General features: G+C 54.6%; 57 protein-coding genes (1 of these 57 running past the window's edge). 29 read left to right on the top strand and 28 right to left on the bottom strand.

What is annotated here, in order from left to right; all coding sequences use genetic code 11:
- The 3 genes from HUO14_RS00285 to HUO14_RS00275 form a co-directional block, all read left to right on the top strand.
- Positions 1–718, top strand: partial view of a S9 family peptidase gene (locus tag HUO14_RS00285; protein WP_246255101.1) — the end only. It extends 1,292 nt beyond the left edge of the window; 718 of the gene's 2,010 nt are visible here — the last part of the coding sequence; its start codon lies beyond the left edge, outside the window; its stop codon occupies positions 716–718.
- Complete coding sequence (locus tag HUO14_RS00280; protein ID WP_176277912.1) at positions 718–1,389, top strand: enoyl-CoA hydratase-related protein; 672 nt, start codon at positions 718–720, stop codon at positions 1,387–1,389. The genes HUO14_RS00285 and HUO14_RS00280 overlap by 1 nt, the downstream gene beginning before the upstream one ends.
- A 133-nt stretch (positions 1,390–1,522) precedes the next feature.
- A complete protein-coding gene (locus HUO14_RS00275) occupies positions 1,523–4,243 on the top strand; it encodes a valine--tRNA ligase (RefSeq protein ID WP_176277911.1) in 2,721 nt (906 codons plus the stop codon).
- Positions 4,244–4,346: 103 nt separating this feature from the next.
- On the opposite strand, the gene HUO14_RS00270 is transcribed toward HUO14_RS00275, so the two are convergent.
- The 9 genes from HUO14_RS00270 to HUO14_RS00230 form a co-directional block, all read right to left on the bottom strand.
- Positions 4,347–4,784, bottom strand: a complete 438-nt coding sequence (locus tag HUO14_RS00270) for a hypothetical protein (RefSeq protein ID WP_176277910.1) — start codon at positions 4,782–4,784, stop codon at positions 4,347–4,349.
- 128 nt (positions 4,785–4,912) lie between these two features.
- On the bottom strand, positions 4,913–6,622 hold the full coding sequence (locus HUO14_RS00265; RefSeq protein WP_176277909.1) for an ATP-binding protein: 1,710 nt from the start codon (positions 6,620–6,622) through the stop codon (positions 4,913–4,915).
- A gap of 112 nt (positions 6,623–6,734) precedes the next feature.
- Positions 6,735–7,508, bottom strand: coding sequence for a TIGR02186 family protein (locus HUO14_RS00260; protein ID WP_335646099.1), 774 nt, complete (start codon positions 7,506–7,508; stop codon positions 6,735–6,737).
- Positions 7,505–8,419: a sulfite exporter TauE/SafE family protein gene (locus HUO14_RS00255; protein ID WP_176277908.1), complete on the bottom strand. Its 915-nt coding sequence runs from the start codon at positions 8,417–8,419 to the stop codon at positions 7,505–7,507. Before HUO14_RS00255 ends, HUO14_RS00260 begins: the two co-directional genes overlap by 4 nt.
- A 103-nt stretch (positions 8,420–8,522) precedes the next feature.
- Entirely contained in the window at positions 8,523–9,212 is a 690-nt protein-coding gene (locus HUO14_RS00250; RefSeq protein ID WP_176277907.1) for a hypothetical protein, read from the bottom strand.
- Between the two features lie 445 nt (positions 9,213–9,657).
- Positions 9,658–11,085: a glycosyl transferase family protein gene (locus tag HUO14_RS00245; protein WP_176277906.1), complete on the bottom strand. Its 1,428-nt coding sequence runs from the start codon at positions 11,083–11,085 to the stop codon at positions 9,658–9,660.
- A 90-nt stretch (positions 11,086–11,175) separates the two neighbouring features.
- The gene (locus HUO14_RS00240; protein ID WP_176277905.1) at positions 11,176–11,619 is read right to left on the bottom strand and encodes a hypothetical protein; all 444 of its coding nucleotides are present in this window, start codon (positions 11,617–11,619) and stop codon (positions 11,176–11,178) included.
- A 62-nt stretch (positions 11,620–11,681) separates the two neighbouring features.
- Complete coding sequence (locus HUO14_RS00235) at positions 11,682–12,041, bottom strand: hypothetical protein (protein ID WP_176277904.1); 360 nt, start codon at positions 12,039–12,041, stop codon at positions 11,682–11,684.
- A gap of 87 nt (positions 12,042–12,128) precedes the next feature.
- Positions 12,129–12,665 (bottom strand): helix-turn-helix domain-containing protein, encoded by a 537-nt coding sequence (locus HUO14_RS00230; RefSeq protein WP_176277903.1) that lies wholly within the window; start codon positions 12,663–12,665, stop codon positions 12,129–12,131.
- 305 nt (positions 12,666–12,970) lie between these two features.
- Here HUO14_RS00230 and HUO14_RS00225 point away from each other — a divergent pair, with 305 nt between their 5' ends.
- Positions 12,971–14,389: a spinster family MFS transporter gene (locus HUO14_RS00225; RefSeq protein ID WP_176277902.1), complete on the top strand. Its 1,419-nt coding sequence runs from the start codon at positions 12,971–12,973 to the stop codon at positions 14,387–14,389.
- Positions 14,390–14,395: 6 nt separating this feature from the next.
- Positions 14,396–14,830 carry an acyl-CoA thioesterase gene (locus tag HUO14_RS00220; RefSeq protein ID WP_176277901.1) on the top strand — a complete coding sequence of 145 codons (435 nt, stop codon included), beginning with the start codon at positions 14,396–14,398 and terminating at the stop codon, positions 14,828–14,830.
- 74 nt (positions 14,831–14,904) lie between these two features.
- Here HUO14_RS00220 and HUO14_RS00215 read toward each other — a convergent pair whose 3' ends face one another.
- The 5 genes from HUO14_RS00215 to gntA form a co-directional block, all read right to left on the bottom strand.
- The gene (locus tag HUO14_RS00215; protein WP_176277900.1) at positions 14,905–15,729 is read right to left on the bottom strand and encodes a crotonase/enoyl-CoA hydratase family protein; all 825 of its coding nucleotides are present in this window, start codon (positions 15,727–15,729) and stop codon (positions 14,905–14,907) included.
- Between the two features lie 111 nt (positions 15,730–15,840).
- On the bottom strand, positions 15,841–16,458 hold the full coding sequence (locus HUO14_RS00210; RefSeq protein WP_176277899.1) for a 2-hydroxychromene-2-carboxylate isomerase: 618 nt from the start codon (positions 16,456–16,458) through the stop codon (positions 15,841–15,843).
- 107 nt (positions 16,459–16,565) lie between these two features.
- Complete coding sequence (locus HUO14_RS00205; protein WP_176277898.1) at positions 16,566–17,255, bottom strand: glutathione binding-like protein; 690 nt, start codon at positions 17,253–17,255, stop codon at positions 16,566–16,568.
- 235 nt (positions 17,256–17,490) lie between these two features.
- Complete coding sequence (locus tag HUO14_RS00200) at positions 17,491–18,087, bottom strand: DUF1989 domain-containing protein (protein ID WP_176277897.1); 597 nt, start codon at positions 18,085–18,087, stop codon at positions 17,491–17,493.
- Positions 18,084–18,788, bottom strand: coding sequence for a guanitoxin biosynthesis heme-dependent pre-guanitoxin N-hydroxylase GntA (gene gntA, locus HUO14_RS00195; RefSeq protein WP_176277896.1), 705 nt, complete (start codon positions 18,786–18,788; stop codon positions 18,084–18,086). Before gntA ends, HUO14_RS00200 begins: the two co-directional genes overlap by 4 nt.
- Positions 18,789–18,963: 175 nt before the next feature.
- Here gntA and HUO14_RS00190 point away from each other — a divergent pair, with 175 nt between their 5' ends.
- Positions 18,964–20,505 carry a carbon-nitrogen hydrolase family protein gene (locus HUO14_RS00190; protein WP_176277895.1) on the top strand — a complete coding sequence of 514 codons (1,542 nt, stop codon included), beginning with the start codon at positions 18,964–18,966 and terminating at the stop codon, positions 20,503–20,505.
- Positions 20,506–20,553: 48 nt separating this feature from the next.
- On the opposite strand, the gene HUO14_RS00185 is transcribed toward HUO14_RS00190, so the two are convergent.
- The 3 genes from HUO14_RS00185 to HUO14_RS00175 form a co-directional block, all read right to left on the bottom strand.
- Positions 20,554–21,765, bottom strand: a complete 1,212-nt coding sequence (locus HUO14_RS00185) for an LL-diaminopimelate aminotransferase (RefSeq protein ID WP_176277894.1) — start codon at positions 21,763–21,765, stop codon at positions 20,554–20,556.
- Positions 21,766–21,933: 168 nt separating this feature from the next.
- Positions 21,934–23,568: an alkaline phosphatase D family protein gene (locus HUO14_RS00180; RefSeq protein WP_176277893.1), complete on the bottom strand. Its 1,635-nt coding sequence runs from the start codon at positions 23,566–23,568 to the stop codon at positions 21,934–21,936.
- Positions 23,569–23,572: 4 nt separating this feature from the next.
- Complete coding sequence (locus HUO14_RS00175) at positions 23,573–24,727, bottom strand: DUF3667 domain-containing protein (RefSeq protein ID WP_176277892.1); 1,155 nt, start codon at positions 24,725–24,727, stop codon at positions 23,573–23,575.
- Between the two features lie 151 nt (positions 24,728–24,878).
- Between HUO14_RS00175 and HUO14_RS00170 the strand changes: the two genes are divergently transcribed.
- The 6 genes from HUO14_RS00170 (at position 24,879) to HUO14_RS00145 (ending at position 31,450) form a co-directional block, all read left to right on the top strand.
- Complete coding sequence (locus HUO14_RS00170; protein ID WP_176277891.1) at positions 24,879–26,522, top strand: putative bifunctional diguanylate cyclase/phosphodiesterase; 1,644 nt, start codon at positions 24,879–24,881, stop codon at positions 26,520–26,522.
- A gap of 23 nt (positions 26,523–26,545) precedes the next feature.
- Positions 26,546–27,241 (top strand): LysM peptidoglycan-binding domain-containing protein, encoded by a 696-nt coding sequence (locus HUO14_RS00165; protein WP_176277890.1) that lies wholly within the window; start codon positions 26,546–26,548, stop codon positions 27,239–27,241.
- Between the two features lie 126 nt (positions 27,242–27,367).
- Positions 27,368–29,044 carry a protein kinase domain-containing protein gene (locus tag HUO14_RS00160; RefSeq protein WP_281365368.1) on the top strand — a complete coding sequence of 559 codons (1,677 nt, stop codon included), beginning with the start codon at positions 27,368–27,370 and terminating at the stop codon, positions 29,042–29,044.
- Complete coding sequence (gene tagH, locus HUO14_RS00155) at positions 29,044–30,048, top strand: type VI secretion system-associated FHA domain protein TagH (protein ID WP_176277888.1); 1,005 nt, start codon at positions 29,044–29,046, stop codon at positions 30,046–30,048. The genes HUO14_RS00160 and tagH overlap by 1 nt, the downstream gene beginning before the upstream one ends.
- Complete coding sequence (locus HUO14_RS00150; RefSeq protein WP_176277887.1) at positions 30,045–30,809, top strand: PP2C family protein-serine/threonine phosphatase; 765 nt, start codon at positions 30,045–30,047, stop codon at positions 30,807–30,809. Before tagH ends, HUO14_RS00150 begins: the two co-directional genes overlap by 4 nt.
- A gap of 170 nt (positions 30,810–30,979) precedes the next feature.
- Positions 30,980–31,450 carry a MarR family winged helix-turn-helix transcriptional regulator gene (locus tag HUO14_RS00145; RefSeq protein WP_176277886.1) on the top strand — a complete coding sequence of 157 codons (471 nt, stop codon included), beginning with the start codon at positions 30,980–30,982 and terminating at the stop codon, positions 31,448–31,450.
- Here the strand turns inward: HUO14_RS00145 and proB are convergent.
- The gene (gene proB, locus HUO14_RS00140) at positions 31,447–32,619 is read right to left on the bottom strand and encodes a glutamate 5-kinase (RefSeq protein ID WP_176277885.1); all 1,173 of its coding nucleotides are present in this window, start codon (positions 32,617–32,619) and stop codon (positions 31,447–31,449) included. The genes HUO14_RS00145 and proB overlap by 4 nt on opposite strands.
- A gap of 183 nt (positions 32,620–32,802) precedes the next feature.
- Between proB and HUO14_RS00135 the strand changes: the two genes are divergently transcribed.
- The 3 genes from HUO14_RS00135 to HUO14_RS00125 all read left to right on the top strand — a co-directional run bounded on the left by HUO14_RS00135 (position 32,803) and on the right by HUO14_RS00125 (position 34,421).
- Positions 32,803–33,585, top strand: a complete 783-nt coding sequence (locus HUO14_RS00135) for a pyrroline-5-carboxylate reductase family protein (RefSeq protein WP_246255097.1) — start codon at positions 32,803–32,805, stop codon at positions 33,583–33,585.
- A 150-nt stretch (positions 33,586–33,735) separates the two neighbouring features.
- Positions 33,736–33,882: a hypothetical protein gene (locus HUO14_RS00130; protein ID WP_176277884.1), complete on the top strand. Its 147-nt coding sequence runs from the start codon at positions 33,736–33,738 to the stop codon at positions 33,880–33,882.
- Between the two features lie 29 nt (positions 33,883–33,911).
- Entirely contained in the window at positions 33,912–34,421 is a 510-nt protein-coding gene (locus HUO14_RS00125; protein WP_176277883.1) for a DUF421 domain-containing protein, read from the top strand.
- Between the two features lie 8 nt (positions 34,422–34,429).
- Here HUO14_RS00125 and HUO14_RS00120 read toward each other — a convergent pair whose 3' ends face one another.
- Positions 34,430–34,867 carry a YidH family protein gene (locus HUO14_RS00120; RefSeq protein ID WP_176277882.1) on the bottom strand — a complete coding sequence of 146 codons (438 nt, stop codon included), beginning with the start codon at positions 34,865–34,867 and terminating at the stop codon, positions 34,430–34,432.
- A gap of 189 nt (positions 34,868–35,056) precedes the next feature.
- Between HUO14_RS00120 and HUO14_RS00115 the strand changes: the two genes are divergently transcribed.
- Positions 35,057–35,503: a hemerythrin domain-containing protein gene (locus HUO14_RS00115; protein WP_176277881.1), complete on the top strand. Its 447-nt coding sequence runs from the start codon at positions 35,057–35,059 to the stop codon at positions 35,501–35,503.
- Between the two features lie 86 nt (positions 35,504–35,589).
- Positions 35,590–37,053: a phospholipase D-like domain-containing protein gene (locus HUO14_RS00110; RefSeq protein WP_176277880.1), complete on the top strand. Its 1,464-nt coding sequence runs from the start codon at positions 35,590–35,592 to the stop codon at positions 37,051–37,053.
- A 63-nt stretch (positions 37,054–37,116) separates the two neighbouring features.
- Here HUO14_RS00110 and HUO14_RS00105 read toward each other — a convergent pair whose 3' ends face one another.
- The 3 genes from HUO14_RS00105 to HUO14_RS00095 all read right to left on the bottom strand — a co-directional run bounded on the left by HUO14_RS00105 (position 37,117) and on the right by HUO14_RS00095 (position 39,015).
- A complete protein-coding gene (locus tag HUO14_RS00105; protein ID WP_176277879.1) occupies positions 37,117–38,202 on the bottom strand; it encodes an AI-2E family transporter in 1,086 nt (361 codons plus the stop codon).
- A 144-nt stretch (positions 38,203–38,346) separates the two neighbouring features.
- Positions 38,347–38,532, bottom strand: coding sequence for a PLD nuclease N-terminal domain-containing protein (locus tag HUO14_RS00100; protein WP_176277878.1), 186 nt, complete (start codon positions 38,530–38,532; stop codon positions 38,347–38,349).
- A 42-nt stretch (positions 38,533–38,574) separates the two neighbouring features.
- Positions 38,575–39,015, bottom strand: coding sequence for a ferritin-like domain-containing protein (locus tag HUO14_RS00095; RefSeq protein WP_176277877.1), 441 nt, complete (start codon positions 39,013–39,015; stop codon positions 38,575–38,577).
- Between the two features lie 43 nt (positions 39,016–39,058).
- On the opposite strand from HUO14_RS00095, the gene HUO14_RS00090 reads away from it, so the two are divergent.
- Positions 39,059–39,355 carry a hypothetical protein gene (locus HUO14_RS00090; protein ID WP_176277876.1) on the top strand — a complete coding sequence of 99 codons (297 nt, stop codon included), beginning with the start codon at positions 39,059–39,061 and terminating at the stop codon, positions 39,353–39,355.
- Positions 39,327–39,749 (top strand): BLUF domain-containing protein, encoded by a 423-nt coding sequence (locus HUO14_RS00085; RefSeq protein ID WP_176277875.1) that lies wholly within the window; start codon positions 39,327–39,329, stop codon positions 39,747–39,749. Before HUO14_RS00090 ends, HUO14_RS00085 begins: the two co-directional genes overlap by 29 nt.
- 26 nt (positions 39,750–39,775) lie before the next feature.
- On the opposite strand, the gene HUO14_RS00080 is transcribed toward HUO14_RS00085, so the two are convergent.
- Entirely contained in the window at positions 39,776–39,997 is a 222-nt protein-coding gene (locus HUO14_RS00080; RefSeq protein WP_176277874.1) for a hypothetical protein, read from the bottom strand.
- Positions 39,998–40,153: 156 nt separating this feature from the next.
- Here HUO14_RS00080 and HUO14_RS00075 point away from each other — a divergent pair, with 156 nt between their 5' ends.
- Together HUO14_RS00075 and HUO14_RS00070 are read left to right on the top strand one after the other, a co-directional pair.
- Positions 40,154–40,414 (top strand): NepR family anti-sigma factor, encoded by a 261-nt coding sequence (locus HUO14_RS00075; RefSeq protein WP_176277873.1) that lies wholly within the window; start codon positions 40,154–40,156, stop codon positions 40,412–40,414.
- Positions 40,407–40,997 carry a sigma-70 family RNA polymerase sigma factor gene (locus HUO14_RS00070; protein ID WP_246255094.1) on the top strand — a complete coding sequence of 197 codons (591 nt, stop codon included), beginning with the start codon at positions 40,407–40,409 and terminating at the stop codon, positions 40,995–40,997. Before HUO14_RS00075 ends, HUO14_RS00070 begins: the two co-directional genes overlap by 8 nt.
- 186 nt (positions 40,998–41,183) lie before the next feature.
- On the opposite strand, the gene HUO14_RS00065 is transcribed toward HUO14_RS00070, so the two are convergent.
- Positions 41,184–41,960, bottom strand: a complete 777-nt coding sequence (locus HUO14_RS00065; protein ID WP_176277872.1) for a response regulator — start codon at positions 41,958–41,960, stop codon at positions 41,184–41,186.
- Between the two features lie 159 nt (positions 41,961–42,119).
- Between HUO14_RS00065 and HUO14_RS00060 the strand changes: the two genes are divergently transcribed.
- The 6 genes from HUO14_RS00060 to HUO14_RS00035 all read left to right on the top strand — a co-directional run bounded on the left by HUO14_RS00060 (position 42,120) and on the right by HUO14_RS00035 (position 49,752).
- Positions 42,120–43,628 (top strand): sensor histidine kinase, encoded by a 1,509-nt coding sequence (locus HUO14_RS00060; protein ID WP_176277871.1) that lies wholly within the window; start codon positions 42,120–42,122, stop codon positions 43,626–43,628.
- A 92-nt stretch (positions 43,629–43,720) separates the two neighbouring features.
- Positions 43,721–43,948 (top strand): hypothetical protein, encoded by a 228-nt coding sequence (locus HUO14_RS00055; protein ID WP_176277870.1) that lies wholly within the window; start codon positions 43,721–43,723, stop codon positions 43,946–43,948.
- Positions 43,949–44,925: 977 nt separating this feature from the next.
- Positions 44,926–45,480 (top strand): spore coat protein U domain-containing protein, encoded by a 555-nt coding sequence (locus HUO14_RS00050; protein ID WP_176277869.1) that lies wholly within the window; start codon positions 44,926–44,928, stop codon positions 45,478–45,480.
- Between the two features lie 150 nt (positions 45,481–45,630).
- Entirely contained in the window at positions 45,631–46,365 is a 735-nt protein-coding gene (locus HUO14_RS00045; RefSeq protein ID WP_176277868.1) for a fimbrial biogenesis chaperone, read from the top strand.
- Between the two features lie 90 nt (positions 46,366–46,455).
- Positions 46,456–48,861 carry a fimbria/pilus outer membrane usher protein gene (locus tag HUO14_RS00040; RefSeq protein ID WP_176277867.1) on the top strand — a complete coding sequence of 802 codons (2,406 nt, stop codon included), beginning with the start codon at positions 46,456–46,458 and terminating at the stop codon, positions 48,859–48,861.
- Positions 48,862–48,870: 9 nt separating this feature from the next.
- Entirely contained in the window at positions 48,871–49,752 is an 882-nt protein-coding gene (locus HUO14_RS00035) for a hypothetical protein (RefSeq protein ID WP_176277866.1), read from the top strand.
- 3 nt (positions 49,753–49,755) lie between these two features.
- Here HUO14_RS00035 and HUO14_RS00030 read toward each other — a convergent pair whose 3' ends face one another.
- The 4 genes from HUO14_RS00030 to HUO14_RS00015 all read right to left on the bottom strand — a co-directional run bounded on the left by HUO14_RS00030 (position 49,756) and on the right by HUO14_RS00015 (position 55,250).
- Positions 49,756–50,187: a hypothetical protein gene (locus HUO14_RS00030; RefSeq protein ID WP_176277865.1), complete on the bottom strand. Its 432-nt coding sequence runs from the start codon at positions 50,185–50,187 to the stop codon at positions 49,756–49,758.
- A 936-nt stretch (positions 50,188–51,123) separates the two neighbouring features.
- On the bottom strand, positions 51,124–51,516 hold the full coding sequence (locus HUO14_RS00025) for a nuclear transport factor 2 family protein (protein WP_176277864.1): 393 nt from the start codon (positions 51,514–51,516) through the stop codon (positions 51,124–51,126).
- Positions 51,517–51,551: 35 nt separating this feature from the next.
- Entirely contained in the window at positions 51,552–53,963 is a 2,412-nt protein-coding gene (locus tag HUO14_RS00020; protein WP_176277863.1) for a TonB-dependent receptor, read from the bottom strand.
- A 57-nt stretch (positions 53,964–54,020) separates the two neighbouring features.
- Positions 54,021–55,250 (bottom strand): cytochrome P450, encoded by a 1,230-nt coding sequence (locus HUO14_RS00015; RefSeq protein ID WP_176277862.1) that lies wholly within the window; start codon positions 55,248–55,250, stop codon positions 54,021–54,023.
- Positions 55,251–55,560: 310 nt separating this feature from the next.
- On the opposite strand from HUO14_RS00015, the gene HUO14_RS00010 reads away from it, so the two are divergent.
- A complete protein-coding gene (locus HUO14_RS00010) occupies positions 55,561–56,076 on the top strand; it encodes a winged helix DNA-binding protein (protein WP_176277861.1) in 516 nt (171 codons plus the stop codon).
- 540 nt (positions 56,077–56,616) lie between these two features.
- Positions 56,617–57,621, top strand: a complete 1,005-nt coding sequence (locus HUO14_RS00005) for a COG3904 family protein (protein ID WP_176277860.1) — start codon at positions 56,617–56,619, stop codon at positions 57,619–57,621.
- Positions 57,622–57,671 lie beyond the last annotated feature (50 nt).

Genomic DNA, 57,671 nt, shown 5'->3' with positions numbered 1-57,671 from the left:
GACCGGCAAGCTGCCGATGGCGTTTCTCGTCCACGGCGGACCGCAAGGCAGTTTTGGCAACAGCTGGTCCACTCGCTGGAACCCGAAAGTAATGGCGGCCCAGGGCTATGCGGCGGTTACCATCGATTTCCATGGTTCTGTTGGTTACGGGCAAGATTTCACCGACAGCATCAACCAGGATTGGGGCGGCAAGCCGCTGGAAGACCTGAAGCTGGGCTATGCAGCGGCGCTGGAAATCGATCCGCAAATCGACGGCGAGCGATCCTGTGCTCTCGGCGGATCCTATGGCGGCTATATGATGAACTGGATCGCCGGCAACTGGCCCGACCGCTTTGACTGCCTGATCAACCATGCTGGTGTATTCGATCTGCGCGCAATGGCGCTAAGCACGGAAGAATTGTGGTTCGATCAATGGGATCATGGCGGCAACTGGTGGTCGCGACCCAACCCGGAAAAATGGAACCCCGTCAACAAGATCGCCAACTGGAAAACACCGACGCTGTTCATCCACGGCGAAAAGGATTTCCGCATCCCCTATACCCAGAGCATCATGCCGTTCACGGTGTCCCAGGAAATGGAAATTCCCTCCAAATTGCTGATTTTCCCGGACGAAAACCACTGGGTGCTCAAGGGCAAGAATAGCGTCCAATGGTACCGCACGGTATTTGACTGGATGGGCAGGTGGACAGCTGCTGATAGTCAGGGGGGCGCAGACTAGTGCCCTATTTTTCGACCGAAGAACGCGATGGCACGATCATCGTCACCCTCACTAACGGCGAACGCAACACACTCCATCCCGAGTTGCTTGAGGAAGGGATCGCGGCCTTGCAGGTGCTGGCGAAAGACCCTCCCGAAAACGGCATTGTTCTGACCGGGGCCGGCGAACATTTTACTTGCGGCATGGACACAAAAATCGCCGCGGCTCTGGACAAGGCAGGCCAGATTCAGGCCGCGGCGGCGATTGACCGCTTTGCGGCTGCGCTGCATCGCCTGCCCTGTGCAGTGGTGGTGGCCCTCAACGGCAACACGATTGGCGCAGGCGGCATCATGGCGCTCGCGGCGGACTGGATTATTGCCGCGCAGGGCGATTACAAGATCGGACTGCCGGAAGCCAAAGCCGGTCTTCCCTTCCCGCCCGTACCGCAAGCAATCCTCGATCATTGGCTCGACCCTGTCTGGCGGCGCCGGTTATCGCTATCCTCGCATTTGCTGACATCCGTAGAAGCTTTGAGCGCAGGATTGGCAGACGAATTGGCGGACCCGGCTCAATTGCTGGATCACGCGCTAGTGCGTGTGAAGGAACTGGCGGCTCAGCCTGGATTCAAGGCCTGCAAACGCCAGTTGCGGGCCAAAGCCAATGCAGAAATTGACGCCATTCTGGCAATCTAATTCTCCGTGTCATTGCGAGGAGCAAAGCGACGAAGCCATCCAGAGCCGCGCGTACCGCTCTGGATGACTTCGCTACGCGCGCAATGACGATTAGACTGTTGTCTCGCACCAAAACCAATGCCAAAGGCTCAGCATGACCTTAGATAAAAATTTCGACCCCGCCGCCATTGAAGCACGCTGGTATGAGCATTGGGAAAGCAAGGGCCTTTTCCGCCCGGAGCGCGACGATCGCGAGCCGTTCACGATCGTCAACCCGCCGCCCAATGTTACCGGCAGCCTGCATATCGGCCACGCGCTGGACAATACATTGCAGGACATCATCATCCGGCACGAGCGGCTGAAGGGCAAGGACGCATTGTGGGTCGTCGGGATGGATCATGCCGGCATCGCCACCCAGATGGTGGTCGAGCGCCAGATGAACGAGCGTCAGCAGAAGCGCACCGATTTCACCCGCGAGGAATTCGTCGAGAAAGTCTGGGAGTGGAAAGAGGAAAGCGGCGGCACGATTACCGGGCAGCTGCGCCGTCTCGGCTGTTCGATGGACTGGTCGAACGAGCGCTTCACGATGGACGAGGGCATGAACGAGGCCGTGCTCAAGGTCTTTGTCGATCTCTATAATGATGGCCTGATCTATCGCGACAAGCGGCTGGTCAACTGGGACCCGGCCTTGAAAACCGCGATATCCGATCTGGAAGTAGAGACAGCCGACACCAAGGGCAGTTTCTGGCATTTCAAATATCCGCTCGCTGATGGTGTGACGCTAGATAACGGACAGGACTATATCGAGGTCGCAACGACCCGGCCGGAAACGATGCTGGCCGACATGGCGGTGGCGGTTCATCCAGACGACGAGCGCTACAAAAGCGTTATCGGCAAGGAAATTCAGCAGCCGATTACGGGACGTCGGTTCAAGATCGTCGCCGACGATCATGCCGATCCTGAACTGGGTTCCGGCGCGGTTAAAATCACCCCCGGCCATGATTTCAACGATTTCGAAGTTGGCAAGCGAGCCGGTTTTGCAGCTGGAGAGATGCTCAACATGCTCGATGGCGAGGCCAATGTCTGCCAGACCGCGGACGGTCTGGTGCCCGAGGAATATATCGGTCTGCACAGGTTCAAAAAAGACGGCATCAACGGCGCGCGCGAACTGGTTGTCCAGCAGATGAAGGAACATGGCTACCTGATCCCGCATGTCTCAAAGAACAGGGACGGTGAACAGGTCGAACATGACGCCGAACCACGTACAATCGCCACGCCCTTCGGCGATCGCGGCGGCGTGGTTATCGAGCCATGGCTGACCGATCAATGGTATGTCGATGCCGAAACCCTCGCCCAACCGGCGATCAAGGCGGTTCGCGACGGCGATATCGAGATCGTTCCGAAGAGCTGGGAAAAGACCTATTTCAACTGGATGGAGAATATCCAGCCCTGGTGCGTCTCGCGGCAGCTCTGGTGGGGACACCGGATTCCGGCATGGTTTGACGAGAATGGCAAAATTTACGTCGCGATGGATGAAGCATCAGCACAGGCGCAAGCTGGTCCCGGCGTTGCGCTTACCCGCGATCCCGACGTTCTCGATACATGGTTCTCCTCCGCACTCTGGCCCTTCGGCACATTGGGCTGGCCGGAGAAGACCAAGGATCTCGAACGCCATTATCCCAATGACCTGCTGATCTCCGGCTTTGACATCCTTTTCTTCTGGGATGCGCGGATGGCGATGCAGGGCATCCAGTTCATGAAGGAAGTGCCGTGGAAGCGGCTCTATCTGCACGGGCTGGTGCGCGCCGAGGATGGATCCAAAATGTCCAAGTCGAAGGGCAATGTCGTCGATCCGCTCGGACTGATCGACCAATATGGCGCTGATGCGCTACGTTTCTTCATGGCGGCGATGGAAAGCCAGGGCCGCGACATCAAGATGGATGACAAGCGGGTCGAAGGCTATCGCAATTTCGCCACCAAGCTGTGGAATGCCTCCCGCTTCTGCGAAGTAAACGGTATCGGCGCAAGCAAGACGCTCGCTGCGTCAGAAGCCAGTCTGCCGGTCAACCGCTGGATCATCAGCGAGGTCGTCGAGACCCAGCGCGCGCTCGACAAGGCACTGACCGACCTGCGCTTCGATGCAGCCGCGAACACGATCTATCACTTCACATGGGACCGCTTCTGCGACTGGTATCTCGAGCTGATCAAGCCCGTTTTGCAGGGCGAGGATGCCAGTGCGGCAGACGAAACCCGCACCGTCGCCGGCTGGGTGCTCGACCAGATCATCGTCATGCTCCACCCGTTCATGCCGTTCATTACGGAAGAGCTCTGGCACAGCATGGGCGACAGAAAATATGACCTGATCGTCGCCAAATGGCCCGAGCCGAAAGCGGAAATCGACAAGGAAGCAAAAGCCGAAGTCGACTGGCTCATTCGTCTTATCTCGGCCACTCGCACGGCAAAAGTCGAACTCAACATTCCGCCCGGAACAAAAATGACTGCCCATGTGCGCGATGGCGATGATGCTCTGGCAGAACGCATTCAGCGGCAAGGCTCTGCGCTGGACCGTGTCGGCAGGCTGGAAAATATCTCCTTTGATCCGGCTCCGGAAGGCGCGACCGCCCAGATCGTCGTGGATGGCGCAACCTATGTGCTACCGTTGGCAGGCGCTGTCGATTTCGAGGCAGAAAAAGGACGGCTAATCAAGGCGCTCGAAGCATCGCAAAAAGAAGCCAAATCGCTGTCCGGCCGCCTTTTCAACCCAAATTTTGTTGAAAAGGCAAAGCCGGAGGCCGTGGAAAAAGCACGGGCGGATCTGGCGGCCAAAGAGGCGGAATCGGAGCGGCTGCAAGCGGCAATTGACCGGCTGGGATAATCCAGCTTTTGCGAAGGCAGAGCTTATCTGCTGCCTGATCCATATTGGAAATGGCTGGAGATGAGTTCGGCCTTCACGGGAGTAGAGACCAGCGACAGCGCTCTTAATGCGCCTCGCCGCGCCGCATCTTTACCGCGCCGGCGCGCATTTTCTCGGCACCCTCGCGCATTTTGCCCGCGCCAGCCCGCATTTCGGGCGCACTTTCCAGCAGTTGTTGCGCCGTGACCTTGCCGTCTCGCCAGCCATTCTGCCGTGCAGCCTCGCGCTCGCGAAATGCGGAGTCTCGCTCCAGCCGGTCCGCATAGGCCTCCATCCTGTTGGCTCCGCGCAGCATCTCCTCCGCGCCTTTCTCCATGCCCACGGCTGCTTCGGCCATCCCGGCCTTCACCTGGATCTTGATATCGCGAGCAAGTGTTTCGCTCCATTCTCTATCACGATGAATCCTGGTGTCATGCGCGTGGCTTGCCATTGCGGGCAATATCAACGCGGCGGCGAAGCCCGATGCTGCCATCAGTCTAAAATTGCGTTTATCAATCATCATATACTCCGTAGCATCTCGCCACGCCCGATACGCGGCCCAATGACTACGAGTGTAATCGTTGAACGGTAATTTGGTACGGTTGATCGATAAACGGTCGATGAAAATGGATAAACGGTCCGGTCGAAAAATTACCGACCCTGTGCTCTCCAGCGTTTGATTACACGCTGGATAATCTCTTCTTCACCACCATGTTCGCACCATAGTTCGGAGAAGATCGGGTCTTCCGACGCGGGACGACGTTCTTCCGCCAGCGTATCCAGCGAGACGCGAATCGGAATTGCTACGCCTTCGCCGCAGCAAATCACTTCACGATTGCGCAGCGCCGGGATCGAGTCGAGGAACCCGCGCGCGCCTTCCGGCATGGCGGCTTTCACGAACGCCTGATCTCGGTCATTGTTGAGCCTCATGGACAGGATCGTACCGCATTGCGAGAGCACGCCTTCGGCGAGATCGGATGGCCGCTGCGTGATCAGACCAAGCGAAACGCCATATTTCCGGCCTTCCTTGGCAATTCGGCTGAGAATATCACGGACACTGCTTTCCTCGGCCACATCATCATTGGGAATATAACGGTGGGCTTCTTCACAGACCAGCAGCATCGGTCGAGCAGGTTCGTTGCGCGACCAGATGGCATAATCGAATACGAGGCGGCTGAGCACGGACACCACTGTCGGCGTGATTTCTGATGGCATGGCCGAAACATCGATAATCGAGATCGGCTTGCCTTCGGACGGCAGTCTGAAAATCTTGGAGAGAAACGCAGCCATCGTGTCGCCGACGAGCATGCCGGAAAACATGAAACTGTAGCGCGGATCGGCCTTTATCTCGTCGATCTTGGTTTTTAATCGCTGATAAGGTGCGCTGTTGGTCGATTTGTCGAGCTTGCCCATTTCATTCTGCAGGATCGAGGTCAGGTCCGACAGCAGATAAGGCACTGGCGAGTCGACGGTCAGTTTCGCAACATTCGCGGAAGCCTGACTTTTGGCCTTTGCAGCCAGAAGACATTTGGCGAGAATGTCGCAATCCATCTGCTTTGCATCGCCTCTGGACTGAACAAATACTTCGCAATGCTCGCGAAAATTCATCAGCCAATAGGGGAGATTGAGATTGTTCACATCGAACAGCTTGCCGTTGTCCTTGAACGCGGCTGAATATTCACCGTGCGGATCGATCATGATGATATGACCTTCGGGTGCCAGATCACATATCTTGTGGAGGATGAGAGCAGCCGAAGTCGACTTACCGGTACCGGTTGATCCCAACAGCGCGAAATGCTTGCCGAGCATGGCGTCGACATAAAGCGCGCCACGAATATCATCGGTCGGATAGACCGTTCCGATTTCGACATTGGCACGACCGTCCGAAGCATAGACCTGCTTCAGATCCGCAGTGGTTACGGCATAGACAGGCGAGCTTGGAGTTGGGTAGCGCGTCACACCGCGGCGAAAATTGAAGATATGGCCAGTGAGCTTCTCTTCATCACCTTCACCAAGGAAATCGATCTCGGCGACCACCAGTCCTGCTTGTCCTTCGTAGATTCTCTGAGTCCGGATATTGGCGAGCAGCCATGTTTGACCAACACGAATCTTGACCTGGCTACCGACCTGGCCGGCCATTTTGACGGTCGGATCAGGATGCTCCAGCAAATTCGTCAGAGTAGCGCAATCCATGACTACTTTGGACCCGGATCCCGCAATTTCGATAACCTCGCCAATCTGATGACCTTCGGTGCGCTTTGCAGCGGCCGCGGGGGCTGGGCTTGCGTGCCCTTGCGTTTCATTTTCAGAAACCGGGAGAGGCCTTGCGGCGGGGAAATGATGGGAACCCATGTCGGACATAGCCGTTTTTCCTGTTTTTACTGGTCTAAAAACCGGACTAGAGGATCATGGTTAAGGAAGATTTACCGGCGCGGCAGAAATATAAACAGCTGAATCCGAAGAGCCGCCAGCATCACATCTTGCGGAAAAGATAACCGGCAGACCAGCCGAGAACTACCGAAATGAACACAGCGATCAGGCCATAGAGAAAGCCATATTGCTGTGACAGATTGGTAATGAAACGGCCCATTCCGATCTTTTCGATTGTCACTTCTTTGACTTCTGCCGCCGCGACCCGTCCATCAAGGATCAGAAATGTTTCAGCCGTATAATCCCCCACCGGTACGCTCGCCGGCAGATTGATACGCGCCTGATACAAAACATTATTGGTGATTTTGACGCTGTTTGGCAGATTTTTAAAAAGCTCTCCGCGGGAATTCAGGTCGACCAATCCGCCAACGAAACGATCCAGTTCCCGGCTATCAATCGCGCCTGCCGGGGAAAGCTGTAGATGGTCCAGTCCGAGTTCGTAAATGTCTGCAGTCTTGTCATCGACAATCTCGTTTATCGGCTTGGAGGACGCTACCGCGTAATAGCCGGGAGCTGAACGAAACTCGCTGCTGGCCGCATTGATCCAGATACCTGCTATCTGCTGCTTTTCGCGTACGACAATCGATTCAACCGGCCCTTTCAGGACCACGACAATATCCGCCTGGTCAGCATTGCGGGTTCCGGGTGGATAGGTAATGGCGCCGAAAAGCAACAATTGTGCGCCATTGAAATCGCCCCTGATGCTTATGCGATCTTGCGACACCTCGGGTACCAGAACCGGTGTATTCGCGGTGACCAGAACGAAAATCCCGCACAACGATGCCACCCGGAGCAAAAGTTGGTAAATCTGCTTCACAGCGGTTGCACCGTGTAGATTTCATCCGGTTGGAACCCCAACCCCAGCGCCATACGTATCGCAACGAGCAGTACCATCGATGCCAGAGCCAGCCGGAGATATTCTGGTCGCATTCTTTGGGCAAATTTTGCGCCCAGCTGAGCGCCTGTGACGCTGCCCAGCAACAGTAGCGAAGCCAGGACAATATCAACCGCTCGGGTCGTCATGCTGTGCATCATCGTCGACGCTATGGTCACGAACAGAATTTGGAACAGCGAGGTTCCGACGACAACCTGAGCGCCCATGCCGAGCAGATAGAGCATGGCCGGAACCATGATAAAGCCCCCGCCGACACCGAGCAACATGGTCAGGATACCCGTAAGAAGGCCGAGCAGGAACGGAGCGATCGGCGAGATATAGAGACCGGACCGGTAGAAACGCCACCGGAACGGCAGGTTGGCAACCAACGGATGGTGACGCCGCTTTTGCGCAGGCAGAGGCTTGCCTGCCCGCAACGCCCTGACGCTCTGCAGGGACTCCTTGAACATCAACCCGCCGATACTCGACAGCATCAATACGTATAGAACGTTGATAACAGTATCGATCTGGCCCCAGCGTTGCAAAATCTGGAACAGCCCCGTGCCTATGAGCGTCCCGAACATCCCGCCGGCCACCAATATTCCGCCCATTCGAAAATCGACGCCTTTGCGGCGCATATGGGCGGCGACGCCTGAAATGCTCGCGCCTGTAACCTGGGTCGACGCAGAAGCGGCCGCGACGGTCGGCGGAATGCCGTAAAAGATTAGCAATGGAGTGGTCAGGAAGCCACCGCCGACGCCAAACATGCCTGACAAAATCCCCACCAGTCCGCCAAGCAGGACGATGACAAAAGCATTGACCGAAAGATTGGCAATTGGGAGATAAATGTCCATATCGCTATGGGACTAATCTCTTTTTGTTGCGGGATAAAGGGCGTTGCGACGCCGAGCGCGAGAAATCAATCTGTTCTCGGCAAGAGAATGAAATTCCGTCCGCTCAAAAGCTGGTTGAAAGCGTTATCGCCGCTCCGCTTCTGGGCTGCGCATCGCCGGCAACCCGAACACGCCAGTCCACCGCTATACGTGCAGCCGCAGCCCCGAGCGGGATCCGGATATCAGCTCTCGGACCAATATCCAGACGGGCGACATTCCGTTGACCGCCGACCCAGGCTCCTGTTCCGATAGACAGTTTCTTGCGATCGGATTTTATGATCGGACGCTGCAAAGTTGCAAAGCCGTCAAAAAAATACGTTTTCTCGCCGCCCAGAACATATCCTGCCTGTGCGTAAGTCTCGATCATTATCTTTTCGATAATCGGATTCGGCCCGGTTCCGCTAGTCGCGAAAAAGGCCGTGCCGCCGCCCCGCCCCGATTCTGCGCTGAACCTCTGTTCGGCATGAATAGAAAGCGGAAGACTTTCAAAAAGGCGGAGCCTGCCGCCGAGAGCCAGTTCCTTTTGGGCCAAGGGCGCTAAAGCGGCACTGAGCCGCCCGTAAACCGCCACTTCGGGACCAGGGCTTGTGAATATCGGATAAGACAAGATGGCACCGGTCTGGCTCCCGCCATATTGCCCGTTCGAGATGGCGGCCCTCGTGCCGATCGCCTCCGGACCATTGATTTGGGGCGCCTGTCGGGCAAAGATCCAGAAATAGCCCGTCAATCCCCGCCGGTTTTCTTTCGCGGGCATGCTTTGCTCTCTCATTGCGCGCGATCGGGTTCTATCGGCAAGACTCCCGTTTGGTGGCAGTGAGGTCATCGATGGAAGCCGGTACGCGATGATTTGCGGTTGCCACTTGAGCAGCGAATGGCGGCGCCGTGTGAAGGGCAACCGGACGGGATCCTGCTCAATCGATCGCCGTGCAGGATAAGGTATATTTTTCGCATCAAGCTGTTTGGCTACTATGTTCCGGCTTACCATTGGCTCCGACGAACGGATTCCAGCCGGGCCTGCCGTTCCTGTACCGTGCATCTTCCGGATGTCCCGGATTGCGGCATGGCCGCGCAGGGAGTCCAGCGGACCCGGAGCAATATTTTCTGGCACATTCCACGCGATGAACCGCGCCAATATCCAAATGACCGCCAGGGTTCCGAAAGCCCGAAGCGGCGCACCGGAAGCCTCGCCACTCAAGACATCAGTTCCGTTCACCAACAGAAAATTTTGGCCTGAGCTCCTGCACATCGTTGGCGTCGGGAAAGAAATGGGCTGTTTTTTCCCAATTCACCGGGTCGCCTACAAGTTGTCTTGTATAGTGACCAATGGCCCGCCACGCTGCCATGATATTGATTATATTGGCGACGACCGTCCGCGGCATCGACAGGAGCGCCTCGCGAAGGCCGTAGAGCGCAAAGACGAAGCAGCTTTTCAATAGCTGCCGCCATATCAACGCTCCGGCGTTGATGACTAACAATATCCCGAGAAATTCGGAAACCGGCTGCAATTGGTAAAAACCCAGCATTTCTGCTACCAGCATTATCGCTGTTAAAATGACGGCCATATAGGCGATTGCCAAGACCATGGCGGCGATCGTGGCCTTGCGATCTCGCAATCGCATCCAGTTTTCTCGCCAGCCCTTGTTCCAGCCCAGTCGATCCCATCCGGACAAGGAAATCCCCGCTATCCATCGGCTTTTCTGACGAACGGCATCTGCCAATTTGTCAGGAAAAAACTCTTGTGTAGCAACCAATTGTCCGCGCTGATCGCGAAGCCGCACAAAAATACCCCGGGAATCTCCTTCTGTCAGCTTGAGACCCAATTCATAATCTTCGGTCATGCTTTGCGCGTCAAATGGCTTGCCCTGCGTTCGGGCCGAAAGTTTCATCAGAGCATCCCGCGCGAATGCGCAGCCAACGCCAGCCGATGGCATCGAAGCACCAAGCGCCTCGCGCATCACCATCTGCTTGCCATGCAATTCGGCAAATTCATCGCCATAATGGCCTGCGATCCACCGCGACCTCGTCGCACGACGCGGGATGACCGGCAGTTGAACCAGCGCGGCCCGACTGACCAGATGACGGAGCAGTCTCAGCTCTTCGGGATGAACGAGATCCTCTGCATCGTGGAGCACCACTCCGGCATAATTGCGCTTTTCCTCGATTTCATCCTGGCACAGCGCATCCCAGAGATGGTTGAGGCAATCCGCCTTGGTCGTTGGCCCGTTCTGCCGGCAGATGACCAACCGGAGCTCTCGCGAACCGGCCGCTGCAGCAGCAACCGCTGCAATGGTCGCCTGATCATTGGGGTAACAGCCGACATATATCCGATATGCACCCGCTCTCCATTGCCGCAGACATCGCTCCAGCATTGCACCAATAACCGGTGCCTCGTTCCAGGCGGGTACGAATATCGCGAGTCGGCCATCGGGCGTTGCATCGCCAAGGGTTTCAACTGTTGCGCGTCGATAGCGCGAATAGACAAACAACCTGCGTTTCAACCGGTAAAAAATCCAAAGCCCGTCAAAAACCATGTCGTCGATTGCACCAATCAGAAAACACAGGCTCGCGAAGAGCAGCATTTCTTTTTGAAGAACATCCAGAACCGGCAGAATATGGTCGCTCGCCATGGCAATACTCCATTGCTTCGCAGAAGCGGCGCTGCTGCGGAAATTTGAAGGTGATAGTCAGCAAGTGAAGGTGTAAATCGGCGCGTCGCGCTATCGGGGATCGGTCTCTCTATTCGCCATTATTGGCGCATGTTCGTGAGATCCAATCGCCAGTGCCAGCAACATCGGATAGGCCCAAAATGCCGCTACGGTCGCAAATGCCCAAGGCGTTATCTGTGGCGCCACCGCCATTGCCGTATGAATGGTCACCGCAAGCAGGTGAAATGCAGTTGCCCACATCGGCCAGAAACGATCGGATTTTAGAGCCAGGGCGATTAATGCCGCGAGAGCAATCATGTCTACCGCCAACATGCCCGCTTCCACACCCGTCCAGGAATTTTCCACCATTTTCGCAATCGCCAGAGTCGACAATGATCCCGCGACCATGATTGCTGCCCCGAAATATTCAGTTCGAGCACCGCGAAAAATCGCATGCGCGCAGCAGACCAGAAGAAACATATAATAGAGATAAGCCCAAATCGTGTTGAAAATCATATCTCTGCGATCTTCACTCCAACGTCCGCAACGGCGGCGCCAACAGATTTATTCATCGGCAGCTATGCAGCATCGTCAACCAACCTGACGATGTCTTCATTTTGCGCTTTCGCCTGCACGGGTGGCTTCATGTCATCGCTTCCCATAGCCATGGCTTGCAGTCCAATCTGATCGCGGGTTTCTGCCAGCCGATTGTGCGTCGCAACCAGCTGTCCTCTTGCTCGGACCAGTGCCGACAATGTTGCAGCCGCTTGAGATATCGCCTCCTGGCCAAAAACAGCCGATAATTTTGCATCCGTCCTCGCGGTGGGCATATATCCGGTCAAGTCCGCCATTCTACAGATTGCCTCGTCGACCGCCTTTTCCGTGGCGAACAATCTCGTCGCCAGCCTCTCGGCTGCATCGCGTCTTTGCTTTAGCATCGTGACTCCTTTCGCGGGAATTGACGTCCCGGCACTTTCCAAATGACCAAATCGAGGAGAGAATGCGCAGGCCCTGCCGAGTGTTTATCACCCTTTAAGCCGGGAAAGCGCCTCCAATCCCGCCAAAAGTCCGCCGAAGGACAAAGCCGAACCGATCACGATGGCCAAAATCCATCCCATCCGCTCGACCATGTTGAGATAATTTTTCTCGCCACGATATTGCGGGAAAGGAAGACGTTGGCGCCTGGTTGAGGATGATTCAAAATTTGCCCCGGCGTCTTTGCCGTCGACTTTTGAACCATCCTCGATCAAGGCGATCTGCTCGTCTGCGCCCCCTCCGATTGACGTGCCCAGTCTCCCGCTTTCCTCTACTGGCTCAACCTCCGATACTTGATATATCAAGGGTTGATATCCGTCATCGGCATCGATCGCGGCAAATTCACGAGCGGCCTCAAAGCGGGACTGCACGTTCAAAATACGCATGGCGGTGCGCAATCGTTGATCGACAGTGTGCGGAGATACTCCCAATTGCCGTGCAATTTCTTTGGAATTATGATGCGCCAGCACCAGCCGCAAACAATCGCGCTGGCCGTCATTCAATCTGTCAGCTGCGGCAATGGTCATGTCGGAGAAGCCTGCTCGAATCGGTGGAGCGATGGCTGACATGTTTGAAAACAACCGGTCCATTGGGAGCAAAAAATTGCGATTCTCTGCATGAATTGCGGTCGTTGCGCCATAATTCCCCCTTTATTGCAATGGCCTGACTCAATGATACAATCCGTTACAATAGCAGATATCAGCGGTTTCGTGAATTTTTTTCATCTTGCGGGCTTGTCGCGCGACCGACTCGCAGCCCAAGTTCAAGCTCATCAAAGTCCGCTGGACTTGTCCGCCTGTTCAGGCCATCAACCAAAGAAAAGGGAGAGAGCATGAACGCAACTCAAACAGCGCCTGTGACCAACACCGGACTGGCATATCGATCCGGCGGCTATCGGAACTATGTAATAATCTCGTTGATGCTTCTCTACACGTTGAACTTCATCGATCGTATATTGATCGGTGTAGTCGCCCAGCCGATCATCGAAGAGTTCAAGTTGCAGGATTGGCAATTCGGCCTGTTATCCGGCTTCGGCTTTGCGCTCATGTACACGGTCATGGGCATCCCGATTGCCCGGCTTGCCGAGCGTATGAACCGCGTAAAAATCATCGCCGCCAGCGTCATCATGTGGTCGCTCATGACGGCATTGTGCGGGATAGCAGGCAGTTTTATCGCGTTGCTCGTATTCCGCATAGGTGTCGGCATCGGCGAAGCGGGCCTGACGCCTGCAGCCAATTCTATCATTTCGGACTATTTCCCGCCACGCAGTCGCGCCCGGGCGATCGCGATCTACACCATGGGCATTACACTGGGCGGCGTTTTGGCCAATGCCTTTGGCGGTCCGATCACCGAATTATTTTCATGGCGCGAAGCCTTTCTGGCGCTTGGCATACCTGGCGTGCTTTTCGGCCTGATATTCCTCTTCACGGTCGAGGAACCTCCACGCGGCTATGCTGACCCTCCGACCGCGATCAAGCCCAAGAAAATGGGAATTGCAGATACGGTCCGGGAATTGTCGGCCAAACGGAGCTTCTGGATCAACATGATTGCGGCCGCTCTGGTCGCCTTTGTCGGCTATGGTGTAACCAATTTTCAGGTCGCCTTTTTCCAGCGCGTCCACGAATTGTCGATTTCTGAAGTGACGCTGCAGATTGCCGTGCCGCTTGGCCTTGCCGCGTCGCTCGGTGCGTTCCTGACCGGCTATCTGACCGAGAAAATGAGCGGCCGCTTTCCCAATGTGGTAGCGTGGCTGCCCGGCGTCATGCTGATCATGTGCGTGCCTCTCTACTGGATAGGCTTCACCACAAACAGCGTACCCCTCGCCTTGGCGGTTCTGCTCTTCGCTGCAGCCCTGCACTACGGTTATCTCGGTGCCCAATATACCATCTGCCAGGGCGTCGCGAGCCCGCAGTCGCGGGCCACCGCCGTTGCGCTGTTCCTCTTCATCGTCAATCTCATCGGCTATGGCTGTGGCCCGCTCGTCATGGGGATTGCCAGCGACATGCTGATGAGCGCAGACCTTGCCAGCTCCCAGTTTGCTGCCGAGCTGACTGGCCAGATCTGTAAGGGCAGGCCGGAAGACCTGATAGCGGCTCTCGGCGCGGCCAAGGCGGAGGCTTGCCTGACGGCGAGCGCGGAAGGCCTGCGCTGGGCGATCATATATATCGTCAGCATATTCTTCGTCGCTGGCGGCATGTATATTTATGCCTGCAAGACCCTCCAGGATGACCTCGTAGCGAAAATGAACTGAGGCCGCATGACCCGTCCCGAACCATGGCAGCTGGTTGCTGAAAACTATCCCGTATCTGTCGTCATGCAGACGCGCTTTCAGGATATCGATCCGAACCGGCATCTCAACAATGTTGCCTTTGCGGCATTGTTCGAGAATGCCCGGGTAAGGCTGAACCGCGAACTCCGACCGTGGGGCGACCGGCCGAAGAACGAGCGCAGCATGGTCGCGGCGGTGACCATCAACTATCTCCGCGAAGGCCATTATCCCGACGATGTTGAGGTCAGCTCGGGCGTCAGCAAGATCGGCAGATCCAGCTATGTCATAGCGCAGGCCATGTTCCAGAATGACCGATGCATTGCCACCTGCGATTCCGTCATCGTGTGCCGGACCGATGGCGAGGGCAAGCCGCTCCGCGCAGCCGTCGTGGCCGAGCTCGAGAAGATGCTGACCAAGGGCTAGGCGTTCCGGTCAACAATTCCGCAAGCTCCTTCGACAAGCTCAGGACGAACGGCGCTGATCAACGCACCTTTTACTCAGTCGGTGAAGTTCGGGGTCCGTTTCTGCATGAACGCCATCACCGCTTCGACCTGATTGGGCGTCCGACTGACCTTGTCCTGGCCGGCCGATTCCATCATCAATATCTCGTCTTCGTTCATGTCGGGCAGCTTGTTGATCAGATCCTTGGCGATCTGTACCGCCTGCGGATGTTTGCTGGCGATCTCGGCCGCGATCTCCATTGCCTTGGCATGCGGATCGTCCGACAGATGGGTTACGAAACCGAGTTCCCTGCCTTCCTCACCGGTAAAAATACGATTGGTATAGGTCAGTTCGCGCAGAATGTCGTCGCGAACAAAGCTCCGCCAGGTCGTATAGCTGCCCATATCCGGGATCAGGCCCCAGCGCATCTCCATGATCGACATTTTCGCGTCCGGCGCGACCACGCGAATGTCGGCGGCGCTGGCAAATTGCAGACCGCCACCGATGCACGGACCATGGATAGCGGCGATCACCGGCGCTTTCAACTTCCGCCACAACAGCACGATATGCTGATATTTATTGGCATTGCCAAAAGTGCGCTCGCAGAGCGTGCTGGCGAGTGGCGAACTCTCGCTGCCCTTGTTTTCTTCAACCGCAGCGGCCGCAGATGCAGCAAAGCTGCCCATGTCGAGGCCGGCACAGAAAGCCTTGCCCTCGCCCGAGAGGACAATCGCCCTTATGCCTTCCATCGCCGCCAGCTTCTCACCGGCTTCCACGATCGCGTCAATTTGCGCCGCATCCAGCGCGTTCATCTTTTCCGGACGGTTGAACCGGACATCGGCTATGTGATCTTTGACGGAAATGGTGACACGTTCTGACATTTGCTATCCTTTTGCTCTTCCCGCTCGGCCCGGGCGACGTCGAGAAGGCTATAAGCCCACTGTGTTTTGCCACCACTCGGCACGACCGGAAACGAAGATTCGTTGCTACGCTCAGGCCTGTTTAATCGCCCAGTTAACCAGCGGCAACTGATCATTGCCAAAATACATTCTCTCGCCATCTCCAAATGGCACGAAGATGCTCGGCGATCCATAAGCACCACGCGCAATTGCCTCTTCGGTATTGGCGCGCAGCCGGTCCTTGATTTCCTGCTCCTGCGTCCGTGCGGCCAAAGCGGAACCATCCATGCCAAGCTCGTTGGCGATGGCAACCAGCACCGCCGGATCGTCCAGATTGCGCTGTTCGTCATAATAGGCGTTGAACGCCGCGGTCGCGAACCTGTGCAGCGTTTGCTGGTCGTCCTCCAGCGCGCAACAGAGCCGCATCGCATGCACCGACTTGACCGGATGATGTTCGCTAGGGAAATTCATCGCTACTCCGGCTAGCCTCGCCCAGTCCTTGAGCACCCGGAAGCTGTGAACGAATTTTCGATTGTCGGGATTCTCCCGCGCAGCATAAACGTCCTGATTGACCGCGTTGAACACGCCGCCGACAAGAAACGGCTTCCAGATGATCTGGGCGCCATTTTCCTCAATTATCGGCTGGATATTGTGAAATGCAAGCCGGGTCCATGGCGAGGAAAGGTCGAAATAAAATTCTACGGTCTTCATTTATCAATTCCCTTTTTCATTGGGCTGTTCCGCACTTGATGCGGAACCCTGACGCATGGCGCTTGCTCTCTCGAACTCCGCATCAAGTGCAAGCGCACAGCGCTCACCTATTCCTTCAGCCCGAATAAAGTCTTGCGCACTTGCGCATCATCCTGCGGATTCCGATTGATCCGCTCGCGCCCTACGGCCATCCCGCGCCGCAGACCCTCGCGCTGTTTCAGCACTTCGTACCAGCGCTTCACATGGGCGAAGTCATCGAGATCGATTTCCTGTCGCTTGTAGGTCTGCACCCAGGGAAAACAGGACATGTCGGCAATGCTGTAATCTTCCCCGGCCAGATAGCTGTTGTCCGCCAGTCGCCGGTCCATAACTCCGAACAGCCGGAGCACCTCGTTGCGATAGCGTTCTGTGGCATATTCGATCCGCTCCGGGGCATAGAGTTTGAAATGCCCGTGCTGGCCCATCATCGGACCAAGCCCGCCCATCTGCCACATCAGCCATTCGGTCGCCGCAATCTGCCCGCGCAGGTCATGCGGCAGGAACGCCTCTGCTTTGTCGGCCAGATAAAGCAGTATCGCTCCTGTCTCGAAGACGCTGACCGGTTCCCCGCCATCCGCCGGATCATGATCGACGATCGCAGGTATCCGGTTATTCGGACTGATCGCCAGAAACTCGGGCGCAAATTGCTCACCCGCGCCGATATTCACCCAGTTGATATTATAGTCGAGCCCGCACTCCTCTAGCATGACGGAAATTTTCCAGCCATTGGGGGTTGGGGCGAAATAAAGATCAATCATAAGCGCAAATCATCCCGGACGTTCTTTACAAACTTTACAGTGTTAAGAAAAACAAGCGATCGAGCCAAAAATGGTCTTTTTCGGCAACGGTAATATCATCGATCACGCTCTTCATCATCAGGACGCAACGTGGCATAAAAGCAGGCCGGTAGGACAGCAAAATATTGCTTCGCCGGCGATAGGCTGAAATATTATCGAGAAAGCCGGACCGGGTTTCCAGATTATATGAAGGTCACTAGCCCGGCAGGTCCGGCAGCACCCGGTAATCGATCGGCTTGAAACTTCCGCCATTGGAGGCATAAGCCGAACAGGCGGTCAGCCCGATGACAAGATCCATTTCTGCCTGCATCCTGATGACGTCTCCAGCCTTACTGGTGGGTGGACGAACTTCGATCTTTCCGGCCTGATCAACCGGCACATTCATGAAAATATTGAACGCACACGGGATTGCATCCGGCTCTATCCCGAACGGCGCAAGCGCTTCTGCCAGATTGCCAAAACATCCACGATGCACCGGCTTGTCTGGATAGAAATGCTTGAATGTATCTTCACTGCAGGGCGTCAGCAGAAAATCGTGCGACCCGACCGTGTCATGAGCAATTCTCAGCATCGGGCGGGAGCGGTTCGACCACAAGCGGTTGCCTTCGCTCAACCGGATAGTTTCCTCATAATCGAAAGTCCGTCCGTTAGACAGACATTCGCGGACATCGTCGGCATTATAGGCAAGCAGGTCAGAGACCTGACCACCTTCGGGATCGATCACTTCAAGAAACTGGCCTTTCAGAAGCCGGAATGCTGCCCCGGAACGCGGCGGAATTCGTGTCATATTCATGTCGTCCGCCTGTCCTGAAACGGGCATTGCCAGTCGTCATCGACCTGCCGCCCGCTATATTGGCGAGCTTCACTGGATTCTCCATGTTTGGCAAGCATCGGATTGACGTCTCCGGCCAGCTTCCTGTCGCGATCGAGGATGGTATCGCGCATTTTTTCATAGCGGCCCTGATCCCGCAAACGTTCGAACTGGTCGTGAAGATTGAATATTAGGGTCGGCTGTGAAAAGCGACGGGCCGGACGGGAGGCATGGGGATGCAGGCCGATCACGAAAAAGGCTTCTCCGCCAAAGCTGAGAGAAAAATTCGGGTCTTTCGGGTCGGCGCTGACACGATCGTCATAGGACTGACCGAGCCAGGCATCCTTGTCTGCTATCGACTGGATTCTTTCCCACATCAGTTTTTCAAAATCGACTTCCGACAGGTCTTCAGGGCCTTCGAATATCACCGCCAGGCTACGAAACCCTTCGGTACATTCCCCATACTCCTTCGCCCAGGCAAGCAGTTGACGATGGATGGCCAGGTCGTCCCAATTGCTATCGAGCCGATGAGCAACCATGGTTTTTAGATTGTCGTGCGCCAAGGCAGACTTTGCACCCACGCAAGGAAATTGCGGCTGCAAAATCATTGCACCGATAGTATCCTGCAGTTCTTCCAGACGCTTGATCTTATAGTCTTCATCAAGCAGGTTTGAATGGTTCATGCCGATCCATACGCTTAAAAAACGGAAGTGTTCCGTCTGGCCACTATAGCAGCAAAAATCGCGATCCTTTTCCTTTCAGGCCACACCCATTTTTGATCGGCGGAATATTCATCCGCGGTTTCCCGCTTTGACAACATAGCTTCCCCAAGGTTTAAAAGCCCGCTAATGGGCGCGGATGACCGCAGAAAAACCAAAGCTCATCATCCGCAGGGCGGAACTGGAAGATGCCAGAAGAATCTCAACCCTTTCACGCAAGGTTTATGGCAAGGGTGAAGGCTATACGGCGGAAGAAGTCCGTGGCCAGATCAACAATTTCGCCGATGGCCAGCTGGTCGCGGAATATGAAGGCAAAATTGTCGGTCATTGCGCGACATTCCAGATTTCCGAGAAAACCGCGCGCGCTGCGCACAGCTGGTCGGAAATCACCGGCGGTGGCTTTGCTGCCCGCCATGATCCGGCGGGTGAAATATTATATGGCATGGAAGTCAGCGTCGATCCGGATTACCGGCGTCTGCGCATCGGCCTGCGCTTCTACCGGGTCCGTCGGGAGCTCTGCCAGCATCTTGGCTTAAAAGGCATAATCTTTGGCGGCAGATTGCCCGGCTATGAGCGGCGCAAGCGCAAATTTCCCGACCCGGCCGATTATCTGGCCGCGGTTCTCGACAAGCAATTCCGCGATCCGGTGATCAATTTTCAGCTGAACCAGGGCTTCGTGCCGCTCGGCATCCTGAAAGACTACATGCCGACCGACAAACCGTCCGGCGGCAATGCTGTCCATATGTTCTGGGAAAATCCGCTGGCGGTTGAAGCGAAGCTTGTGACCCAAAGTCCGCATGACCGTCTGCCGCAATCGGTTCGTGTCGCGACCGTGCAGTTCCAGATGCGCAAAATCGCTTCGCAGACAGAATTTGAAGAACAGGTGGAATATTTTGTCGATGTTGCCGCCGATTATGGCGCGGATTTCGTAACCTTCCCGGAACTGTTCACGCTGCAACTGCTGTCACTCGAGGGTGAAAAGCTGGATCCGGCGCAAGCAATCGAAAAAATCGCCGAATATACCGACCGGTTCAGGGAATTCATGGAAAAACTGGCGGTTTCCTATCATATCAACATCATTGGCGGCTCGCATCCGACGCGGATGAAAAATGGCGATATCCGCAATATTTCCTATGTCTTTCTGCGCAATGGCGCGGTCTACACGCAGAACAAGCTGCATCCGACACCGAGCGAAGTGCGCTGGTGGAACATCAAGGGCGGCTATGGCGCGGAAGCCATCCCCACCGACTGCGGACCGATCGGGGTGATGATCTGCTATGACAGCGAATTCCCCGAAATGGCGCGGCATCTGGTCGATCAGGGCGCGATGATCCTGTTCGTTCCTTTCTGCACCGACGAAAGGCGCGGCTATTTGCGGGTACGCTATTGCTGCCAGGCGCGTGCGGTAGAAAACCAGTGCTATGTCGTGATGTCAGGCGTGGTCGGCAACCTGCCCAATGTCGAGAATATGGACATTCATTATGCCGAGAGCGCAATCCTGACGCCGTCCGATTTCCCGTTCGCGCGGGACGGGGTTGCTGCCGACACGGCGCCCAATACGGAAACCATAGCGATTGCGGATCTCTCTATGTCCAGCCTGCTCACCAGCCGGCAATCTGGCGCGGTGCAGAATTTGAAGGACCGCCGCTTCGATCTTTATCGGGTGTTGTGGAAGGGATAGCCCTTGTACCGGATGGCGCCTGACCCGGCGCCATCCGGCAAGAAACGACTAGATCGCTTCGTTTTGCCCCGGCGTGTTGACGCCCATTTTTTGCAGATATTTCTTTACGTTGCGTGCGGCCTGACGGATGCGCTGCTCGTTTTCAACCATCGCAATACGGACAAAGCCTTCGCCATCTTCACCATAGCCAACGCCCGGTGCAACGGCCACGCCGGCCTGTGTGAGCAACTGCTTGGAAAATTCAAGGCTGCCCATATGTGCAAGTTTCGGTGGTAAAGGAGCCCAGGCAAACATCGATGCGGCTGGCGGCGGGATATCCCACCCTGCCCGGCCAAAGCTTTCGACCAGCACATCCCGACGCTTGTGATAGAGTTCGCGGTTTTGCGCAACGCGTTCCTGCGGCCCGTTGAGCGCTGCACAGGCTGCTGCCTGTATCGGTGTGAATCCACCATAATCGATATAGCTTTTGACCCGCGTCAGTGCGCCGATAAGCGTCTTGTTACCGACCGCGAAACCGACCCGCCAGCCCGCCATCGAATAGGTCTTGCTGAGCGAGGTAAATTCCACCGCCACGTCTTTCGCGCCGGGTACCTGCAATATCGAAGGCGTCGGGTTGCCGTCATAATAGAGCTCGGAATAGGCGAGATCGGACAACAGCCAGACCTTGTTTTCCTTCGCCCAGGCCACCAGCCGTTCGTAGAAAGCGAGATCGACGACTTCCGCAGTCGGATTGGACGGATAGTTGACCACTAGCAATGTCGGGCGCGGCACGGTGAAGGCCATGGCCCGCTCGAGAGATTCCCAATAATGCTCATCCGGCGTGGTCGGCACGCTGCGGATCGTCGCGCCGGCGATGATGAAACCGAAAGTATGGATCGGGTAGCTGGGATTGGGTGCCAGGATACAATCGCCCGGCGCCGTGATCGCGGTGGCCAGACTGGCCAGACCTTCTTTCGACCCCAGCGTGACGACGACTTCTGTCTCGGGATCCACATCGACGCCAAAACGACGGCCATAATAATTGGCTTGTGCCTTGCGCAGACCCGGTATGCCCTTGGATGCCGAATAGCCGTGCGCATCGGGTTTCTGCGCCACTTCGCACAGCTTGTCGATGACGTGCTGCGGCGGCGGCAGATCGGGGTTGCCCATGCCGAGATCAATAATGTCTTCTCCTGCCGCTCGCGCCGCTGCCCGCATGTTATTGACTTCAGCAATCACATAGGGTGGCAGACGTTTGATACGGTAGAACTCTTCGGACATTATAAATCGTTTCTTGCGTTAAGTTATAGGGAACCGCCGCTTTGCGTAATTTTGATACAAATGTCGAGGAATTGAAGTCCATCGCGGCATTTTGTGTCCGGTCGGGGATGCGTAGCCCACGGCGGAGCGATCGTTCGCGCCGCCAACCCGGCTTCGCACACCAGGGAATCAGCCCTGGATGCGATTGGTCCCGCGCAGGACGGTCCGGCTTTTGCTACCCGTCAATGCAATCGACTTGGTCCGGATCGTATCCAGAAAATGCCATGTCGAAACCGCTTTCTCGGGCGTGAGCGTGACCGTCATATAGCCGCGGTGGGCGGTGTCGGTCCATTGCAACTGGGAATTGGTTTCCGTCAGCGCCTTGGCGGCAACGTCGGGATTCGCCCCGGTCAGATAGGATTCGATGCCTGGAGAGGTCACGCTATGCCCGCCAAACTCCACACCGGCGGCGCCGTCATCCGTGGCCAGGTCAAACGCCCAGGCGTTGTGGCTGTCCCCCGACAACACGATCAGATCCGCATCGGCTTGCTGGGCGATCGAGAGCGCCCGCTCGCGCGCCTGGGGATAGCCGTCCCAGCTGTCAAAGTTGATCGGCAGGCCAATTCTGGCCGCCATCGCTCCGACCGCGAGGCGCTGTTTGGCAAAGGCGGGCGCATCGCCGGCGACCCAGTTGATTGCTTCCTGCGGCAGTTTCAGTTCGCCCATCACGCATTGCTGCGACCAGACCTGCCATTTCGTGCCGGAGGCTTTGGATTCCTGCATGGCAGACGCCAGCCAGGATTGCTGCTCGCTGCCGATCATTTCGCGTGCCGAATCCTGCCAGACATCGTCGCGGAATGTCTCCAGCGCTTTCTGGATGTCCTGCTGCCCTTTCAGCGCCGCGGCCAGATCGACCGGTTCGTTGCGGGCGCCAATCCGGCTCTCGGTCATGAAAATCGTTGCCAGATCGCCGATCTGATATTCGCTCCAGCGCGGACTGCCATATTCCATGTCGCTGACCGGCATCCATTCGCGATAGACCCGTTCGGCAACCCGTTTGCGCGTTTCCCAGTCGCCTTCGCTGCTGTCGTGGTTTTCCGCGCCATCGATATAGGCATCATTGGCAAATTCATGGTCATCCCACATCGCGATCATCGGCAGGACCTGATGGATGCGCTGAAGGTCGGGATCGCTGCGATAGGCAGCATAGCGCAGACGATAGTCGGCCAGCTGGACCATTTCGTGCGACGGCTGGATCATCCGTCCCGCCAGCATCTGTTCCTTCGACGGATAAGTTCCCACCGGATATTCATAAAGATAGTCGCCGGTATGCACCATCAAATCGAGTTCCCGATTCTGGGCCGCATGGGCATAGGCATTGAAATAGCCGAAGGGCAGATTGGAACAACCGACCACGCCGACGGTGAATTTCCGGGTCGGCCCTTCCGGAAGGGTCCGAGTACGACCGATCGCGGATTTTGATCCGTCAGGGGCAATGAAGCGATAAAAATACCAGTGGTTCGGATCGAGGCCCTGCACCGTGATTTTCGCGATATGGTCGCGATCGGCCAACGCCTCGACCTCTCCTGCGATGACGGTACCGGCGAATTCGGGGTTGCCGGAGATTTCAGCCGTGAGTTTGACATTCCCGCTTCCGACGTAGCGCGTCCACAGTAGCACCGACTGCTGCGAAGGCTCTCCGCTCGCTATCCCGTGGGTGAAGCCTTTTGCGCCAATCAGCGCCGCCGAAGCCGGCATGCCAAGCGCACCCAGGCCGAATGTTCCCATTGCCATCAACTGGCGACGATCGATATTCATAGTCATGATATTATCCCAAAATCCCCAAGGCGAGCAAAATAGCGAAGAACAAAGACAGGCTGATGACGGTGAACACCAATAGCGCAATCAGTCGGAAAAAAGTTTCTATTTTGCCGAGCCCATAAGCATGGCGCAACTGACGGTGCATGTGGAATAATGGATAGAACAATATCAGCGGCAACCATATCGACTCTGCCACTCCGATTGCGGCCAAAAGCGCACAGGTGATGAATAGCAGCGACATGAAGCTGAGCGAATAGGTAGCGAAAATCGCATGATCGTAAAAATGAAAGCCGCGCCGGCCGATCAAGGTCAACCAGACGAGAGGCAGCGATATCGGAATGAGCAACCATGCAAATTTATAACCATTGGCCTTGAGTTTATAGAGCAGAAGATCGGGATTGGCCGTGATCCGCCCGAATGCTTCGCGAAGCCACTTGTCAGTTGCTGACGATCCGGTGCTTATGCTGCTATCTTCGGTCAGCACATTGCCCTCCTTTATATCCTCCAGCCCTGTTTCAAGCTGGTCAAGATCACGGGGCGTCAAATTGCCGGTATCGGCCTCGCCATCGCTCAAGCTCACATCCGGATAGGGCGTGTCTTCCCCGGTCAGATTCGACATCATGTTGCGACCTTTTTTAAGGTCGAGTATTTGCTGCTCGAGCTTGGCCCTTTCTTCGGGTGTTGCCTGAGACAATTGGGCGGTCTTGGCCTTTATCTCCTCATCGATCAGCCCGGGCTGCTCCGCAACCGCATCGCTCACTTGGTCATTCGCAACGGCAATCTGATCGCTTGAAAAAGGATCATCCAGAAAGGAAAAAACCGCAAACATCATGAAAACGGAAAAAAGGAACAAGGCTATTGGTGAAATGAACTTCGCCCGCTCGCCGTGAACGTAGCGCCGCGTCAGATTTCCGGGATTCCAGACCAATAGCGGCAGCGTGCGCCAGAACTTGCCTTCAAAATGCAGAACGCCGTGCAGAATATCGTGCCAGAACGCGCCTATGGACCGGTGCACATGCAGCGCCTGGCCGCAATTTGCGCAATAGCTGCTGGTCACAGGAGCGCCGCAATTCAGGCACTCGACACATTTTCCATTTGTAGCGCCGCTGCCCTCATCTTCCAATGATTTGACAACCAGATCCGCTTCCCTTGTGGTTCCCATTGCCTCCGCTTCCTCTGATATCAATCCTAGTTTGGCTTATCCGGTCAAGAAGGCAAGCTGCATTTTGCCATCCGCTGCCCGACGGGCGCTGGATAAAATTTAACCATTGAATATTATGATCCTGCGTTCATCCGTTGAAGTTGAGTAGTTGATGGAAAATGAAAGTCGCCTGATCAAGGAGTATAGCCGGCTGATCACCGCTATATTGTTCGCACTGTCGGCCACCCTGATTATTCTGCTCGTAACAGCGATGTCCGTTACGGAACCGCTGCCCATTCCCATTTCAGTCTGGCTGCTCTTGATCCTCTTGCAGGCCGGAAGTCTGTACTATTTCAGTCGCGCTCAAGACCGCAGCCTCGGAAACGCAGCAACAGCGGAACATGACGAATCACCCACAGCCAGAGGACAATTCGAGGAGCAGGTGCAAAACAATGCAACCATCTGCCTGCCTGAACGGGCCAGAAATATGCATAGCGGCTCGGGGCTTCCAACGCGCGAAACACTGGCCGCCAGAATGACGGACGACATCGGCAACGGTCTGGCGCAAGGCGTCCTCGGCGTTATCCGCTTCAGCGACTATCAGCGGCTGCTGGATTTTGACGAAATATCTGCTTCTGAATTTCTGACCAAAATGGTCGATCGGCTTGTCGGAGCTACCGCATCGCAGCGATTGTTGTCGCACGTCGATCATGGAACGATAGCCATATGGTTCGCTGGAACGGACGAGATTGAAGCCAAGAAAAGCGAATTGGCCGCCCTGTCCTATGCTTTGAAAAACGAGTTGGTTCTGGATGACAAAGTCATTCGACCGACCGTGGAAACGGGTTCGGTGGTCTTTCCGATCGACGGGAATGATCCCAAAGTCTTGTTGAACAGGGCTATTTCGACAATCAACCTCCGGCAATCAAAAGATGGCATCAGCAACTATTCGAAGCCGGTCGAGGACGACGCCAAATTTCGCTATACTATCATCCAGAAGATTTCCCATGCCATCGACAATGACGAACTGAGCCTGCACTATCAGCCGATAGTCAATCTTGCTGCCGGCAAAATCATCGGCGCAGAAGCCTTGCTGCGCTGGCCCCAGGCAAACGGCGAGATGTTGTCACCTGCCGTGTTCATCCCGATTATCGAGGAATCGGATATTTCGGACCGGCTCGGCCTCTGGACCATCAACACTGCCTGCCGCGAAGCTAGCCAGTGGGGGAAAAGCGGAATGGGCGACACCAAAGTGGCAGTCAATTTGTCTGCTCGCCAGCTGAGAAGCGCCCAATTGTCAGAGACCATCTTGCGCTCAACCCAGCTCCACGATTTTAGCACCGAGCGACTGGAGCTGGAGCTCACCGAAACCGCCGCGATGGAGGATATCGAATTTTCGGCCGAGATATTCGAAAGAATGCGGGTGAAGGGCATCAGTATATCGATTGACGATTTTGGTGCCGGCTATTCCAGTTTCAGCTATTTGAAAAATCTGCCTTTTGACAAGCTCAAAATCGACCGCGAATTTGTCAAGGACGTCGATCGGTGCGCAGACAATCAGGCAATTTGTGCGGCGCTGATCGCATTGGGTCGTGGGCTCGGTATCGCGGTCCTCGCCGAAGGGGTGGAACGGGAAGAGGAAGTGAACCAGCTGGCATCGATGGGCTGCATACTTTTTCAGGGTTTCTATTTCGGTCGCCCTGTTCCCTCCCACGCATTCTCTGCGCTCGGGAGCGATCAGACATTGGCGACAAAATTGCTGCCGCCGGTCGCAAGACGTCGGAACCAATTGACGAATCTGAGGTTGACGTCATAGCTATGTTAGAATGGAGCTCCCCCATGCTTAATAAACCAGGTTGTTTCCTCGTTCTGGTCAGCGCGCTCGCTATTTCCGCCTGCACCAATAAAGAGGGTATCGCACCCGGTCCTGTGCCCATAGCGGCGCCGACGGCAGGCAGCGTTACCACACGGACCGCTCTGGATCTTATGGGAAGCGGCGAAGAAGCCCAGGCCCGCGAAATATTGGAAACAATTCTGGCGAGCAATCCCGGGGACCGAACTGCCAGAAAATATCTCGACCAGATCATTGTTGATCCGGTAAAATTGCTGGGCGCGCAAAACTATAGATATCGCGTACAATCCGGAGATACCATGGCTTCGATCGCTCGAAACACATTGGGGGATTCCTCACAATTTTACGCGCTTTCGCGCTACAACGGAATCAGCGATCCGCGCAAAATCAACGCTGGCCAGATTCTCAAGATTCCGGGAACCGAGCCGAAGGCGAAAAAGCCGGAACCCGTCGCGAAGCCGGTGGTGAGAGAACGGCCGGCACCGCCACCGTCAGATGCGAGCACGTCAAATCCGAAACTGGCAACGCAATTGCGCGCTGAAGGGCTTGCTGCTCTCAATCGTGGAGCGATCGCGCGAGCCGTGAGCCTGTTGACCCAGGCGAGCCGACACGATCCTTCCAACCAGACGATCGCAGCTGATCTTTCGCGCGCAAAACGGATTCAGGCGACTGTGAGCAACTGAACCGGCATAAGACCGGACTTACTTAACCGGATTATAACTGTTCGCCCCCTACGATAAGACGTCCCCCCTACGATAATTTGTCGGCAGGCGAGGAAACAGACGGATTCGTGGAAGTCAGGTTATAATATGCAAGAGGTCGGTCGTTACAAAATAGAGCGTCGCATTGGTCAAGGAGCTATGGCCGATGTGTTTCTTGCTTATGACGACCATATTGATCGTCCGCTGGCAATAAAGATTCTGAAGAAGGAATTTCGGTCCAATACCGAATATGTAACGCGCTTCCTGCAGGAATCGCGCGCTGCCGGCGTGATGTCGCATCCCCATATTGTGACCATATATGACGTCGGCAAAGCCGATGGTTTTCCCTATATCGCGATGGAGCTCCTGAAAGGGACGCCACTAGACACGATCATCGAGAAACGTGGAAAACTGCCGCCGGAAGAGGTTATCAAGCTCGGTCGTCAGCTCGCCAGCGCGCTCCAATATGCCCATGACAACGGTATTGTTCACCGCGACATCAAGCCGTCGAACATCATGGTTTCCGACGATGGTGAGAATACGAAACTACTGGACTTCGGCATCGCTCGCCTGGTGGACGCGGATCGCAAAGCAACGCAGGCAAGCTATGCGCAGACCCAGGTTGGTCAAGTGCTGGGAACGCCGCGCTACATGAGCCCGGAACAGGCTCTCGGCCTGCCATTGGACCCACGTACCGACCTGTTCTCGCTGGGCGCGGTGCTTTACGAAGCAGCCACCGGCCATTGCGCTTTTGATGGCGAAACACTGGCAACGCTGGCTCTCCGGATCACCCAGTCGACGCCTGAACCGATAGAGCGTCTGGTTTCCGATTGTCCGGAAGGTCTCAGTTTCATAATCAACAAACTATTATCCAAAAACGCGGACGAACGTTTTCCGGACGGCGCGAGCCTTGGCAAGGCCTTGAAACGTGAAGAAATTTCGCATGAGACTCTGGGGACGGATGGCCGGACCCGTAGATTTCCGCTGGCCGTTCGTCTGTCCGCAATATTTGGTGGTGCCACTGCAATAGCTTTGGCGTTCGCATTATATTTCATTCTTGATCGCCAGGAGCAGGCACTTGCTTCCAATGCTTTGACATCGGGCAGCACGATTACCAAATTTGTCGCCAATCAGGCAGCGCTGCGAACGGTCGAGAATGCCGGTCTCGATCCTGCTCTGCAGGACTGGATTCCAGTCCAGGCCTTTATCACGTCGGCTGCAGAGGATACCGATGTTCAGAAGATCACCGTGATCGATGGCGACAATATCGTGCGTGCATCAAATGACGCGACACGAATCGGCAAACGATACACGCTTCCCAAAGAACCGATCGTGTTCAGCGAGAACGGACAGGCCATGACCTCTGCCGGCGATCACGGCCTGCGATTCAAGCATGACATCAATTATGCGGGCCGTTCATTCGGTAAAATTGACGTGGTTATGAACCGTGATTCTTTCGATAAGGCGATGCTCACATCCCGGACCTTGTTATATGGTGCTGGCCTCTCGATTCTCGCGCTGATCCTGTTGGTCAGCTTCATCATCGCGCAACGCCTGCAACGGCCGGTTCGGACATTGCGCAACGCTCTCGATGATGCGGCCACCGGCAATCTCGATTTCCGGATATCCCACCAGCGGAGGGACGAATTTGGCGAGCTGTTCGACAGGTTCAACACGCTGATGGAAAGCCTGAAAGCCAAAAGCAGCGCGGCACAAGACACTCGGGAAGAACCGCAGGATATGGGCGCTACGATCATTTCGTCGTCGGTCAACCGGGCAGCCTGATGCTGATATTGCGCTTGTTCAACAAAGCCGACCCTGCATCGCCGGTCGATGCCAGGATTATTGAAGACGACCCCATCACGATCGGTCGGGACCGCAGTTCCGACTGGATGATTGCAGACCCGGACAATCAGATTTCCCGCGTTCACTGCTCGGTGCAAAACTGGAATAACCGGCTGGTTCTGACCGATACTAGCTCGAACGGCGTATTTCTGAAAAATGGCGAAAAGCGTATCGCTAGGAACAGCCCGCATTCGCTTGAACCCGGCCAGCGCTTCTATCTCGGCAACTATTTTATAGAGGTTGCCCTCCCCCCCGAGGAAGAGGTCAGCGACAAGACCATGATCGGCCGAACCGACGCATTTGCCGATCATGCCGAGGCGGCGGCGTCACCGCACGCGGCAAGTCACTCTTCAGAACAGCCCGCTGACGGCGCTTTGCTTGCCGCATTTTGTCGCGGCGCCCGGATTGATGTCTCGGCACTGGTCGAAGAGGACAGCGTTGCGATCATGGAGCGCGCCGGCTCGATATACCGCGAGGTGCTCACCGGAATGAGCCGGCTCGTACAGGAGCGCGCCAAGTCTCGGGAAGTGCACAGCATGGACCGAACGACCATCGGCTCAGCAGACAACAACCCGTTCAAATGGGCCCCCGGCCAAAATCTTTCGGTCGATCTGCTCAAGGAGAACCGGGCTGGTTTTTTGCCCGCCGACGAAGCAATCCAACTGTGTTTTCAGGATATCGATGCCCACATGCGTGCAACCGAAATCGCGATCGACGGAGCGGTCCAGGGCCTGCTGGCCGCTCTCAGCCCGGACATCCTTGCCAGCGAGATTGACGCCGGCTTCGGTTTCAAATCCCAAAAGGCAAAAAGCTGGGACCATTTTGTCAATGTTCACGGCAACCTGTCGGTGGACGCGGGCGAGCGCCAGCAAGCCTACCAGCCGAGTTTTCGCCAGAGCTATAGCCAGGCGCTGATCAGCGACCCTGACCGGACAATCACATGACGCATGCAAATCGATCGCAGCCGATAAAACAGCCAGCGCACGGTTCGCTGGCCGTTGCATGGCGCACCCATATTGGTTTGGTACGCAGCATCAACGAGGACCGGCTGCTGGTAAATACCGATCACTCTATCTTCGCGGTCAGCGATGGCATGGGCGGGCATTTGCGGGGAGATATCGCAGCACAAAAAGTCGTCGACGCACTGGCAGAGGTGACCACTTCAACCGACCACCACCAGACGACCGAAGCTATTCGCGGGGCGATCGGGAAAGCCAATGCAGATATTTGCAAAGAGGCGCTGGGCCATGGCGTGGATGTTAGGATGGGAGCCACCGTTTCGGTGCTTGCCGTCACCGGCAACCGGTATTGCTGCCTGTGGGCGGGTGACAGCCGCATTTATTTGCTGCGCGACAAACAGTTGTCGCGGCTCACCAGCGATCACAGCGTCACCCAGGACCTGATCGACCGCAAGCTGATTACGGAAAGCCAGCGCAATTCGCATCCCCAGGCATCAGTGATCACTCGAGCTATAGGCATTTCATCCGACTTGGACATCGCAACAACCCGCGGTGATATGTTGCCGGGAGATCGTTTCCTGATTTGCAGCGATGGCATCTGCGGAATATTGGAGGACGACGAGATCCGCGAAATCATGCTGGAAGACACGGATAAACCGGCCGCCGATCATTTGGTGGAAGCCGTCATCAACCGCGGCGCCAGAGATAATCTGTCGTTCATCCTCGTGCACAACCGCCACGCCTGATCCGGAAATCCGCGAAGCCGGATTTGATCCTTCGACTATTATTCTGGATCTTCAGCGCAATTTACCGATCACTGGATCATGAACATCAAGATTAGGCTAGCGAGAGTTCTGGCTTGATTTATCTATATTTACCTGCGCCATTGACACCGAAAGTCTGTATCAGGGCAGTCATGTCAAATTCAAATGCACTTTTGGTTGCCTTGCGCCAGATTAACCGGGCGATCGATCTACACTCGAAAAAACTGGAGAAAGACACCGGACAGACGACCCCGCAGCTGCTGCTGTTGAAGGAGCTGGAAAAGGACGGACGGGCAAAGCCATCGGTCATCGCCAAATCGGTACATCTGTCCCATGCCACGGTGACGTCTATCGTCGACCGGCTGGAAAAGTCCGAAATGGTCACCCGTGAGAAAAGCGAAGATGACAAGCGCTCGGTAGACATAGTATTGACCGAAAAAGGACGGGACTGCGTCGAAAATGCTCCCGAGATGCTGCAGGAAGATTTTCTGATTTCATTATCGAAGCTGGAACCCTGGGAGCAGAATCTGCTCATCTCTTCGGTTCAGCGGATCGCGGTGATGATGGACGCGAACCGGCTTGATTCCGCGCCGATTCTTGAGGTCGGCGAAATCCAGCCCTAGGTCGACACGTCGGTGGCGACCTCGGTCATGACTTCATCAGACGGCAAGTCCCAGGTCAGGTGCCGGTCATCGAGTACGACCATATTCTTGTCGGTGATCAGCGTGCCGAGCGTCTTGTAGCCTAGCAACTGCATCGCTGACAATGTCGGGTTCCGGGCCAGAGCCATGGTTTCGTCGGACGAGAAATTTGTCAGGCCTCTCGCCAATTCGTCACCGGATTCGCCGTAAATATGAATGACATCGCCTTTGACATATGGCCCGTGAATGGAAAGCACGTCCTCCCGACCAATGTTCCGCCGGCCGGATTTGAAAGCTTCGGCGGTCGTCTCGTTTACCACAATGCTTCCCGCCATTTGCAGGCGATCCGATAACCAGTTGGCCCAGGCAGATTCAGGCCGTTCGTTGGCAAAAATCTTTGTATGGCGTCTCTCGTTGTTCAGGATGGAGGTCACCGGATGCTCATATTCGCCGTGGGCGATCCGCGTTTCGCACCCGGCATTTTGCGCCATATGGGCCGCCTGTATTTTCGTCAGCATCCCACCGCTTCCCAGGCTGCTCACACCTTCGGTCACCGCGAGATAGGGTGACACGTCGGTTACTTCCTCGACCAGCCGGGCGTCTGGCTCCGAGGGGTCCTTGTCGAACAGACCGTCAACCTGGGTGAGAATGATCAGTTCGTCCGCTTGCAGCATCTGCGCGATCTTTGCAGACAACCGGTCATTGTCGCCAACTCGGATTTCTTCGGTGGTGATCGTGTCATTCTCGTTAATGATCGGCATGATATTGGCATCAAGCAGCCGATCAACCGTGTTCTTGGTGTTGAGGAACCGTTTGCGGTCTTCGAGGTCCCGCAAGGTCACCAGTACCTGGGCGATCTCGAAACTATATTCGTGAGCAACTTGCTTATAGGCATTGAGCAACAAGGGCATGCCACATGCCGCCGCCGCTTGCTTGTCGCGCAAACCTGCGGTCTCGGGTCGCTGGCCGATCATATTCATACCCAGCGCGACCGACCCGGACGAACATAATATGACCTTCGCCCCGCTTTCCCGCAACCGCGCGAGGTCTTCCAACAGATTATGCATGAAAGCCCAGCGCGGCGTCAGCCGTTCTTCATTTGCCAGCAGGCTGGAGCCAACTTTCACAACTATTGTTTTGCCTTGTACCATTTGATGCGGTGCCCTTGTTATGATGCTATGGAGGTAGGGATGGAACCGGAAGGACGCAATAATTTAGTGATCAAAATATATAGTTTTCCGGGAGAGCCGTTAAGATAGGCATTTGTTGACATGCCTGCTTTGAATACTAAGGACATCAAGAAACATCCTGATAACCAACAATAAGAGAATGATTTGAAAAATATATTACTCCTCGGATGCGGAAATATGGGCGGCGCGCTGCTCAAGGCCTGGGCGGCTAACACCGCGCATAAATTTACCGTGGCAGACCCGGCCAAACCTGATCTGCCGGAAGGCGTATCTCAAGTGGATTCAGTCGAGCAGTTGGGCAACCAGATATTCGACTATCTTATCGTCGCGCTCAAGCCACAGCTTATTGACCAGGTTCTGCCTGACTATTTGCCCCGATTGAGTCCGGATAGTGTAATCAGCTCAATCGCAGCCGGCTATTCGGCCGAAAAGCTGGCCGGCCATGCACCGGGCCGCTCGGTCATCCGGATCATGCCCAACCTCCCCGCCCTGATCAGCAAGGGCGTAAGCGGCCTCTATGCGCACGGCGAGGTCCCAGAAACGGCATCTCGCGAAATAGAAGAACTCGCTCTCTGTTCCGGAACAATCGTATGGGTGGACAGCGAGGACATGCTCGATCGTCTGACCGCCGTAGCGGGCAGCGGCCCCGGATATGTTTTCGAAATGCTCCGCGCATATGTCGAGGCGGCTCAAGAACTGGGCTTCAGCGAAGAGGACGCCAAGAAACTGGTACTCGGAACCGTCCGGGGGACATTGGAACTGGCTCAAGAATCCGACCTGTCGCTTGAAGATTTGCGCAATAATGTAACCAGCAAGGGCGGAACCACCGCAGCCGGTCTCGACGCGCTGAACGGAACGGGCAAATATTCGGCCCTGATCAGCGAAACGCTGCTGGCTGCCTATGAACGGGCTGTGGAACTCAGATAAGGTAACTGCGCCGGGCCCAAATCCGGCCCGCCAATAATGATGACTCCGTTATCGCACTCCGACAGATCGGAACTGTTTCCCCGGTGCTGCGTAAGTGAATGACATCACACGCACCGCGGCATCCGCCGTTGCGATATTTTGGAGAAGATCATGAAATATTTTTGGAGAACACTCACCGCCGCTGCAGTTTCGGTCGCTGTCCGCACGGTTATGAAGAAGATGCAGGAAAGATCAGAGAAAAAGCAAGATGGCGCCAATAGCGTCAATGACCCCGTCTCGGCTCACAATCCTTCTTGAGCCAGTTGATCAAAAAGAGAGCATAACCCATGTTTAGCGACGATTTGCAGGTCGATATTGCCTTGCGCATTATCATTCTGGCCCCGATCGCGCTGCTGTGGGTGATGCTCACGGTCAAAATTGTCGGTCTCCGATCCTTTTCGAAAATGACCGCATTTGATTTTGTCGTCACCGTGGCGACAGGGTCACTTTTGGCAGGAGCGGTGACGGTCGAGACGTGGCCAGCCTTTATCCAAAATATTGGCAGCATCACCATGCTCCTCGCCTCGCAGTTTGCCATTGCCAAGTTGCGGAAGGCCAAGCCGCATATTGTCGAGGCTGCAACCAATGACCCGGTCTGGTTGATGAAGGACGGCATTTTCCTCGACGAGAATCTACAAATCACGAGGGTAACCCGCGACGATATTTATGCCAAATTGCGCGAGGCGAATGCCCTGCGGCTGTCAGAAGTGAGGGCAGTCATATTGGAGGCGACCGGTGACATCTCGGTGCTTCACGGCAACAAACCCGACGACGAGATTTTGCCCGCCCGCAATTGACCGGCGGATCAACTGTCGATCGACATCAACCAAAGCCCGACGATCAGCAAAGCGCTTGCGGCACCGAACATGAATGTGATCATCCGGATCTTCATGCCGCCCACAGGTTCGGACGAGTGCGAATCCAGCCGCTCGTAGACGCGACAGGCGGTTCTCTGGGCCGCATAGAAAATCACTATGCCGATAAGAATGAATAATGTGGCGATCATCCGGGGAAGCCACCATGGGTCGAGAGTTCCGAATAACGCGTTGAACCCCAGACCGATACCAACCGCAGCCAACCCTGTCCGGATCCAGCCGGCGAAGGTGCGCTCGTTGGCCATCAGCGTTCTGTCCTCGGCCAGTTCCGTGCGATCTTCCGCACGCTCTGTCCTGTCCTCCGCCAGATCGGTCCGATCTGCGGCGGGAGCTTCGTCATTCTGGTTCGCGGTATCGCTCTGTGACATGGCTATTCAACGGCCAATCGAACCGATGGTTCCCAAAGGCCGGAAATGTCGTGGTCCGATCGACCGCCCGTCCTAGCCGATTGCGTGACAGCCGAAACAAAAAATAACGCGACGGAGAGGATCAGGGAACCATATGCGCCCCCGGTGCGTTGGGCATTTGAGCGATACCACAAGTGTCAGGAGACGATGATGAACATCTACGAAAGAATTGTGCAGGACCATGACAAGCACCGCGAACTGGCCGCGCAGATCATGAAGACCGAAGGAAACAGCGAAGAGCGGAACGAGCTTTGGCAGCAATTCAAGCCGGAAGCGGTCGCACATGCCAATGCCGAAGAGCAGACATTCTATGCCGAACTTATCGAGGCAAGGAAGAGTCAGGAGCAGGCCAGACACAGCGTTCATGAGCATAAAGAAGCCGACGACCTGATCCAGGAGTTGGACGAGATGGACATGTCATCGAGCGGCTGGATTCAGAAATTCGAAAAGCTGAAGGACGAGCTCGAGCATCATATGGATGAAGAGGAGAATGACGTTTTCGAAATCGCGAGAAAGGTCATCAGCAATGATTTGGCCAATGATCTTGTCGACAAGTTCGAAAAACGCAAACGCTCGGAAATCGGCGAAAACGCTTAAAGATTGACCTTTGCGCCAGATCGGCTGCAAAAGAGCATCCATGATGCGACAGAAGGCGAAAGGCCTTGTTTCTGGATGGCGATTTTATGAAGAACATTTTCGACGAATCCCGAAATTGCTGGAAAGTCGATAAGGCGGAGAAAGCTTCGGTCATCATCGATGCCGAAAATTATTTCCGCTATTTGCGGCGGGCAATGGCCAAGGCCAAACATCGCGTAATCCTGGTGGGCTGGGATTTTGATGCCCGGGTCGAGATGCATGATACCGAACAGCAAATTGTCGGTCCACTGGAAATCGGAAAATATGTCAATTGGCTGGTTGCAAGAAACCCGGACCTGCAAATCTATATTCTGCGCTGGGATACGGGTGCAATCAAAACACTGTTTCGCGGCAGAACTTTGCTGACCCTGATCCGCTGGCGCCTGCACCCGCGCATCCATCTCAAGCTCGACAGCACGCATCCGGTTGGCGCGGCGCAGCACCAGAAAGTTGTGGTCGTTGACGAAGACACGGCCTTTTGTGGCGGTATTGATATTACCGACGACCGGTGGGACACGCGTTCACACGATGAAGACCAGCCCCATCGCTCGCCCCCCAATGGCAAGGATGGCGGCCCTTGGCATGATGCTGCGATGGCGGTGCAGGGGCCGATAGCCAAGCATCTCTCCGAATTCGCGGTTTCCCGCTGGAAGGTTGCCGGCGGTACCCAAATGGTCGATGCGGAAGCAAATAGTTGCTGGCCGGACAAGCTGAAAGCCGATTTCGAAAATGTCGACATCGCGATTGCGCGGACCCAGCCGGAATGCGACAACAGGCCGTCCATTACCGAAATCGAAAATCTTTATCTCGACCTGATCGCAAGCGCGAAACGCTATATTTACGCTGAGAGCCAGTATTTTGCATCCCGCAAGATCGCCGTCGCTATTGCAAAACGCCTCAAGGAAAAAGACGGTCCCGAGATCGTCATCGTCAATCCCGTCACTGCCGAGGGCTGGCTGGAACCGGCGGTTATGGATAGCAAGCGGGCACGTCTGATCAAGGCGCTGATCGAAGTCGATCATGAGAAAAGATTCCGTGTCTACCATGCGCTGAACGAAGCCGGCAGCCCGATCTATATCCACGCGAAACTGATGATCATAGACGACCGGATCATCCGCGTTGGATCTTCTAACATGAACAACCGGTCGCTCGGCTTCGACACCGAATGTGACCTGGCGCTCGACGCGGGGGATAGCGGCAACAGTCGGGTGCGGGAGCAGATCGCAAATCTGCGCAACGACCTGCTCGCCGAGCATCTGGGCACGACGGTGGACCGGTTAGCGAAAATGTTCGAGGACACCGGGTCCTTGATAGAAACCATCCAGCTGTGCCGTTCGACGGGAACGACCCTGCGCGATTACCAGCTTCCCGATTTGAATGACGTGGAAAAAATGCTCGCCGAGAATGATATTCTGGATCCGCAAAGTGCCGACGACAATTTCGCAGCCCTGAATAGAAAAAGCGGCCGTATTTCGCAGATGATCAGGCGGGTCAGATCAAGGCGTTCCTGACGGACGGCAGACAGATCCAGACAATTTCAGGGACTCACCATCAGATCGCAAGGGACAGCCTCGCTATTTTTCGGCTCTTCTCATCGACGAACCGAACAGCGGCTCGCCGAGAAGATATCCGATTATATTGGGCGTCCCGGTATGATTGAGCAAGATCCGGAATATCACTACCAGCGGCACCGATAGCAATGCTCCAACCAGCCCCCAAATCCAGGAGAAAAAGCTGACGGCTATTATGATGATTACCGGATTGATCGACAGCCGCTCGCCCAGCACAGCGGGAGTTATGAGATTGGCCTCAATGGTCTGAAGCCCCAGATAGGCTGCAGCCGGCAGGAGCCCTGCAATCAGAGCGCCCTCATCCAGAACTCCGGTAATTCCCAACAGCACCGCCAGTACCAGCGGACCGACATAAGGTATGAAGTTCAATATTGCGGCCAGCCCGCCCCACATAAGCGGCGATTCCAGACCAAATAACCAGGCGCCGAGGGTCACCACCAGTCCGACGCAGAAATTGATGACGATGACCGTCCCGAGATAATGGGAAACACTTCTGGAAATCTCGCGAACGGCAAGACCAGCCTTGCGTGTTGCACTTATCGTTACGCGGTCGCGGATCAAGGATTCGTGAAATTTGACCCTCGACACCAGCATAAGATAGCTGATCAGAAGCGCGAGCAGTATCTGGCCGATTACAAATGGTGTGGCGAAGGCTACCGCCTGAAACATTGATGATGTCTGGTCCATGACCTCTTTTTCGGCAGAGCTTCGCAAAGCGTCGGAAAGCCCAGCACTGATCGTCGACAGCGGTAGCGCGAGAGAACCCGGCTCGGCCAGTTTCCCGGTCACGAAATTGGTGATGATCGGTAGTTTCTCAAACAGATCCAGTGCCGGCTGGAAGATCATGAAAATGGCCAGGGTCAAAAGCCCGGCAAAAAGCAATATCGCAATGAATGATGCGATGATATTGGGTAGTCTCAGTTTCTGCAGAGCGTTGGCTACAGGCGCAAGAATGATTGTGATGACCACAGCGGCTGCCACCGGCAGGAAAAAATCCTGACCCGCCGACAGCACGAAGGGAAGCGCCAGCAATAGCCCGCATGATAGCAGCAATATGATCGCCGAACTTCTCCGCTGGCTTAGGACCATTGGCTGACCCTCGTTATTGGTAGCCTTGTCAGTCAGGACGTCTCTCCCATTCCCTCGTCATTGCAGCTCTGGATCCGGATATGAAAACCCCCGATAGCCATGAATATGGTTATCGGGGGCAACCGCTTTCGCACGTTTAGCTGGTCAGACCGCCTTCACGGAGCCTTTGGGTCCTGCAAAATACCAGATGATCAGTCCGATGACCGGCAGAATTACGATAAGCGCGGTCCACAGCAGTTTTGAACCCACCGATGCGCCGCTTCCCCAGACCCCGAGCAATGCCCAGATATCCAGAGCCAGAATGACAAGTCCTAAAATTCCATATTCCATGATTTATTCCCTTCTTCTTGATTGTCGTTTGAACGCTAAAAACTAGACCGAAGCTTCGAGATGATCGATCAGCCGGCCGTCGGCGCGCAATTCGCCATTGAAACCGCTCAACAGCGTTTTCGCCGTTGCTGCGAGTTCGTCATTTGCAAGAGCGTCTTTCATCTTGTTGCGCAGATATTCCTCGCCGTCCTCGACTGCTTCGACTGCGGCTTCATCATTGCCCTCCAGGGCAGAGCTGATCGATAGGAACATGCGATGGGCCTTGGCCAGAATTGTCCCCTCTTCTGCAGGCTCGCCTCCAAGGTGCCGGATTTCGGCCTGGGTCTTGGTGACCATCGAATTTCGTGCCGCGGCGCGGCGCGTGAAAAACTGTTTGAATACGTCGCGATCGGCCACTTCAGCGGCCTTCTGATATCCATCTCTGGAATCAAGCAATGTCTCCAGAACGTCATTCAGAATGCTGATAGATTTATCGTTTGTCATATGGTCCTCGTTCGTTTGAATTTATAGTCAACCAACTGGCTCGATGAGCAACAGTTCCAAAAAAATCTGGACAGAACATATCGAACAGGTCCCAACAGGACAGAATTCCGGACTTCCTGCCGAAAAATATTTGACTGTTTTTGATGGGGAGCTACTGGCAGGGCTGATCAAAACGGCGCTTTCCTTGGCTAGAGTTTGTGAATATGGCCGCCAATCAGCTTGCCTTCTTGCGGCTGGTCAATTCTACCAAAAGCGGATAGGCTCGAAATTACATCTAGATAGCCAGAAGAACTTGGGGGGCTTGCTGCATCATGCCAGATGGGTTGATTACATCGATTAGCTATATCAGCACCGCGCGATCCGATCTTGCCCATTCGGATTTCCATAATATCCTCGAGAGCGCCAACGTTCGAAACGAGGAGCTCGACCTGACTGGATTACTGGCGTTCAACGGGCTGAATTTCATGCAAACGCTGGAGGGGAGCCGTGACAATTTGAACAGCTGCATGCGTCTGATCGAAAGCGACAAGCGCCACGACGGTATGGTCATATTCAGTCGGCGAGAGACTTCGCAGCGCGAATTTCCGCATTGGAGAATGGCTGGCGTCTTGCTTGTTTCGGACTCCAGAGAACAAGAAACAACCATAGAACAACTGTTGTCATCCAAATGGGTTACACCCGAGACAAAACAGCATTTTGAAAGCTTTAAGTCCTTCGGCTCTCAAGCCCAATAGCGGCAGAACCTCTCGCCTCCCTTGAATCAGCCTTTGACTGCCCTGCCTTGCGCAGCCGCCTGCCTCGCTTGCTCCAACTCGTCAGCTTCGTCGCCGTCCAGTGCGTCCGCGGCTTCTTCCGCTTTCGTCTCGACATCGGCATTTTCCGCGAATTCATGCTGAGCTTCCTGATAGCGCCGCGATCCCTCACGGCTGCCTTCGCCTTCCATTTTCAGGCCTGACTCTTTCTTGTCCTGTTCAACCGCCATCAATCGATCCTTCCGTTACTGTTTCGATATCCGGTCAACGATGCCAGCCTATATTTGTTCCCCGTTAATTGGACATTTGCGACAGAAAATATTATGGAACTTATCCGCCCCTGCCGGGTTATGTCATCATGAAATTAGAGAATATGAGGCCCTCCTTTGCCAAACCAGGAAGAAAACAAAGATGACGATCAGGAGCAAAAAACTGAGTCGCCAAGCCAGAATGCTGCAGAATCGGGCACAGGTGAAAACGGCATGACATATGAGACACAGCAAGCTCAGGACCGGCTAGGCCTCGGCCTCAAGAACATGTATCAAAACGTGCTCGACGAACCTTTGCCAGACACCATGATGGCATTGCTTGATCAGCTCGGCGATTTTGATGATGAGTCCGGATCGGATTCCAGCTCTGATGAGTGAGGGAGCGCCGCTTTCGGATCCGGATTTCAAAAAAGAACTGGCAGAGACCCTGCCCCATCTGCGTGCATTCGGACGGAGTCTTTCGGGAAGCCCCGACGCCGCCGATGACCTGGTACAGGACACTTTGCTCAAGGCGTGGGCAGCACGCGAGCGTTTCGTGGCCGGCAGCTCGATGCGAGCGTGGACCTTCGTCATTCTGCGCAACACATATTTCTCGCAAATGCGCCAGAATAAATTCAAGGGCAATTATGACGAGCTGGTGGCGGAACGGATATTGTCAACGCCTGCGCCGCAACAGGACCCCTTGCATCTTGCTGATTTGCAGCGCGCCCTGATGGAATTGTCGGATGACCAGCGCGAAGCGATAATATTGGTTGGCGCCGGCGGACATTCCTATCAGGATGCGGCCGATATTGCGGGGACCACGCTCGGGACGATGAAAAGCCGGGTTTCGCGAGCCCGTGCAACTCTGCACGGCATCCTCGATGACGGCAGGTTTACCGACGCCTCGGCAGGCTCGAACCAGTCAACCGACACGGCGCTGGAAAAAATATTGGAAGCTGTCGACGCTGCAACAGCCTGACAATGAAATAAATGCTATAAACGGCGCGCAGGCCATGTCTGTGCGCCGTTTTCATATCGAGAGCATATCAGCGCCACCACCCGCCAAAACGATCTGCAGACAAACCTCGACAAACCAAAGGCCGCGCCACTGTTGCGGCGCAGCCCTTGGAGTTTCATCGCTTGTCTATTCTGTCGTCAATATATTCTAGGCATCCTGCCTTGCAGGGGTAAAGAATAGCGCCTGGCTGATCGCGGCGCGGATCGCGTTGGGCTGGAACGGCTTGGTAATCAAAAATGTCGGTTCGGGACGCTCGCCGGTCAGCAGCCTTTCTGGAAACGCGGTGATAAAAATGACCGGGACCGTAAACTGCGACAGAATGTCTTTTACAGCATCAATACCGGAACTTCCGTCTGCCAGCTGAATGTCCGCCAGCACCAGGTTCGGCTTTGATTTTGCTACCGCTGCCAGGGCGCCCTTGTGGGTCGTTGCAGTACCACAGACCTTGTGACCCAAGCCGGTAACAATCTGCTCGAGCTCCATCGAGATGAGAGCCTCGTCCTCGATTATCAGGACATCCGACCGAAGCTCGTTGTCGATTTCCAGAATCGCGTCTTCCAGCAAACCGTTGATCGAGTTTGCGCCCACATCCAGAATCTCCGCTACCTCTTCGGTCGAAAATCCTTCGAGCGAGGTCAGCAGCAATATCTGCCGGCTGATAGGCGGAATTCTCCTGAGATGGTGCTGGACCGTGTCACCCTCGTCCCGCTCTACTTCCAGATTGGCACTTTCCCAGATCTTGCAGAACGCTCTGTATAACTGAACCCTCAAATTTTCGCCGCCTGCAATCGTTCCGGGATCGGCGATAATCGCTTCCAGAGTGGCGTTCACAAATGAATCGCCGCTGTTCTGGCTGCCGCTCACAGCCCGTGCATATCGACGAAGACTTGGCAGATGTGGTCGAAGTTTATCCGCTAATGACATATAAAACCCTCCAATTTTGCCCAATATACGCAATTGAATCCGATTAGTTCCAACAAAATCGAAAATTCTTGGGCAAATATTCTTAGCATCACGAGAGGCTGGAACCGATATATGGTTAGATGGTAGGGTGTTTGTAATTTCTAAGAATCAGGAACCGAAATGGCACTGACCACCGCTGACGATTTCCCATCGGATATGAATGATCCGCTCGAACCTGAACGCCTGACTACTCTCAACAGCTACGATATCATGGACAGCGAGCCGGAAATTGTTTTTGATCGGTTAACCAGACTGGCAGCGAATATTTTCAAGGCTCCCATCGCTTCGATTTCGTTGATTGATGACAAGCGCCAATGGTTCAAATCGATGGTCGGGCTGGATCGGAGGCAGACGGCGCGCAACATATCATTCTGTCGCCATATCGTGCAGAGCCGGGAAGCGCTGATCGTCAGGGACGCAGCAGAGGATGAACGTTTTCGCGCAAACCCCTTTGTACTCGAAGCGCCCTATCTCCGCTTTTACGCAGGCGCACCTCTGGTCGCCGAGAATGGCCTCGTAATAGGAACATTGTGGATCGGCGACACGAAAGCGCGAACCGATTTCAGCCCGCCCGAGGTCGAGCAGTTGCAGACAATGGCCGATATCGTGATGAGCGAGCTGGAGTTGCGTCGCGAGATCAGCGCGCGGAGACAGGCACAAAAACAGGCGGCAGAAGACCGCGCCAATCTAGAACTGACCCTCGCACTGAGCAACACTGCCAGCTTTGTGCTGGATCTGGTGGAAGGCAAGCTTGCCTGGGGTGGCGCCTATTCGGAGGTCTGGGGCGAAGATACTGCAGACAATCTTGTCACCGAGAAGGCTGCGTTCGAACGTATTCACCCGGACGACAGAGCAGCTGTAAGGGAAGCCATGGCAGCCGCCGGACTGCCAGGCCAGAGCTATGACGCCAAGTTCCGGATCGTGCTCCCTTCGGGACAGACAAAATGGATTCACGGATATGGCGATTATGTCGAGCGGAACGGCGCTCCGTTCCTGACCGGGCTCAACGTGGACATTACCAAATCAATCGCACAACAGGAACAGTTAAAGCTTCATACCCGGGAGTTGCACCACCGGATGCGCAACCTCTTCGCAACTTTGCAGTCGATCATGTCCCTGACCAAGAAATCGGCGACCTCGATCGACGACTATATCGAAAGGATTCAGGGCCGGCTGAGAGCCTTGAACCGCGCGCAGCAGATATTGCTCGACACCAATTTTGTCACCGGGTCATTGACCGCACTCGTTCAGGATCTGACTCAATCCTATCCCCGGATATTCTTTGAAGGCCCCGAGATCACCATCCCGGAAAATGCCATGGTATCGCTATCCCTTGTGTTGAATGAATTGGCGACCAATGCTTCGAAATATGGCGCCTTGTCCTCGAACAAGGGCAGAATCCGTATTCAATGGACCATAGAAGCTGGCGACGAAGCTGAGCAGATCATCCTGATCTGGTCTGAAAAGGGCACATCCGAGCCACTCGACACCCCCCCAAGCTCCGGCTTCGGCTCATCGCTTATCGACCATAGCGTCAAGGGAAATCTGCAAGGCGAGATCGTGCGCGACTGGCGCCCTGAGGGGCTGGAGTGCAAAATCCGTTTTCCGGTACCGGAACTGGCCGACTAGAAAAACACTCTGCGCAAAAAATTTTCGACAAAAGATGGAACCATATTTGCAACGGATCGTAAATGGTTCGAACCAAATGGAGGACATCTAACATGAACAAGATTTCAATCGCAGCCGTGGCAGCAGCCGCTCTGGCACTCACCGCATGTGAAGCCAATGTCACCGATGAAGGCGAAATGCCTTCGGTTGACGTCGATGTAGCCGGCGATGCTGGCGAGCTGCCTGAAGTCGACATTGAAACCGCTGACGTGGAAGTGGGCACGGAAGAAGTGACCGTCGACGTTCCAGAGGTTGACGTAAAAATGCCTTCGGAAAAATAACCTCAAAAAACCCGAAGAACTGGGGCCGGGTCATAGCGACCTGGCCCTTTTTTTATGCGTGAAACGCAAAGATGCACGGGACTGGGCAAGAGTGCCGGGAAACCCGACAGCGCATATTGGGAGGGTAATGGGCGCAGGTCAGGCTTCCCGACGAAATGCAGTCAAGAACGGGGATACGTTGTTCAGCTGCATTCGCATCTGTAACGTTTCAATACGACGTTGGTTCCGAACATATGTCGGGCTAATTACGGAACATGCAAAAATATGGCGCCCCGGCCTTGCCCGGCGCGGAAAGAAGCTGGTCGCGACGGGGAGTTGGCGTTCGAACGGCTGTTCTCAATCGCACTTAAAGTCACGCAGGAACGGATCGAAGTATCAAGCTCGAATCTGTTGGCAAACGCGGGGAGCGTGGCAATTTTAATGATGAATATATGTCCAGACCAGATTATTTTCTAGCTGCCAAAAACTATCCCATGAAAATGGGCGGCACACTGTCACCAACAAAGATTGACGCATGCATGCGAGATAATCGCGTCAACCAAAGTGGTAGTATCTTGGTTAATGTACTTTTAACTTAAGTTAAAATTAGCTAGGGTTCTCAACAAGGTCGCAAACCGAGTCGCTTGCCGAGTTTCGAATTATAAATTTTTTGGAACATGGCAACTGGCAACTTGATTGAGGTTAATTGGGTTTTGTTTGTAGGGATTCCTGTTTTTTTTGGACAACCTGACTTATAAAGATTGTGAGTGACATCTTGGTGCACTTACTGAGCTGCATTGTTCAGCCCCATTCAAACTCAATCAAATGCCAGAGACAAATTTTATCTGCGTCGAGTTGGCGCGATATTTGATATTCTGATCTTCCAGGCGGAAGATTTGGATAGTTCGAGATTACCAGAATCTTGAACGAAACCGGCGCTTAGCTGCGCCATAACCTTTGGATAGGCAATTCCGCCAATCCAAATAGGGGGATTTGAAATGAAAAAACTACTCATGGTAGCAGTCGCTACCGCTTCAATTGCCGCGACTCCAGCAATGGCTGCGGACAGCGATTCGAAAAACTTTCGTATTCGCGCAAATGTACAACCAGAATGCAGCGTTGCAGATCCGCAGAATGTCAACTTTGGCAATCTTGCTATCGAGCGTGCGCCTGGTTCCGGAGCCTTGCTTCTAACAACTGCGTTTGACAATGATTTCCAGAACATCTGGACGAGCTGCAACTATGCTGCAAAAATCACGCTAACTTCAACAAACGGCGGCATGACCACGACAGAAGTCAACGACGGTCCGGATGCAGCGGATTTCACTGATACCATTCACTACAACCTGTCCCTGCGTCCATCCGATGGCACCGCATTTTCGCCAGTATTCTTGACTACGGGCCAAGGTGTATTTACGCGTTTCAGAGATCAAACCGATGCGTTCCATGATGACGCGGTACTTCGGACCACGATCACTCAGGCTTTCAATCCGCTCCGTCCACTTGCTGGTCGTTACACGGATACGGCTGTTGTTTCGGTAGGCCCGATCTAGGTCTATTATCATCTATAAAGCAACAAGGGGGAGAGGTGTGCAGCCTCTCCCTTTTTGATTAGCGTTGCGGCGCTAACAACTGGTTAATGCGGTTGCATGACGGCGACAACGCGGCGCGACAACAATATACTGACAGTATAGGATTAGTAGATGGCTCGCATATTATTTCAAATAGCGTTGGCTCTAGCGATGGTATTCGGCCCCGCTACTGCGGAAGCAGCTCGAGTATCTCCAATGATTGTGGAGCTGGAACCAACCGGCCGCGCCTCGGTCGCTCGCGTCGAGTTGACCAACGACAGCGAACGCAACATACCGTTCGAAGTCAGAATGATGCTGGGGGAAATTAGTGAAGAGGGGGAACTGACACTATCTCCTGCTGAAGAAAATTTTCTGGTTTTCCCTGCGCAGGCTATCGTTGAATCAAAATCGCAGCAAGTTTTCAGGATTCAGTATGTCGGCGAGCCAGAGTTGGCCAAGTCTGAAATCTACTATATGTCGATTCAACAAATACCTGTCGAAATCGAAGCGGAAGCTTCACAGGTTCAGGTCGTTATCAATTATAACGTATTGGTCAATGTCGTACCGGATGGTGTCTCTCCGGTGGCGACCATTCGGTCGATTGAAGCCAGGGTGGAAGAAGAGAAATCAGGGATCCAAGTTCGTTTAGCGAACGATGGAACCGGATATTTCATGGCAGGCCTTTCCGATTGGTCGATTACTGGAACGACTCAAAACGGGGAAACCTACAGCGAAAATTACAAGGGCGACGAAATGACCCGCAAGATTGGCGTAGGGGTTATCGGGCCTGGACGAGTAAGAAGTTTCTTCATTCCTTTGGACGAGGAACTTGCGCCTGATTCCATAAAAATAAAAGTAGAACCATAAATGACTCGGGGGGGCAAGTTATCATTGGTGGGGCGTTGCAGTAAACTCACACTGGCGAGTGCAATCTGTGTGCCTTTTGGGCAGCCAGCGATGGCTTGGCAGTTATCACCGGTCCAGATCGCGCAAGTCGATCCTATCCCACAACCACGCCGGATATCGTTTTCCGTCCCGTTGATTTATGATCGCCGTGTTTTGGGCGACGTGATGCTGGAACTGAAGCCCGACGGGGAGCCGCTGTTTGAAACGGCGTCGCTGCAGCAGCAAATTGCCCCTTTATTGAACGAGGACGGGAAGCAACGTTTGGCTGAAGCGCTGGACGGTCGAACATTTGTGACATCAAATGACCTTTCAGCAACCCAGATTGAAATCCGGTTCGATCAGACTCGCCTCGAAATCGTGGTTGATCGCATCAAGGGGGAATATCGTCCCACAGGGACATTGGGTCAGGCTCTCCCCAACCGTTCTCAGCTAACATTGCCCACATCTGAGCCGGCCAATTTCAGCGCCTATATGAACTTCAACACAAACCTTGAATATAGCGAACGCGACGGTGCCCAAAAACCTGAGGTTTTCATTTTCGGCGCAGCTCGTTTCCAGAATGTCGTTCTGGAAGTCGATGGGGCACTGAGCGATCAGTTCGAAGGCCAATATAAATTCTACCGCCGAAGTGTGAGGGCGGTCTATGATCAACCAGAACAATATCGACGGTTCAGTGCCGGTGATTTGCGCCTGTCAAGCATTCCATTGCTAAGAACACCCTTTATCGGCGGTGTTGCGGTTGAAAAAAGCCGGCAGATTTTTAACCCGTTCCAGCCGATTACGCGACTGGGTGGGCGTGAAGTTTTTCTCGATAGCCGCTCTACCGTGGACGTGTTGATCAACGGCGGCCAATATCAAACTTTCGAGTTGGACGCAGGGCGTTATGATCTTGCCAATTTACCACTGCAAGTCGGATCCAACGATGTTCAGTTGCGCATTCGGGATTCTGCAGGACGCGAACAGACCATTGATCTCGATTATTTCTTCGAGCCGCTTGATCTTGAGGTTGGAGAAGAAGAATATACGGCAGGCATAGGCGTCATAGCGCGAAACTTGAGTTTCGAGCCATCATATAGCGATGATCCGGTTTTCACGGGTTCTTATCGTCGCGGAATATCGGAAAATCTCGTTCTCGGCGGGGCCACCCAGATTTCTGAAGCTCTTCAGCTTATCGCAGGAGAAATGACAATTGTCCCTCAGATCGTTCCTGGCGTATTTGATGTTCAGGCAGCGGTTAGCAGGGGTGGCGGTACCGGGTTTGCTGCACGCGCAGGCTATCGAATTCGAACCGGAAACAGCTTTTCCAATCGCAAGCAATTCAGCCTGACAGTTGATTATGAGTCTGCCAACTATCAAACAGTTGGAGACATAATACCTAGCAGCTTCAACCTATTGACCCTGAGCGCAAGCTACACACAAAGTTTCACTGAACGAACATATGCAAGCACCGGGCTTAACCATTCCAGGCGCGGCGGGGGGCTCGCCGATCGTACGTCTGCATATTTGGATATTATTCACCGCCTGAATGATCGCCTCCGGCTGACTGCGGGTATTGAATATGGCGACGATGATTTTTCCAACGATAATTTCGGTGTGCGTATAGGGATTTCCTATGTGTTCGGAGGTGATCACCGTGTAAATGCCGACTATCGCAGCCGAACTGCGACTACACGCGCCACTGTTTCGCGCGGATCGGATAATGGCGTGGGATCGATTGGCTATGACTTGAGCTTTAGCGACTCACAGGGTCAAACAAGTGCCGATGCGAGTCTTGATTACGTTGGCAATCGCTTTCAGGCGCGGGCCTCCGTGTTTACCGATGGAAACAACCTCGGCAATATCGCTGATGAACCACGCGCGCGATTGCAGTTCGGAACTTCGATCGCGTTTGCGGACGGTGCATTTGGCGTGGGGCGTCCGATTTCAGATTCATTTGCAATCGTGAAGCCACATCCGTCGTTAAAAGGACGTAATGTAATCTCAGGACGCAGTCTGAGCGACAATGAATATTCTGCGCGGAGTGGGGCTCTCGGAGCAGCGGTTCAGTCCGACCTCTCCTCTTATTCTGGGCAAAGTGTGCAATTTGACGTCGACAGCCTCGAACCTGGATATGATATCGGCGATGGAGTTGTCTACGTCGACCCGGCGTTTCACAGCGGATACAAGGTAATCGTGGGAAATGATCGCTATGTGAGCGCCTTGGGTACCCTGCTAGCCGATGGCCTTCCGGTGATGCTGGTTTCCGGGAAGATCACTTCCGAGGATGACGATGGTTTTGAGCCTATGCCCTTCTTCACCAATTCGATTGGACGTTTCGGGATTGTCGGTCTGGCACCGGGAAAATCCTATCAGGTTACAGTCGACAGCTTAGGTAGAATGTTTACAATCACTGTACCGGCAGAAAATGATGGTCTATTTCGCATTGGTGAACTAGATTTGAACGCTGAAAGCGAATAGGAGTTTAATGTGCGAATTCTCTCAATATTGACGATGAGTTTGACGCTGTTCGCGTTTCCTGCGCTAGCCGCAGAATGCGAGCCCGAGTTTGTCGACAAATCACAAACTATAGTCGTCTCAGGCATCAAAATAGGGCTTGGTGAAGTCTCTCGAGAGAATTTCTCAATCCGGGTTCGCAATGATGGTACGAGTCCCTGCTCCGCATCGGTGAGGTTCGCCAGGCTCAATGGATCCGCAGTTTCCGAAAATCTTGAATATATGTTGAGATCGGGATCGACCAGTCTGTCCATACTGCCGTCAGAAGGGGCTACCGGTACTTCGGCAAGCGATCTGTTCATCCCAAACCTGCCAAAATCGAATAGCGGTCGCAATGTTCCGTTCATTCTGACCGTTCCAAGCGAATGGGGAATAAAATCGGGGTTTCACAGCGAACAGATACAATTAAATCTGATTGATCCTTCAGGTGCTGTGAAGGACACGATGCTTTTGACTATAAATGTCAACATCCCGCCTGCTGTCAGCATCCGGGTCGTAGGAGCTACCGGATCTGGCGAGATTGCGCGCATCAATCTCGGAGATCTGAATTCTACGGAAATCAGCAGATCGGATCCGTTCGGGGTTAGAGTTTGGAGCACTTCGCCCTATCTGGTCACCTTCAGGTCCGAAAATGGCGGAGATTTGCTTCACGCAAACGGACGAGACAGAATTCCTTATCAATTGCGAATGGGCCAGCAACTCGTCAATTTGGGGGGCAGCAATCAGTTTACCTTTAGCGAGCATACGTCGTCGCTAGGGGAGATACATGCGATGCAGGCGCAGGCTGGCCCTGTGACCGGCGTGCGCGCCGGACACTATGATGACCGGGTTACTGTTACTGTCACTGCCGTCTGATATTTAGAGTGCTGTAACCGCAAAACTGAGGGCAATGGGGCCCTCAACATTATTTGCGTGAATGGTTATCGGCACATAACCGAAACGTGCGCCTGCCCGGAAAGCTACCGAGGAGAATCCGTTCGTTGCAAGCTGTGAAGCAACACCGCCATAGGTCAGATCAACCTGCTCTCCGCTGAGCAAAGGCCGGTGATTTGCCAGGACATGAAAACCGCGCGAGCTGTTACAGTATTCCTGCACTTGCCCCGTAATAATGTTGGTCGTTTGATCGATAATAAAATCTGTTGCTTCGAGGTCACAGATCACCGGTACGGTGACGGCCACGGAGAACCCTCCCGTATCGTTAGGCGCTGCGTGGGCGGGGAGCGCAAGAAACGAACCGCTTATCATTGCTACAGCGATGGCAATTGGCTTAATTAACGGCGATTTCAGCATCTAAATTCTCCTGATATCGCTGCCCTTAGCACCGCACGTTTCAACCGTTCCTTTGTGAATATGGTTAACGAGCCATTAGGGACTTGTGAACTCGAGGTAGGTCGGGGGCATCTGCTTGCTTGGGTCGACATTTAACATATCGCAGGCACCAACTAAGCACCCTTCATTTGTTCCGACCTCATTTGATATAATTGAGTTTGCACCATCACTCACCCGACGCAACCTGTTTACGGTAACATATGATCAACAATTTTTGATCGGAGTGCTGAAATTCAGCCAAATACTGGTTTTTTCGCCGCGTGCGACATTTTCCGGCCACAAACAATCCGGGATTGGCGTCGAGGGTTCAAACGAAGGCCTGTGGGAATTCACTAACGTCCAATCGATAACGACGAGGCCATTGATTGCGCCGCATTGAATTTTTATCGATCGTCATCGATAATTTTTCCGGATCATAGTGTCGGCCCTGTCTCCAGTTGAGCCGGTCTTATATCCGTCGCCATCCTATGTCATTTCGCGAACGTCTGCGTTCTTGCATGTTTTCCAGAAAAACACGCAGACCGCTAACGACCCAGTTTAAGCCAACGCAAGATGACATAAGTTGGGTGGAAGACTTCCATTTGGAAGGTCGTATTTGGACGACAGCTTGTGAGTCGAATGCGGCCGGATGGCACTTTTCGAGCCCGCACAAGGCGAACGAAATTGATTTAACTAGACCCGCCCCATTTGCCGATTAGCTGCCTGATGGTCTCCGCCTGTGTCATGATGTTGGTCACCAGTTCCTGGCAAATCGGGATATCGTGGATCAGGGCATGGCGTTCGACGACGGCAACGCGGGCGGCGAGAAAGGCACAAAGATATGCAACGACCTGAAAACGGACTGATCAGCCATGAGGGAGAGCGACAGTGGTTGCCGATGCGCCGCTGGCCAGCATATCAACCAAATGCCTTGGCCGCTTCGACCGTGTTCATGAAGTCGCGGAACAGTAGCCATTTTTCGTCCGCTACGGTGATGACATGGACAAAGTCGGACTCGATCTCCCTGCCGGTGGAGCGGGCTGTCAGACGCAAATGGCCGGTAACGACGACCTTGTCGCCTTCACAGATAAATTCCTCCGGATCGAACTGGTGGATGTCGACAGAAGACAGGACGGTTTCGAAAAAACCGCGGGCTTCCTCAAGTCCGTCATAATTGCCGGCATAGGGAATGACCTCCGGCCCGTAAAATTCGATCCGGACATCCGGGTGCAGCCATTTGACGATATTATCGACATCATGGGCGCCAAAAGCTTCGAAGACGTTTTTTGTAACATCAATCGGGGCGATCATAGATATTCTCCATTGAAAAGATGACGCCGGTCGCCTCAGAAATTGAACCGCAGATCGACGCCATAGGTGCGCGGCGCGCCGAGCGGCCCGACAAATTCGGCGCCGTAGACGGTGCCGGTGAGTATCTGGTTGGTGAAATAGGTCTCGCCGGTGAGATTGTCGCCGAACAGCCGCACGCTCCACCTGTCATCGGCGCTTGTGAAACCAAGACTGGCGCGCAGCAGGCCATAGCTTTCCTGCGATGCGGCATCGATGTTGAACACGGTGAAATAGATCTTGCTCTGCCAGTGATATTCGGTGCGGGCGGTGATTGTGCCGCTGTCGCCCAGCGGCTGCTCGACCTGACCGGCAATGCTGAACTTCCAGCGCGGCGCGCGTGGCAGGCGCAATCCGTCAAGGTCGCGGACAAATGTCCCTGGATCCTGCGTAAGCGGTGCCGGGCGCAGGACTTCGGTCAGCTGGCCGTCGGTAAATTGCGCATCGACATAGGTCAGCGCGCCCTCCAGCCGGAAAAAGTCGGTCGGGCGGGCCACGGTCTCGACTTCGAAGCCGCGCACCCGGGCCTTGCCGACATTGCGGATGATCGGCTGGTTGCCGACGCTGTCCTGCGCCTGCAGATTGGTATAGTCATACCAGAAGGCCGAGGCGTTGAGCAGCAGTGCCCGATCGAGCAATTCGGTGCGCGCGCCGATTTCATAGGACCAGATTTTTTCCGGCTCGAACGGGTCGAGCTGGCTGCTGCCGATATTATAGCCGCCGCTCTTGAAGCCGCGCTGCACGGATGCGTAGAGCATGACATCGTCGCTTGGTTTGAAGTCGATGCCCAGCTTGGGGGTGAAGGCGCTGAAGGTCGTCGGGCCGTTGACCGGAGCGATGACGAAACCGAACGGGTCGGGTTGCGCGGCATCGCGGTCTTCGGTGATCGCATTGGGAAAGAAGATCGTATTCGGCGCGATGCGGATATCGGGGAGCATTATAAGATCGAAATTCTGCCGCCCGTCACGACGTTCCTCGCTGTAGCGACCGCCGAGCCGGATGGTGATCTGGTCCGACACTTCCCACTGGGTATCAAGATAGGTGGCCCACGCCTTGGTTTCCTGTTCACCGCTCAAATGCAACTCGCAACACAGGTCACTGTCGGGAAAGACCACCGGGAAGGGCGGCAAGACGCCTGCTGCCTGCAGATCCATGAATCCCTGGATCAGGATCGGCTCCCAGAAATTGCCGAAAATATCATTGTCGATGATATTGCGTTCTTCGAAATAATAAGCGCCGGCGATCCATGAGAATGGTTTGTCGACAGGCGAACTGAGCTGCACTTCGCCGCTCCATTGCCAGTGATCCTCTTCGCGACCGACATAATTGACATAGGCGTCCGACAGGTCGAACTCGTTCTGGGAAATCGGATTGGTGTCGCGGTAGCTGCCGATCACCTTCAGATTATAATCGGCAATATCCCAGTCGAGCGTGGCGCCGAGGCCCCAATTCTCGACCTTGTTGAAATAGGGCACGTCGGCAAAAATGTCGCGGGAAGCGGCTGCGGAAACACGGCCGGAATTTTTCATCGCGAAATAGGGGACGGTTTGCGAACCTTCCCGCGTGCCGTACCAGCCGGGAATCTCGTCGGCATAGCCTGCGCTGGCATAATAATAGGCGTTGGCCTTGTCGTCCGCGCGATAATAATCGCCGTTGAGGATCAGGGTCGCGTCAGGCGAGAGATCGGCCTCGACCGTCAGCCGGATGGCATAATCCTCCTTGTCTTCCACGCGTTCCGTCGTGTCGTCGGGCCGGGTTACGGTTGCATAGCCGTCGCGGTCCTCCCATTGAAAGGCAAGGCGCGCACGGATCGCGTCGTTCAGTGGCCCGCTCAACGCGCCTGCGACACGAAAGCGGTCATAATTTCCGACCGTCAGTTGAAGATTGCCTTCCAAGATGTCGGTCGGCCGATTGGTGACGATATTCACCGCGCCGCCGGTGGCGTTGCGGCCATAAAGCGTGCCCTGCGGTCCGCGCAGCACTTCGATGCGCTCAATGTCAAAAAATTGCGGGCCGATCGCGGCTGGGCGGCTGATATAGACGCCATCAATATAGGTGGCGGTGGAACTGTCGGTGCCGGCGATGATCGTCGGCGTGCCAATGCCGCGGATGAAAATCGACGTATCGCCCTGATAGGTGGATATCTGGACGCCAGGCGCGATCGCACCTACCTGTTCGATCGAGGTGATCGACCGGTTGGCGAGCTCATCGCCGCCGAAGGCGGTTATCGCCATCGGCGAATCCTGGATCGATTCTTCGCGGCGATTGGCGGTGACGATGATGATATCGCTGTTGCTTTGCTGCACTTCGTCATTTGCACCCTGCTGGGCGTGTAGCGGCGCTGGCGCAGCCATGATGGCGAGCAGGCTAGTGGTTGCCAGCACCGCTTTCTTGGCGTTCCGAATGTTCATCTTTTCCTCCCTCGTTCGGTGACCGTGCTCACCGTTGCCTTTGAATATTGTCTGCCGTTAATCCCGGGCGCGAAAAATCACCGGATTGCTTTGCAGCCCGTGATTGAGCAGGCTGACATCCTGCCAGACTGGCTCACCGGCCCGCTCGATCTGCCGATACCGCTCCCGCAACATGCGGGCGGTGGACTCAGCTTCCAGCTGCGCCAGCGGCGCGCCGAGGCAGCGATGGATGCCGTAGCCGAAGCTCATGTGACGGCTGGCATTCTTGCGGTTCAGTCGAAACTCATAGGGATTCGGAAAAGCGTCCGGATCATAATTGGCCGCGCCGAAAAAGCAGGCGACCCAGTCGCCTCGTCTGATATCGGCCTTGCCGATTGTGATATCCCGCGTGGCCACCCGGAACAGGCGCTGTGGCGGGCCGTGAAAGCGCAGGACTTCCTTGTAGATGGCGTCAAACTGACCGGGATCGTCCGCGAATGTCCGCCATATATCGGGAAAATCCGCAAAAACAGTGATCAGATTGCCGAGATAGAATGATGTTGTCTCCGCGCCGGCCACTGTTACCGTCATGCAAAAACGGACGATTTCTTCAAACGAGAGCCGGTCCCCGTCCACCTCGGTGCGAATGAACGCATCAAGCAAAGGACCGGGAATTTCCTTGCCCTGTGCGATCCGGTCCATCTGCTCTTTGACGTGCGTGTCAAAGAAAGCCATCGCCTCTACATTATACGCCTGCCGTTCTTCCGGCCCGATGTCCGCCGACAGCATGAAAGCAGTGGCCCAGTTATTCACGTCCCGATCCATTTCTGCGGGCATGCCGAACAAATGGGCCATCACCCTGCTCGGTAGCATCGCACAATAGTCGGCCATCACGTCGACCGGCTGATCAGCAACGAAAAAATCATCCATGCAGGCCGCGACCAGCGCATCCACCTGGGGCGCAAACGATTTGATCGAGGAGGGCTGGAAAGCCTTGGCCGCAATCTTGCGGAGCCGGCTATGTTCGGGCCGGTCGTGATTGACCAGCATCAGCGATGGCGCCGACGATTCCTCCTGCAAACTGTCCCGCGACGAAAAACTCTCGTGATCCCATGCCACGGCCGCAACGTCTTCGAAGTTCAGCACGACCCATGACGGTTTCGGATCGTCTACACCCGGCATCGTGCCGGGCGGATAATCACGATATCCGAAGATCGGCGACTGGTCACGGAGCAGATCATAATAGGGATAGGGATTCCGGATAACTTCCGGACGGCTCAACTGGTCGACGTCAAACGCAGGCTGCATGAATCCTCAATCCTTGATTATATGTCTTTTCGACATTGTTTCTTTAGGACATAATATGCGCCTGGACATATTTCTGTCAACCAGCCTCATCCGGCGCGCAGGAAAATCCTCTCAAATTATTGAGTTAAAAGATATATTTTCAGGCTTCTACCCGTGCTCGCACGACAGAATGCAATCGATTTATTTCCCATCGGGCTCATATTCAGCAAAATTTGGCTGGGAAAAATGGACTTTCCCGTGATAATCGTCCATCGATCTATCGGCTTGATGACAGTGAATATCCAGCCTGGTCCAAATGAGGGAGTATCGTGTGAAACAGCAGTCCGATTTCGGTATAGATTATCCCATCAAAAGGGAGACTGCCCCGAAAAACTTCCTGAAACTATTTTACCCATTTCATTATTCGGTCGGCATGGCGGTGGAAAAACATTTGAGCGGGCCGGACCTGACCCGACACCAGACCGTGATCCTCTGGATCATTCATTCCAAGGGAGAAGGCGGACACACGATCCACCGCAAGACCATCGAGCGGCTGATCGGCGAATGGTATGAATTGGGCAGCCCAGCGATTTCCAAGGTCCTGCGCGCAATGGCGGACAAGAATCTCAATCTCATTTCCATCAAGGAAAGCAGGACGTCAGCGCGGGAGAAGGTCATTCGGCTGACCAAAAAAGGTCAGGCGACGGTGAATGATATGATGGAAAGGACCGAAGCGTTCATCAGGTTGATTGCCGACGAACTGACCGACGAAGAGATTTCCAAGGGAATGGAATTCATGAGCAGAGTGGGAGCGATCGTCGAGAGCGGGCTTGATCAGCAAAAATAGCGCCCGCGCAGCGCCGGGATTTGCTTTTGCGGGCATGCGGCGGGTGGATAATTACGCCGAGCCGGAAAAATGGTGCTGCTAGAGAGAATTGAACTCTCGACCTCGTCATTACCAAGGCAAGGGATGGATTTCCAAAAGGTCAGGATTATCGAGGCTGACAGTGTCGTATCGGCCGGTGTTTTGCCATTGACCCACGCGATACCCAAGCTGTGGCGAGTTCCGGATTTGGGTTTTTCCTATTGAAAGTCTCTTTGTCCAATAGAAAAGCAAATAGCGACCTGCGCTATACCTGCGATGGGATGAAACTGGCGATTGGATACCCTATTGGCTCGCTTCCCGAAAAGTGATCGATATCGAAAATCAGAATTTTCGCCATTTATGGCATGAGAGAAGAGAGAAACACTGAAGCAAATTATCGGGCTGCTATGAGAAGTCGAGGTTCGTATAACACAATGCGACAGCTTTTTGTGAGGACTACTGCCGAATTGCGTTGGGCTAGATTTTGCCCCATATAACGTTAACAAAACGGGGAAAATGTCAGTGCCTTTGAATAAATGGCTAATTTATTTTTGTTTGACCACGATGTTTGCACATGCGCCTGCTCGCGCAGATACGCCAATGACGTTTTACATGGAGACAAATCCTTCCACGCGAATAACTAACAAACTGATACGTGCGGGCATCGAAGACATCTATGCTTCGGGCGAGATCACACAAGGAACCACAGATCGATTTCTCGCTTTCGTAATAAATAACAGAGTCGAAAGTGCGAAAATCCATTTCAACTCACCTGGCGGATCACTGGCAGAAGGAATGAAACTAGGGCGAGCGATCAGAACGCTGCAGTTCTTTACGGCAATTGGCGTATACTCGCCAACATACGAACCTGATGTCGATCGGCAATCTACGTGCGCAAGCGCATGCGCTTACGCTTTCGCCGGAGGAACGAGCCGCTTCATAAACGATTACACCGGCAAGCTGGGGATCCATCAATTTTATACTACCGATGGCACAAGTGTATCGGGCGAGGCTGTGCAGCAAATCAGCGGGCTTGTCGTGGCCTATCTTGACGAAATGGGAGTTGATGCAAAAGCATTCACCGTTTCAACAATTGCAGACCGAAATGGTATGATATGGCTTACTCCTGACGATGCGCTCAATCTACGTTTTGCAAATAACGGAACTGAACCACCCATCGCAGAAATTAAATTGAGTGGTATGACGCCTTACCTCCGCGTGCAGCAGGACCATCATAATGTTACCATCCGAATACTTTTTGCATGTAAAAACCAAAGATTGCGGATGAATTTCGGTATCGTCACAAGCCCTGAATGGAGCGCGATGATTGCGGAAAACCAAAAGCGATCATATTTGGAAACGGACTATGTCGAGGCTTTAGTCATTCCTGGCGACACAGGCGCAGTTGCCACAAATAGTGTGGTTTGGCTTGAACGTCAGTTGACACCAAAAATTGTCCGTCGTCAGAACATTTGGCACAGATGGCTGCGTAAATTAGCGGAGCATCGGCCTCGTCTTATTGGTTGATATTAGGCGGCTAGCTTGCGGTGTTGCAAGCGCCGATGTTCAATGGTCTT

The sequence above is a fragment of the Parasphingorhabdus flavimaris genome (genome assembly GCF_013371215.1).
Classification (GTDB): domain Bacteria; phylum Pseudomonadota; class Alphaproteobacteria; order Sphingomonadales; family Sphingomonadaceae; genus Parasphingorhabdus; species Parasphingorhabdus flavimaris.
This window is presented reverse-complemented; position numbering and strand designations above follow the sequence as displayed.

Coding starts and splice junctions, on each gene's coding strand:
- HUO14_RS00275 (WP_176277911.1), top strand. CDS start 1,523: ATGACCTTAGATAAAAATTTCGACCCCGCCGCCATTGAAGCACGCTGG.
- HUO14_RS00130 (WP_176277884.1), top strand. CDS start 33,736: ATGAAATATTTTTGGAGAACACTCACCGCCGCTGCAGTTTCGGTCGCT.
- HUO14_RS00175 (WP_176277892.1), bottom strand. CDS start 24,727: ATGGGAACCACAAGGGAAGCGGATCTGGTTGTCAAATCATTGGAAGAT.
- HUO14_RS00165 (WP_176277890.1), top strand. CDS start 26,546: ATGCTTAATAAACCAGGTTGTTTCCTCGTTCTGGTCAGCGCGCTCGCT.
- HUO14_RS00190 (WP_176277895.1), top strand. CDS start 18,964: ATGACCGCAGAAAAACCAAAGCTCATCATCCGCAGGGCGGAACTGGAA.
- HUO14_RS00095 (WP_176277877.1), bottom strand. CDS start 39,015: ATGACAAACGATAAATCTATCAGCATTCTGAATGACGTTCTGGAGACA.
- HUO14_RS00100 (WP_176277878.1), bottom strand. CDS start 38,532: ATGGAATATGGAATTTTAGGACTTGTCATTCTGGCTCTGGATATCTGG.
- HUO14_RS00065 (WP_176277872.1), bottom strand. CDS start 41,960: ATGTCATTAGCGGATAAACTTCGACCACATCTGCCAAGTCTTCGTCGA.
- HUO14_RS00105 (WP_176277879.1), bottom strand. CDS start 38,202: ATGGTCCTAAGCCAGCGGAGAAGTTCGGCGATCATATTGCTGCTATCA.
- HUO14_RS00210 (WP_176277899.1), bottom strand. CDS start 16,458: ATGAAGACCGTAGAATTTTATTTCGACCTTTCCTCGCCATGGACCCGG.
- HUO14_RS00050 (WP_176277869.1), top strand. CDS start 44,926: ATGAAAAAACTACTCATGGTAGCAGTCGCTACCGCTTCAATTGCCGCG.
- HUO14_RS00120 (WP_176277882.1), bottom strand. CDS start 34,867: ATGTCACAGAGCGATACCGCGAACCAGAATGACGAAGCTCCCGCCGCA.
- HUO14_RS00265 (WP_176277909.1), bottom strand. CDS start 6,622: ATGTCCGACATGGGTTCCCATCATTTCCCCGCCGCAAGGCCTCTCCCG.
- HUO14_RS00185 (WP_176277894.1), bottom strand. CDS start 21,765: ATGTCCGAAGAGTTCTACCGTATCAAACGTCTGCCACCCTATGTGATT.
- HUO14_RS00230 (WP_176277903.1), bottom strand. CDS start 12,665: ATGACCATTGCCGCAGCTGACAGATTGAATGACGGCCAGCGCGATTGT.
- HUO14_RS00090 (WP_176277876.1), top strand. CDS start 39,059: ATGAGCAACAGTTCCAAAAAAATCTGGACAGAACATATCGAACAGGTC.
- HUO14_RS00240 (WP_176277905.1), bottom strand. CDS start 11,619: ATGATTTTCAACACGATTTGGGCTTATCTCTATTATATGTTTCTTCTG.
- HUO14_RS00160 (WP_281365368.1), top strand. CDS start 27,368: ATGCAAGAGGTCGGTCGTTACAAAATAGAGCGTCGCATTGGTCAAGGA.
- HUO14_RS00150 (WP_176277887.1), top strand. CDS start 30,045: ATGACGCATGCAAATCGATCGCAGCCGATAAAACAGCCAGCGCACGGT.
- HUO14_RS00270 (WP_176277910.1), bottom strand. CDS start 4,784: ATGATGATTGATAAACGCAATTTTAGACTGATGGCAGCATCGGGCTTC.
- HUO14_RS00015 (WP_176277862.1), bottom strand. CDS start 55,250: ATGCAGCCTGCGTTTGACGTCGACCAGTTGAGCCGTCCGGAAGTTATC.
- HUO14_RS00180 (WP_176277893.1), bottom strand. CDS start 23,568: ATGACTATGAATATCGATCGTCGCCAGTTGATGGCAATGGGAACATTC.
- HUO14_RS00020 (WP_176277863.1), bottom strand. CDS start 53,963: ATGAACATTCGGAACGCCAAGAAAGCGGTGCTGGCAACCACTAGCCTG.
- HUO14_RS00205 (WP_176277898.1), bottom strand. CDS start 17,255: ATGATTGATCTTTATTTCGCCCCAACCCCCAATGGCTGGAAAATTTCC.
- HUO14_RS00055 (WP_176277870.1), top strand. CDS start 43,721: ATGAACAAGATTTCAATCGCAGCCGTGGCAGCAGCCGCTCTGGCACTC.
- proB (WP_176277885.1), bottom strand. CDS start 32,619: ATGGTACAAGGCAAAACAATAGTTGTGAAAGTTGGCTCCAGCCTGCTG.
- HUO14_RS00110 (WP_176277880.1), top strand. CDS start 35,590: ATGAAGAACATTTTCGACGAATCCCGAAATTGCTGGAAAGTCGATAAG.
- HUO14_RS00250 (WP_176277907.1), bottom strand. CDS start 9,212: ATGCCCGCGAAAGAAAACCGGCGGGGATTGACGGGCTATTTCTGGATC.
- HUO14_RS00070 (WP_246255094.1), top strand. CDS start 40,407: ATGAGTGAGGGAGCGCCGCTTTCGGATCCGGATTTCAAAAAAGAACTG.
- HUO14_RS00040 (WP_176277867.1), top strand. CDS start 46,456: ATGGCTTGGCAGTTATCACCGGTCCAGATCGCGCAAGTCGATCCTATC.
- HUO14_RS00145 (WP_176277886.1), top strand. CDS start 30,980: ATGTCAAATTCAAATGCACTTTTGGTTGCCTTGCGCCAGATTAACCGG.
- HUO14_RS00220 (WP_176277901.1), top strand. CDS start 14,396: ATGACCCGTCCCGAACCATGGCAGCTGGTTGCTGAAAACTATCCCGTA.
- HUO14_RS00215 (WP_176277900.1), bottom strand. CDS start 15,729: ATGTCAGAACGTGTCACCATTTCCGTCAAAGATCACATAGCCGATGTC.
- HUO14_RS00245 (WP_176277906.1), bottom strand. CDS start 11,085: ATGGCGAGCGACCATATTCTGCCGGTTCTGGATGTTCTTCAAAAAGAA.
- HUO14_RS00200 (WP_176277897.1), bottom strand. CDS start 18,087: ATGAATATGACACGAATTCCGCCGCGTTCCGGGGCAGCATTCCGGCTT.
- HUO14_RS00170 (WP_176277891.1), top strand. CDS start 24,879: ATGGAAAATGAAAGTCGCCTGATCAAGGAGTATAGCCGGCTGATCACC.
- HUO14_RS00085 (WP_176277875.1), top strand. CDS start 39,327: ATGCCAGATGGGTTGATTACATCGATTAGCTATATCAGCACCGCGCGA.
- HUO14_RS00255 (WP_176277908.1), bottom strand. CDS start 8,419: ATGGACATTTATCTCCCAATTGCCAATCTTTCGGTCAATGCTTTTGTC.
- HUO14_RS00030 (WP_176277865.1), bottom strand. CDS start 50,187: ATGCTGAAATCGCCGTTAATTAAGCCAATTGCCATCGCTGTAGCAATG.
- HUO14_RS00060 (WP_176277871.1), top strand. CDS start 42,120: ATGGCACTGACCACCGCTGACGATTTCCCATCGGATATGAATGATCCG.
- gntA (WP_176277896.1), bottom strand. CDS start 18,788: ATGAACCATTCAAACCTGCTTGATGAAGACTATAAGATCAAGCGTCTG.
- HUO14_RS00045 (WP_176277868.1), top strand. CDS start 45,631: ATGGCTCGCATATTATTTCAAATAGCGTTGGCTCTAGCGATGGTATTC.
- HUO14_RS00115 (WP_176277881.1), top strand. CDS start 35,057: ATGAACATCTACGAAAGAATTGTGCAGGACCATGACAAGCACCGCGAA.
- HUO14_RS00235 (WP_176277904.1), bottom strand. CDS start 12,041: ATGCTAAAGCAAAGACGCGATGCAGCCGAGAGGCTGGCGACGAGATTG.
- HUO14_RS00225 (WP_176277902.1), top strand. CDS start 12,971: ATGAACGCAACTCAAACAGCGCCTGTGACCAACACCGGACTGGCATAT.
- HUO14_RS00025 (WP_176277864.1), bottom strand. CDS start 51,516: ATGATCGCCCCGATTGATGTTACAAAAAACGTCTTCGAAGCTTTTGGC.
- tagH (WP_176277888.1), top strand. CDS start 29,044: ATGCTGATATTGCGCTTGTTCAACAAAGCCGACCCTGCATCGCCGGTC.
- HUO14_RS00125 (WP_176277883.1), top strand. CDS start 33,912: ATGTTTAGCGACGATTTGCAGGTCGATATTGCCTTGCGCATTATCATT.
- HUO14_RS00080 (WP_176277874.1), bottom strand. CDS start 39,997: ATGGCGGTTGAACAGGACAAGAAAGAGTCAGGCCTGAAAATGGAAGGC.